46 protein-coding genes, 1 tRNA gene and 1 riboswitch are annotated in these 47,559 nt (G+C 68.3%); of the genes, 26 read left to right on the top strand and 21 right to left on the bottom strand.

Features of this window, described 5'->3' with window-relative positions; all coding sequences use genetic code 11:
* Together Tchar_RS07405 and mpl are read right to left on the bottom strand one after the other, a co-directional pair.
* Positions 1-173, bottom strand: a 173-nt coding sequence (locus Tchar_RS07405; RefSeq protein WP_161595477.1) for a helix-turn-helix domain-containing protein, incomplete at its 3' end; no start/stop codon positions are given.
* A 90-nt stretch (positions 174-263) separates the two neighbouring features.
* On the bottom strand, positions 264-1,745 hold the full coding sequence (mpl, locus tag Tchar_RS07400; protein ID WP_408033542.1) for a UDP-N-acetylmuramate:L-alanyl-gamma-D-glutamyl-meso-diaminopimelate ligase: 1,482 nt from the start codon (positions 1,743-1,745) through the stop codon (positions 264-266).
* On the opposite strand from mpl, the gene Tchar_RS07395 reads away from it, so the two are divergent.
* Both Tchar_RS07395 and Tchar_RS07390 read left to right on the top strand, forming a co-directional pair.
* Positions 1,744-2,361 (top strand): hypothetical protein, encoded by a 618-nt coding sequence (locus tag Tchar_RS07395; protein ID WP_144328410.1) that lies wholly within the window; start codon positions 1,744-1,746, stop codon positions 2,359-2,361. The genes mpl and Tchar_RS07395 overlap by 2 nt on opposite strands.
* A complete protein-coding gene (locus Tchar_RS07390) occupies positions 2,361-2,885 on the top strand; it encodes a TlpA family protein disulfide reductase (protein ID WP_144328409.1) in 525 nt (174 codons plus the stop codon). Before Tchar_RS07395 ends, Tchar_RS07390 begins: the two co-directional genes overlap by 1 nt.
* A 28-nt stretch (positions 2,886-2,913) precedes the next feature.
* On the opposite strand, the gene Tchar_RS07385 is transcribed toward Tchar_RS07390, so the two are convergent.
* Both Tchar_RS07385 and Tchar_RS07380 read right to left on the bottom strand, forming a co-directional pair.
* The gene (locus Tchar_RS07385) at positions 2,914-5,358 is read right to left on the bottom strand and encodes a sensor domain-containing protein (protein ID WP_144328408.1); all 2,445 of its coding nucleotides are present in this window, start codon (positions 5,356-5,358) and stop codon (positions 2,914-2,916) included.
* Entirely contained in the window at positions 5,355-6,638 is a 1,284-nt protein-coding gene (locus Tchar_RS07380) for an HD-GYP domain-containing protein (RefSeq protein WP_144328406.1), read from the bottom strand. The genes Tchar_RS07385 and Tchar_RS07380 overlap by 4 nt, the downstream gene beginning before the upstream one ends.
* Before the next feature lie 192 nt (positions 6,639-6,830).
* Here Tchar_RS07380 and Tchar_RS07375 point away from each other — a divergent pair, with 192 nt between their 5' ends.
* The gene (locus Tchar_RS07375) at positions 6,831-8,039 is read left to right on the top strand and encodes an HD-GYP domain-containing protein (RefSeq protein WP_144328405.1); all 1,209 of its coding nucleotides are present in this window, start codon (positions 6,831-6,833) and stop codon (positions 8,037-8,039) included.
* 53 nt (positions 8,040-8,092) lie between these two features.
* Here Tchar_RS07375 and Tchar_RS07370 read toward each other — a convergent pair.
* Positions 8,093-8,169 (bottom strand) — tRNA-Pro (locus Tchar_RS07370).
* A 16-nt stretch (positions 8,170-8,185) separates the two neighbouring features.
* On the bottom strand, positions 8,186-9,130 hold the full coding sequence (locus tag Tchar_RS07365; protein ID WP_144328419.1) for a polyprenyl synthetase family protein: 945 nt from the start codon (positions 9,128-9,130) through the stop codon (positions 8,186-8,188).
* Positions 9,131-9,287: 157 nt separating this feature from the next.
* Positions 9,288-9,388: riboswitch (S-adenosyl-L-homocysteine riboswitch) on the top strand.
* Between the two features lie 60 nt (positions 9,389-9,448).
* Here Tchar_RS07365 and ahcY point away from each other — a divergent pair.
* The 4 genes from ahcY to Tchar_RS07345 all read left to right on the top strand — a co-directional run bounded on the left by ahcY (position 9,449) and on the right by Tchar_RS07345 (position 14,027).
* On the top strand, positions 9,449-10,885 hold the full coding sequence (gene ahcY, locus Tchar_RS07360) for an adenosylhomocysteinase (RefSeq protein ID WP_144328404.1): 1,437 nt from the start codon (positions 9,449-9,451) through the stop codon (positions 10,883-10,885).
* A 225-nt stretch (positions 10,886-11,110) separates the two neighbouring features.
* Positions 11,111-11,872 carry a TlyA family RNA methyltransferase gene (locus Tchar_RS07355; RefSeq protein ID WP_144328403.1) on the top strand — a complete coding sequence of 254 codons (762 nt, stop codon included), beginning with the start codon at positions 11,111-11,113 and terminating at the stop codon, positions 11,870-11,872.
* The gene (gene metF, locus Tchar_RS07350; protein ID WP_144328402.1) at positions 11,857-12,696 is read left to right on the top strand and encodes a methylenetetrahydrofolate reductase [NAD(P)H]; all 840 of its coding nucleotides are present in this window, start codon (positions 11,857-11,859) and stop codon (positions 12,694-12,696) included. The genes Tchar_RS07355 and metF overlap by 16 nt, the downstream gene beginning before the upstream one ends.
* 59 nt (positions 12,697-12,755) lie before the next feature.
* Complete coding sequence (locus Tchar_RS07345; RefSeq protein ID WP_144328401.1) at positions 12,756-14,027, top strand: O-acetylhomoserine aminocarboxypropyltransferase/cysteine synthase family protein; 1,272 nt, start codon at positions 12,756-12,758, stop codon at positions 14,025-14,027.
* 17 nt (positions 14,028-14,044) lie between these two features.
* On the opposite strand, the gene Tchar_RS07340 is transcribed toward Tchar_RS07345, so the two are convergent.
* Positions 14,045-14,971, bottom strand: coding sequence for a 23S rRNA (adenine(2030)-N(6))-methyltransferase RlmJ (locus Tchar_RS07340; RefSeq protein WP_144328400.1), 927 nt, complete (start codon positions 14,969-14,971; stop codon positions 14,045-14,047).
* Positions 14,972-15,152: 181 nt separating this feature from the next.
* Between Tchar_RS07340 and rplM the strand changes: the two genes are divergently transcribed.
* The 3 genes from rplM to erpA all read left to right on the top strand — a co-directional run bounded on the left by rplM (position 15,153) and on the right by erpA (position 16,723).
* On the top strand, positions 15,153-15,584 hold the full coding sequence (gene rplM, locus Tchar_RS07335; RefSeq protein WP_144328399.1) for a 50S ribosomal protein L13: 432 nt from the start codon (positions 15,153-15,155) through the stop codon (positions 15,582-15,584).
* A gap of 9 nt (positions 15,585-15,593) precedes the next feature.
* Entirely contained in the window at positions 15,594-15,986 is a 393-nt protein-coding gene (gene rpsI / locus Tchar_RS07330) for a 30S ribosomal protein S9 (RefSeq protein ID WP_043698681.1), read from the top strand.
* Positions 15,987-16,345: 359 nt separating this feature from the next.
* Positions 16,346-16,723: an iron-sulfur cluster insertion protein ErpA gene (erpA, locus tag Tchar_RS07325; RefSeq protein WP_144328398.1), complete on the top strand. Its 378-nt coding sequence runs from the start codon at positions 16,346-16,348 to the stop codon at positions 16,721-16,723.
* A gap of 167 nt (positions 16,724-16,890) precedes the next feature.
* Here erpA and Tchar_RS07320 read toward each other — a convergent pair whose 3' ends face one another.
* Together Tchar_RS07320 and Tchar_RS07315 are read right to left on the bottom strand one after the other, a co-directional pair.
* Positions 16,891-18,027, bottom strand: coding sequence for an anhydro-N-acetylmuramic acid kinase (locus Tchar_RS07320; protein WP_144328397.1), 1,137 nt, complete (start codon positions 18,025-18,027; stop codon positions 16,891-16,893).
* Between the two features lie 15 nt (positions 18,028-18,042).
* Entirely contained in the window at positions 18,043-19,389 is a 1,347-nt protein-coding gene (locus tag Tchar_RS07315) for a M23 family metallopeptidase (protein WP_144328396.1), read from the bottom strand.
* Between the two features lie 224 nt (positions 19,390-19,613).
* On the opposite strand from Tchar_RS07315, the gene tyrS reads away from it, so the two are divergent.
* Together tyrS and Tchar_RS07305 are read left to right on the top strand one after the other, a co-directional pair.
* Positions 19,614-20,855 (top strand): tyrosine--tRNA ligase, encoded by a 1,242-nt coding sequence (gene tyrS, locus Tchar_RS07310; RefSeq protein WP_408033543.1) that lies wholly within the window; start codon positions 19,614-19,616, stop codon positions 20,853-20,855.
* A gap of 8 nt (positions 20,856-20,863) precedes the next feature.
* Complete coding sequence (locus tag Tchar_RS07305; RefSeq protein WP_144328394.1) at positions 20,864-21,802, top strand: cation diffusion facilitator family transporter; 939 nt, start codon at positions 20,864-20,866, stop codon at positions 21,800-21,802.
* 15 nt (positions 21,803-21,817) lie between these two features.
* Here the strand turns inward: Tchar_RS07305 and ybeY are convergent, their stop codons facing one another.
* Together ybeY and Tchar_RS07295 are read right to left on the bottom strand one after the other, a co-directional pair.
* On the bottom strand, positions 21,818-22,279 hold the full coding sequence (ybeY, locus tag Tchar_RS07300) for an rRNA maturation RNase YbeY (RefSeq protein ID WP_144328393.1): 462 nt from the start codon (positions 22,277-22,279) through the stop codon (positions 21,818-21,820).
* A 61-nt stretch (positions 22,280-22,340) separates the two neighbouring features.
* The gene (locus Tchar_RS07295) at positions 22,341-23,291 is read right to left on the bottom strand and encodes a PhoH family protein (protein ID WP_144328392.1); all 951 of its coding nucleotides are present in this window, start codon (positions 23,289-23,291) and stop codon (positions 22,341-22,343) included.
* Between the two features lie 39 nt (positions 23,292-23,330).
* Here Tchar_RS07295 and ruvA point away from each other — a divergent pair, with 39 nt between their 5' ends.
* Genes ruvA through glpK form a run of 3 tightly spaced genes read left to right on the top strand, consistent with a single transcriptional unit; the run spans position 23,331 to position 26,544 of the window.
* Entirely contained in the window at positions 23,331-23,906 is a 576-nt protein-coding gene (gene ruvA / locus Tchar_RS07290) for a Holliday junction branch migration protein RuvA (RefSeq protein WP_144328391.1), read from the top strand.
* A 7-nt stretch (positions 23,907-23,913) separates the two neighbouring features.
* The gene (ruvB, locus tag Tchar_RS07285) at positions 23,914-24,993 is read left to right on the top strand and encodes a Holliday junction branch migration DNA helicase RuvB (RefSeq protein ID WP_144328390.1); all 1,080 of its coding nucleotides are present in this window, start codon (positions 23,914-23,916) and stop codon (positions 24,991-24,993) included.
* 45 nt (positions 24,994-25,038) lie between these two features.
* Positions 25,039-26,544, top strand: a complete 1,506-nt coding sequence (gene glpK / locus Tchar_RS07280) for a glycerol kinase GlpK (protein WP_144328389.1) — start codon at positions 25,039-25,041, stop codon at positions 26,542-26,544.
* Positions 26,545-26,695: 151 nt separating this feature from the next.
* Here glpK and Tchar_RS07275 read toward each other — a convergent pair whose 3' ends face one another.
* Positions 26,696-27,349, bottom strand: a complete 654-nt coding sequence (locus Tchar_RS07275; protein WP_144328388.1) for a histidine phosphatase family protein — start codon at positions 27,347-27,349, stop codon at positions 26,696-26,698.
* A 171-nt stretch (positions 27,350-27,520) separates the two neighbouring features.
* Here Tchar_RS07275 and Tchar_RS07270 point away from each other — a divergent pair, with 171 nt between their 5' ends.
* The gene (locus Tchar_RS07270) at positions 27,521-28,507 is read left to right on the top strand and encodes a chemotaxis protein (protein ID WP_144328387.1); all 987 of its coding nucleotides are present in this window, start codon (positions 27,521-27,523) and stop codon (positions 28,505-28,507) included.
* Positions 28,508-28,529: 22 nt separating this feature from the next.
* On the opposite strand, the gene Tchar_RS07265 is transcribed toward Tchar_RS07270, so the two are convergent.
* Genes Tchar_RS07265 through Tchar_RS07250 form a run of 4 tightly spaced genes read right to left on the bottom strand, consistent with a single transcriptional unit; the run spans position 28,530 to position 31,442 of the window.
* A complete protein-coding gene (locus Tchar_RS07265) occupies positions 28,530-29,177 on the bottom strand; it encodes a DUF4136 domain-containing protein (protein ID WP_144328386.1) in 648 nt (215 codons plus the stop codon).
* Between the two features lie 32 nt (positions 29,178-29,209).
* On the bottom strand, positions 29,210-30,202 hold the full coding sequence (gene ttcA, locus Tchar_RS07260; protein ID WP_144328385.1) for a tRNA 2-thiocytidine(32) synthetase TtcA: 993 nt from the start codon (positions 30,200-30,202) through the stop codon (positions 29,210-29,212).
* A gap of 59 nt (positions 30,203-30,261) precedes the next feature.
* On the bottom strand, positions 30,262-30,645 hold the full coding sequence (locus Tchar_RS07255) for a dihydroneopterin aldolase (protein WP_201739327.1): 384 nt from the start codon (positions 30,643-30,645) through the stop codon (positions 30,262-30,264).
* A gap of 11 nt (positions 30,646-30,656) precedes the next feature.
* The gene (locus Tchar_RS07250; RefSeq protein WP_144328384.1) at positions 30,657-31,442 is read right to left on the bottom strand and encodes an SDR family oxidoreductase; all 786 of its coding nucleotides are present in this window, start codon (positions 31,440-31,442) and stop codon (positions 30,657-30,659) included.
* Between the two features lie 141 nt (positions 31,443-31,583).
* Between Tchar_RS07250 and Tchar_RS07245 the strand changes: the two genes are divergently transcribed.
* The 3 genes from Tchar_RS07245 (at position 31,584) to trxC (ending at position 33,610) form a co-directional block, all read left to right on the top strand.
* Positions 31,584-32,711, top strand: coding sequence for a class I SAM-dependent methyltransferase (locus tag Tchar_RS07245; protein ID WP_144328415.1), 1,128 nt, complete (start codon positions 31,584-31,586; stop codon positions 32,709-32,711).
* Positions 32,712-32,784: 73 nt separating this feature from the next.
* Positions 32,785-32,979, top strand: a complete 195-nt coding sequence (locus Tchar_RS07240) for a DUF2905 family protein (RefSeq protein WP_144328383.1) — start codon at positions 32,785-32,787, stop codon at positions 32,977-32,979.
* Positions 32,980-33,160: 181 nt separating this feature from the next.
* Complete coding sequence (gene trxC / locus Tchar_RS07235; protein WP_144328382.1) at positions 33,161-33,610, top strand: thioredoxin TrxC; 450 nt, start codon at positions 33,161-33,163, stop codon at positions 33,608-33,610.
* A gap of 107 nt (positions 33,611-33,717) precedes the next feature.
* Here the strand turns inward: trxC and Tchar_RS07230 are convergent, their stop codons facing one another.
* Positions 33,718-35,046 (bottom strand): multifunctional CCA addition/repair protein, encoded by a 1,329-nt coding sequence (locus Tchar_RS07230; protein ID WP_144328381.1) that lies wholly within the window; start codon positions 35,044-35,046, stop codon positions 33,718-33,720.
* A 27-nt stretch (positions 35,047-35,073) separates the two neighbouring features.
* On the bottom strand, positions 35,074-35,397 hold the full coding sequence (locus tag Tchar_RS07225; RefSeq protein ID WP_144328380.1) for a metal-sensitive transcriptional regulator: 324 nt from the start codon (positions 35,395-35,397) through the stop codon (positions 35,074-35,076).
* Between the two features lie 263 nt (positions 35,398-35,660).
* On the opposite strand from Tchar_RS07225, the gene Tchar_RS07220 reads away from it, so the two are divergent.
* Both Tchar_RS07220 and Tchar_RS07215 read left to right on the top strand, forming a co-directional pair.
* Complete coding sequence (locus Tchar_RS07220; RefSeq protein ID WP_236640377.1) at positions 35,661-36,248, top strand: DUF302 domain-containing protein; 588 nt, start codon at positions 35,661-35,663, stop codon at positions 36,246-36,248.
* Positions 36,249-36,347: 99 nt separating this feature from the next.
* Positions 36,348-37,628 (top strand): OmpP1/FadL family transporter, encoded by a 1,281-nt coding sequence (locus Tchar_RS07215; protein WP_144328379.1) that lies wholly within the window; start codon positions 36,348-36,350, stop codon positions 37,626-37,628.
* An 81-nt stretch (positions 37,629-37,709) separates the two neighbouring features.
* Here the strand turns inward: Tchar_RS07215 and Tchar_RS07210 are convergent, their stop codons facing one another.
* Both Tchar_RS07210 and Tchar_RS07205 read right to left on the bottom strand, forming a co-directional pair.
* Positions 37,710-38,666: a complex I NDUFA9 subunit family protein gene (locus Tchar_RS07210; RefSeq protein ID WP_144328378.1), complete on the bottom strand. Its 957-nt coding sequence runs from the start codon at positions 38,664-38,666 to the stop codon at positions 37,710-37,712.
* A gap of 143 nt (positions 38,667-38,809) precedes the next feature.
* Positions 38,810-40,723, bottom strand: a complete 1,914-nt coding sequence (locus tag Tchar_RS07205) for a lytic transglycosylase domain-containing protein (RefSeq protein ID WP_236640376.1) — start codon at positions 40,721-40,723, stop codon at positions 38,810-38,812.
* Positions 40,724-40,934: 211 nt separating this feature from the next.
* Between Tchar_RS07205 and Tchar_RS07200 the strand changes: the two genes are divergently transcribed.
* Positions 40,935-41,567 (top strand): 5-formyltetrahydrofolate cyclo-ligase, encoded by a 633-nt coding sequence (locus Tchar_RS07200; protein WP_144328376.1) that lies wholly within the window; start codon positions 40,935-40,937, stop codon positions 41,565-41,567.
* A 28-nt stretch (positions 41,568-41,595) separates the two neighbouring features.
* Here the strand turns inward: Tchar_RS07200 and icmF are convergent, their stop codons facing one another.
* Positions 41,596-44,901, bottom strand: coding sequence for a fused isobutyryl-CoA mutase/GTPase IcmF (gene icmF, locus Tchar_RS07195; RefSeq protein ID WP_144328375.1), 3,306 nt, complete (start codon positions 44,899-44,901; stop codon positions 41,596-41,598).
* Between the two features lie 553 nt (positions 44,902-45,454).
* On the opposite strand from icmF, the gene Tchar_RS07190 reads away from it, so the two are divergent.
* The 4 genes from Tchar_RS07190 to Tchar_RS13735 all read left to right on the top strand — a co-directional run bounded on the left by Tchar_RS07190 (position 45,455) and on the right by Tchar_RS13735 (position 47,254).
* Positions 45,455-46,390: a TRAP transporter substrate-binding protein gene (locus Tchar_RS07190; RefSeq protein WP_201739326.1), complete on the top strand. Its 936-nt coding sequence runs from the start codon at positions 45,455-45,457 to the stop codon at positions 46,388-46,390.
* Positions 46,391-46,459: 69 nt separating this feature from the next.
* On the top strand, positions 46,460-46,816 hold the full coding sequence (locus Tchar_RS07185; RefSeq protein ID WP_236640375.1) for a TRAP transporter small permease subunit: 357 nt from the start codon (positions 46,460-46,462) through the stop codon (positions 46,814-46,816).
* Positions 46,816-47,070, top strand: coding sequence for a hypothetical protein (locus Tchar_RS07180; protein ID WP_144328373.1), 255 nt, complete (start codon positions 46,816-46,818; stop codon positions 47,068-47,070). The genes Tchar_RS07185 and Tchar_RS07180 overlap by 1 nt, the downstream gene beginning before the upstream one ends.
* Before the next feature lie 28 nt (positions 47,071-47,098).
* Complete coding sequence (locus Tchar_RS13735) at positions 47,099-47,254, top strand: hypothetical protein (protein ID WP_161595476.1); 156 nt, start codon at positions 47,099-47,101, stop codon at positions 47,252-47,254.
* Positions 47,255-47,559 lie beyond the last annotated feature (305 nt).

Raw genomic sequence — 47,559 nt, 5'->3', positions numbered from 1 at the left:
AGCTTGCACAGGCCGGCGTAGCCGAGCTTCTTCTCGCCTTGCTCGTAGCGTTCCTTCTGCAACGCCAGCGCCTTGTTGAAGACGAAGCGGCACGACCCGGCAAAGCGGCGCATCTGGCGCTGCTGTTCGCCGATCGGCATCGTTTCGTATTTGAAGGCTTGCAGACGTTGCATGGGCGAAATGATACGCCTGGCCTATGGGACGCCTACGGCGTCCGCGCTATCCTTCCCCGGCCTGAAGGCCGAGGCTTGCCGCGCACCAGGTCAAGCCGCCGCTGGAGCGCGAGAGCGCAGCGCCGCCAGCAGCCGCTCGTGCACGCCGCCGAAGGCGCCGTTGCTCATGCACAGCAGGTGGTCGCCCGGGCGCACCGCGGCCAGTACCTGCGCCATCAGGGTATCGATGTCCGGTGCCACCTGAGCGCGCCCGGCCAGCGGCGCCAGCGCTGCGTGGGCATCCCAATCCAGCCCGCCGGCGTGGCAGAACGCCAGGTCCGCCCCCGCCAACGCCCACGGCAGCTGCGCCTTCATCGTGCCAAGCTTCATGGTGTTGGAGCGCGGCTCGAAGATCGCCAGAATACGCTCGCTGCCCCGGCCCTCGCGGTCCAGGCGGCGGCGCAGGCCGTCCACGGTGGTGCGAATGGCCGTCGGGTGGTGGGCGAAGTCGTCATAGACGGTGACCGCACCGCCGGGCAACGCCACCGTGCCCCGCACTTCCAGCCGTCGGCGCACGCCGGCAAAGCGCGCCAGCGCCTCGGCCGCCTGCGCCGGGGGCACCCCCACATGGTCGGCGGCGGCGATGGCCGCCAGCGCATTGAGCTGGTTGTGCGTGCCCGTCAGCGCCCACTGCACCCGCGCCACCGGCTGGCCATGGCGCAACACCGTAAAGTCGTGCGGTTCACCCTCGGCCACATAGTCGCTGTTGGCGGCGCCAAAGGTGCGCAGCTCGCTCCACAGACCCTGGTGCAGCACGCGCGCCAAACTTTCTTCCAGTCCATTGACGATCACGCGGCCGCTGGCCGGCACGGTGCGCAGCAGGTGGTGAAACTGGCGCTCGATCGCGGCCAGATCGTCGAAGATGTCGGCGTGGTCGAACTCCAGGTTGTTCAATACCGCCGTGCGCGGCGCGTAGTGCACGAACTTGCTGCGCTTGTCGAAAAAGGCGGTGTCGTACTCGTCGGCTTCGATGACGAACGGGGTGCGTTGGCCCGCCGCGGGCAGCCGTCCCAGGCGCGCCGACACACCGAAATCCAGCGGCACGCCGCCCACCAAAAAGCCGGGTGCGTGGCCGGCGTGTTCCAAAATCCACGCCAGCATGGCGGTGGTGGTGGTTTTGCCGTGCGTGCCCGCCACCGCCAGTACGTGGCGGCCGTGCAGCACGTGTTCGTGCAGCCACTGCGGCCCGCTGCTGTAGCGGGCGCCGGCGTCCAGGATCGCCTCCATCAAGGGGAATTTGGGCCTGCCATCCGGCTGGCGTGCACGGCTGACCACGTTGCCCACCACGAAGAGGTCGGGGCGCAGCGCCAGCTGATCGGCCCCGTAGCCTTCGATCAATTCGATACCCAAGGCGCGCAGCTGCTCGCTCATCGGCGGGTAGACCCCGGCGTCACAGCCGGTGACACGGTGGCCGGCTTCGCGCGCCAGCGCGGCCAGCCCGCCCATGAAGGTGCCGCAAATGCCCAAGACGTGGATGTGCATAGCGCCATTATCGCGGCAGGCGCGCGGCGCATCGGCGACAATCGCGATCATGCGTGACGAAGCGGTGCACGAGTGGGCGGCGGTGGCGGCGGCGCTGATGGTGGACGACGGTTGGTCTCCAGCGCAAGCCGTGCGGCGCGCGCGCACCCAGCTGGGGCTGCCGGCGCGCGCCACGCCGCCCGATGCGGCGGCGCTGGAGGCGGCGGTGCGCACGCATCTGGCGCTGTTTCACGCCGCCACGCAGCCGGCCGAGCTGCGCGCATTGCGTCAAACCGCCCTGCAGTGGATGCAGCGGCTGGTGGCCTTTGCCCCCCTGCTCGGTGGCGCGGTGTGGCACGGCACCGCCACCCGCCACAACGATATTCATCTGCAGCTGTTCAGCGACGACCCGAAGGCGGTGGAGGTCGCCTTGCTCGACGCCGGTGTGCCTTACGAGGCGCAGCAGGCCAGTGGCGCGCTGGGACGCGAGGTTCCGGTGTTGTCGTTGGCGGTGCGCTGCGCCGACTGGAACGAGCCGGTGGGGCTGCATCTGTGGATCAACGATACGCGCGCGCAGCGCGGCGCCCGCCTGCCCGATGCACTGGGACGGGTGCCGCGCGGCACAGTGGCCGAAGTGCGCGCCCTGTTGGCCGCCGAGACCGCCCCGGCCCCGATGGAGGAACCGTGATGCAACGACGCGCTTGGACATGGGGGGTGGCCGCGGCCGCGGCGGCGCTGGGCGCCGGGGTGTCGACGTGGCGCTGGACGCTTGGGGCGCCGGCGCCCGATGCCGAGCAGACGCTGTGGACCCTGCGCTGGCAGCGCCCCGACGGTGGTGAAGTGGTGGCGGCGGACTACCGCGGGCGGCCGCTGCTGATCAATTTTTGGGCCACCTGGTGTCCACCCTGCATCGAGGAGCTGCCCCTGCTGGAGCGCTTTTGGCAGCAGCAGCGCCCGCGCGGCTGGACGGTCCTGGGGCTGGCCATCGACCAGCCCAGCGCGGTGCGGCAATTTTTGCAGCGTCAGCCGCTGACCTTTCCCATCGGGCTGGCGGGCTTGGGCGGAACGGATTTGGCGCGCCAGCTGGGCAATGCGCGCGGGGGGCTGCCGTTTACGGTGGTGCTCGACGCCAGGGGCCGCGTGGCCCAGCGCAAGCTGGGGCAGGTCACGGCCGACGACCTGCGCCAGTGGGCCGAAGCGATCGGCGCCTGAGCCGCGGCGCGGCGCTCGGGGGCAGCGCTCAGCGTGACGCCGGTGCCCCTGCGGCGGGTGCGGCGCAGGCTTGCGTGCGCCGATCGAGCCATTCGATGAGAGCCTGCGCCGGCAAGGCGCGTTCGAACAAAAAACCTTGACAGTGATCGCAGCCCAGCGCGCGCAGGCGCTGCAGCTGCTCGGCGCGCTCCACACCCTCGGCCACCACTTCCATGCGCAGCGCGTGGCCCATTTGCACGATGGCGGCGACGATGGCGGCGTCGACGTCGTCTTCCGGCATCGAGGCGATGAAGCTGCGATCGACCTTGAGGCGGTGCAGCGGAAAGCGCTTCAGGTACGTCAGGCTCGAGTAGCCAGTGCCGAAATCGTCCAGCGACAGCTCCACGCCCAGCTCGGCCAGCGCCTGCAATTTGGCCAGCGCCTCCTCGGCGTCGCGAATCAGAATCGACTCGGTCAATTCCAACTCCAGCAATGCCGGTGGCAGGCCGCTGACGTGCAAGGCGTCGGCCACGTCTTGCACGAAGCCCGGTTGCGTGAATTGCAACGCCGAGACGTTGACCGCCACTTGCAGCGCCCGGCCGCTGGCGTGCCAGCGCGCTGCCTGCGCCACCGCTTCGCGCAGCACCCAGTGGCCCAGATCGGCGATCAGGCCGGTTTCTTCGGCCACGCCGATGAAGGTGCTTGGCATCACCAGGCCGTGCTCGGGGCGTTGCCAGCGCAGCAAGGCTTCACAGCCCGGTACGGCGTCGGCGCGCAAATCGACACGCGGCTGGTAGTGCAAGACGAATTCGCCGCGCCGCAGGCCCTCGCGCATCGCGTGGTCCATCTGCACGCGCTGCAGCAAGTCGGCGTTCATTTGCGGCTGGTAGAAGCGGTAGTGTCCCTTGCCGCGTTCCTTGACTTGGTACATCGCCGTGTCGGCGCTCTGAATCAGCTCGTCCAGCGACGCGCCGTCGTCCGGGTACATGGCGATGCCGATGCTGCCCGACAGCGTGAACTGCATCTGCTCGATCGACACCGGCTGCATGACCGCGGCGATGAGTCGCTGCGCTGCGCGTGCCGCGGCTTCGCGGTCGGCGTCGTGTAGATGCACCACGAATTCGTCGCCGCCCAGTCGCGCCAGGGTGTCGGTCTGGCGCAGGCAGCGCTGCAGCCGCTCGGCGATCTCGACGAGCACCCGGTCGCCAAACATGTGGCCGAGCGAGTCGTTGATGCTCTTGAAGCGGTCGAGGTCGAGGAACAGCAGGGCAAAGCCCTGGCTGTTGCGCTGCGCCACGTGAATGGCGTGGGCGACGCGTTCGCCCAGCAGCAGCCGGTTCGGCAGCCCCGTGAGCGGGTCGGTGTAGGCCAACTGCTCGATGCGTCGCTGCGCCTCCAGCTTCTCCGACAGGTCTTTGGCGAACAGCACGGTGTTGAGCGGCTGCCCGTTGGCGTCGCGCAACAGCACCCACGACACCAGCAGCGCCACGGCGGGCCCGCGCGGGCGGCGCAGCCACAGCTCGCCTTCCCAGTAGCCTTGCGCATGCAGCGCGGCGCTGGCCTCGCTCGTCCACTGCGGGCGAGTGGGGGCCGTCAGCAGCGCCTCCACCGGCTGGCCCTGCAGATCGTCGTGGGCGTGGTCGGCCAGCCGCAGCGCGGCCGGATTGCAGGCGACGATGCGCAGCTGGGGATCGGTGACGACGATTGCATCCAGGCTGGCTTCGAACACCTTGGCCGCCAAGCGCAACTTGGCATCGATCGCGGCCCGCTCGGTGATGTCGCGGTACACGTAGATACGTCCGATCGGACGTCCGCGCGCCAGCTGCGGACGTGAGGTGCACTCCAGCAAGCGCCCGCTGCGCAGTGGCACCAGATCGTGCGCTTCGCGCAAGGGGGTGCGCTGCAGCGCCTGCAGCCCGGCGGTGAATGCGCTGGCGTCCATCACCTGCAAGCCCAGGTGCTGCCAGATGGCGTTTTCGTCGTTGTCGGTCAGCAGCGCGGCGGGCACATCCCACAGCTGGGCAAACGCCGGATTGAAGGCGCGGATGCGGCCGTCCAGATCGCACACCAAAATCGCGTCGGAGGCCGACTCCAGCACCGAACGCAGCTCCGCCAACAGCGTCTCGAGTTGTTGGCGCGTCGCCCGCCACTCGGCCAGGTTTTGCATCGCCCACAGCACCACGGGCTCGCCGCCCACCGGGTGCACGGGCCCGACGCGGCGTTGCACGGGCAACACGCTGCCATCGGCCCGTCGCACCGCGCTTTCCGACTCCAGCGTCTGCTCGATGCCGGCGCGCCACTCGGCCCAGTAGACCTCGTCCTGAGGGTCGGCGGTCCAGTCCAGCACCGACGAGCCAACCAGGGCCTCGCGCCCGGCGCCGAGCAAGCGGCACGCGGCGCCATTGACGGTGAGGATGCGCAGCGTCTGCGGATCGACCACGCACACGGCCTCCAGCAAACCCTCGGTCACCGGTGCCCAATGCAGATAGCTCATGACCGTGCTCCCGTTGGCGCCGTGACGTCATCGGCGCGCAGCGCGCGCTCGAAAAAGTAGCAATAACGGGGCCGCGGATCCAGATAATCCAACGCCGCGCGCGGCAGTTGGTCGGCGCGCAGGCTGCGCTGAATGGTCAACTCGGGCGTGCTTTGCAAGTCCAGCAGCAGCGCCTCGCTGGGTGGGGTGCGCGGGTCGTGCACCAGCACCTGGGGCTTGAGCGGCCGCGTGGCGTTGCACGCCTGCACCAGCGCGTAGCGCCCGTCGCTGAGCTGCACGATCGACCCCGGCGGATAGACGCCCAGCAGCCGGATGAAGGCCGTCAGGGTTGGCGCGTCGAAGCGCGCCTTGTGCACGGCGTACAGTCGCGCCAGGGCTTCGTGTGGCGTGTAGGCGCGCGCCGGGTTGTGCGGATTGCACAAGCCGTCGTAGCGGTTGACCAGCGCTACGATGTGCGCCAGGCGTCCGATCTGCGCACCGTGGCAGCCATCGGGGAAGCCGCTGCCATCGGCGGCCTCGTGGTGCTGGGCGATGGCCTGCACCGCCTGCGGCTCCAGCCCCATCGCTTGGGCCAGCACCACCCCATGCACCACGTGCTCCTGGTAGGCCTTGAGCTGGGCGGGTGTGAAGGCATCGTCCTTGTGGCGCACCGGGTCTGGCAGGCGCACCTTGCCGATGTCGTGCAGCAGCGCCGCCACCCCCAACGCCCGAAGCGCGGCGTCGTCCAGACCCAACGCGTGCCCCAGCAACAACGACAGCACCGCCACGTTCATCGCATGCTGCGCGCTGCGCTCGCCCTGCACGTCCGACAGCAGCCGCAGCGCCGTCTCGCCTCCCCCTCCCATGGCGTCGACCATGCCGCCGATCAAACCACGCGCGATGGCGCCGGCCGCCTGCGGCGCGCGCTCGACCTGCTCGAAGGCTGCGCGTACCTGGCGCGTGCCCTCGTGATACTGCCGCTCGCAACGCAGAAGCGCCTGGCGTTGCTGCAACAGGACCTGGGTGCGGGCGTCGGCGGCGTGTGCCGGCTCAGGGTGGGCATCGGCGCCACTGCGGTCTCCAACGGCAGGCGCGCTGTCCTCGGGCAACAATTCGCTGCGGGCCGGGTCGATGCGCACCCGTGTCAGCCCCAGGCCGCGGATGGTGTCGATCTGGTGTGCAGCGCTGATGCGAAAGTTGTTACGCGGAAAGGGGTGATCCATCCAACCCAAATCGAGCAAGACGTAGTGACCTACGCGCAACTGCTCGACCGGGATGACGGGCAGGGCGGACTCAGTCATGACGGCGTGCTCGAGCGACGGATGGCATGGCAAGCATTATCGCAACGAAACGCCCGCGTGCGTTCATGGGCGGCGTCGGGGCCGGCGCTGGCGTGGCGCGGCGCGCTCCCCAAGGGGGCGTGTACCGTCGGGGCGTGCTCCAGCCACCTGGCAGCGGGTACGGGTACAGTACGGGGCTCGAGGACCTTGTCGATGTTCGTGCTCCTACCCATTGAGGAAATCACGCTGGGCGAGCCCTTGCCCGTGGACATTTTCGATGCCCGCGGCGAGTTGCTGTTACGCAAGGGACAGGTGATTCGCGACGAACACCACCGCGACTGGATCGCAATGCACCGCCCCATGTTGCGGCGCGAAGATTTTCAGGCGTGGACGTTTCGCTACAACGCCGCCATCGACCGCGCGCTGCGCGACAATCGTTCGCTGGAGGAAATCGCCCACGTCGCGCGCCCGATGAACTGGCAGGACGCGGGCGAAGGCGTTGCCGACACCCGCCCCATCGACGAGATCTGGGCCGGCCTGCACGCCGGCCTGACGCTGTTGCTGCACCAGGGTGAGCAGGCGCAGGATTTTCTGGGTCGGCTGCAGCGGCTGATGGCCTATTTGCCGCAGCTGTTGCGTCCGCGCATCGACCCCAGCGTGCTGGTGTTGGTGCAGATGCTGTACGACCGGCGGCTGGGCTACAGCGCCACGCACGCCTGGTTGTGCGCGCTGCTGGCCGGCGAGGTGGCCGCCAGCCTCGGTTGGTCGGCCGAGCGGCAGCACAGTCTGCGCTGCGCTGCCCTGACGATGAACCTGGGTTTGGCGCGCCTGCACGACGACCTGGCTCGGCAAGATGCGCCGCTCAGTACCGCGCAACGCCAGGCGGTGCACCAACACCCGCTGCGTGGCGAACAGTCATTGCGCCGCTTGGGGGTGCAGGATGCCCTGTGGCTGGAGCTGGTGCGCGATCACCACGAGCGGCAGGGGGGACTGGGGTATCCGCATGGCCGCGCCGAGGTGTCGGCGCCTGCCCAGTTGCTGCAATTGGTGGATGTGTACGTGGCGCGACTGAGCCCGCGCATCAATCGTCCGGGTTTGCCGGCACCGCGGGCGGCACGTGACGTCTACATGGACGCCAGCGGCATGACGACGCCCCTGGGCGCAGCGTTGGTGCAGGTGGTGGGGCTGTACGCGCCTGGTACTTACGTGGAGCTGGCCAGCGGCGAAATCGGCCTGGTGGCGCGGCGTGGGCGGCGGGCGCATACGCCGTTGGTGTTTGCCATCGTCGGACGCGACGGTCTGCCCAAAGGCGAGGCGCCGCTGCGCGACACCGCCGAGAGCGCCTATGCGGTGCGCCGCGCGGTGCCGGCGCAGGAAGTGAAGGTTCGCGTGGCGCTGCCGCGCTTGCTCGCCCGTTTGTGATGGCCTACCGAGGCCTTGGCGCAGACGAGGCTGTCTGGCTCGACGAAATATATTGGTCGGGGTGAGAGGATTCGAACCTCCGGCCTCTACGTCCCGAACGTAGCGCTCTACCAGGCTAAGCTACACCCCGACTGACTCGATCGCCGTCAAGAGCGGCGAGCCAGAAGCTGAGTCGCCAATTGTAGCAGAGCTTGGCGGTATTTCTTCGTTTCGTGGTCGCCGCTGGGCAAACGCTGCAGCGCCGCAGTGGCGCGTTCGACCTCGGCGCGGGCGTGGTGGCGTGCTTCGTCAAGCGCGCCGCAGCGGCGCACGATGGTCAAAATCTCGTCCATCCGTTCGCTGCCGCCGGTCTCGATCGCGCTGCGGATCAGTGCCGCCTCGGTGGGCGTGCAGCGGCGCAAGGTGCAGATCACCGGCAGCGTCACTTTGCCTTCGCGCAGGTCGTCGCCCAGGTTTTTGCCCAGTTCGGCCGTGTCACCGGCGTAATCCAGCACGTCATCGACGATTTGAAACGCCGCGCCGATCGCTTGCCCATACTCGGCGCAAGTCGCTTCGGTGGCAGCGTCGGCGCCGGCCAGCAGCGCCGCCAAACGCGCGCTGGCCTCGAACAGCTTGGCCGTTTTGGCGCGAATGACGCGCAGATACGCCGCCTCGTCCAGGTGCGCGTCGTGCATATTCATCAGCTGCAGCACCTCGCCCTCGGCGATCACGTTGGTGGCGTCGGCCAGCACGCGCATGATGCGCATGTCCCCGCAGTCCACCATCATCTGGAAGGCGCGCGAGTACAAAAAGTCACCCACCAGCACGCTGGCGGCATTGCCGAATACCTGGTTGGCGGTGTCGCGCCCGCGCCGCAGGGTCGATTCGTCCACCACATCGTCGTGCAGCAAGGTGGCGGTGTGGATGAACTCCACCACCGCCGCCAAGGTGTGGCGGCGCGCGTCCGTGCAGCCCAGCGCGCCGCACATCAACAACAGCAGGGCAGGGCGCACGCGCTTGCCGCCACTGCCGATGATGTAGTGCGCGACCTGACCGACCAAGGGTACCTCACTGCTCAAGCGCTGCTCGATGACGTCATCGACCGCCTGCATGTCGGCGGCCACGACGGACAGGGCATGCGCGGAGGATGAAGCGGGGGCGGTGGTCAAGGTGGGGGAGGCGAACGAAACCCGGAGCGGCCGGGCGCCGTGTGGTCGATTATAGAAAGCCCGCCAGCGGCGACGGCGCCTCGCCTATATAATGGACGCGCTGGCCGAGGAGCGTTGCAGCGCGATTCATTCGCGCGAGGCTCGAGCAGCGCCGGTGGCGCCCAACGGCCGCCGGTTCCGTGGCAACGACGCTCACCCACCGACGTGGCGTGAGCAGTGTGGCCCGCCAGCGGTGGCAACCCTGCAACAGGAGTCCATGGTATGAACGCACCGCTGACCACCGCCCTGCCCACCGATTGCGTGGTGGCCGACCTCGGTTTGGCCGATTGGGGTCGCAAGGAAATCCGCATCGCCGAAACCGAAATGCCGGGCCTGATGGCGATTCGCGAGGAATTCGCCGCCAGCCAACCGCTCAAAGGCGCGCGCATCGCCGGTTCGCTGCACATGACGATCCAGACCGCCGTGCTGATCGAGACGCTGCAGGCGCTGGGCGCGCAGGTGCGCTGGGCCTCGTGCAATATTTTTTCCACCCAGGACCACGCGGCCGCCGCCATCGCCGTCGCCGGCACGCCGGTGTTCGCCTACAAGGGTGAGACGCTGCAAGACTACTGGGCGTTTACGCACCGTATTTTCGAGTTCGGCCCGGCGGGCAGCGCCGATGAGGGACCGAACATGATCCTGGACGACGGTGGCGACGCCACGCTGCTGCTGCACCTGGGCAAGCGCGCCGAGCACGACCCGTCGGTGCTCGATCGGCCCGGCAGCGAAGAGGAGCGTGTGCTGTTTGCCGCGATCCGCGAGCGCCTGGCGCAAGACCCCAAGTGGTACAGCCGCAAGGCCGCGCAGGTCATCGGCGTCACCGAGGAGACCACCACTGGCGTCAACCGGCTCAAGCAGATGGCCGCGCGCGGCGAGCTGATGTTTCGCGCCATCAACGTCAACGACTCGGTCACCAAGAGCAAATTCGACAACCTCTACGGTTGCCGCGAATCGCTGGTGGACGGCATCAAGCGCGCCACCGACGTCATGATCGCGGGCAAGATCGCCGTCGTCTGCGGCTATGGCGACGTCGGCAAGGGCTCGGCGCAGGCGCTGCGGGCGCTGGCGGCCCAGGTGTGGGTCACCGAGATCGACCCCATCTGCGCGCTGCAAGCGGCGATGGAAGGCTACAAGGTCGTCACGATGGACTACGCCGCCGACAAGGCCGACATCTTCGTCACCGCCACCGGCAACAAGCACGTCATCACCTACGAGCACATGGCGCGCATGAAGGATCAGGCGATCGTGTGCAATATCGGTCACTTCGACAACGAAATCGACGTCGCGGCCCTGGAGTCGAAGTGCCGCTGGGAAGAAATCAAACCCCAGGTCGACCACGTGATCTTCGAGGACGGCAAGCGCATCATCCTGCTGGCCAAGGGGCGGCTGGTCAACCTGGGCTGCGCCACCGGGCACCCCAGTTATGTGATGAGCTCATCGTTTGCCAACCAGACGCTGGCGCAAATCGAGCTTTTCACGCACCGCGACTACTACGAAAAGGGCAAGGTCTATACCCTGCCCAAGCACTTGGATGAGAAGGTGGCGCGGCTGCAGCTGAAAAAGCTCGGCGCTATGCTCACCGAGCTCACCGACGAGCAAGCGGCCTACATCGGCGTACCCAAGGAAGGGCCGTACAAACCGGATACCTACCGCTACTGAGTGACGTCGGCCCGCAACCGACTCGGTCGGCGACATGGCGCGCGCCGGCCGCAGCGAGCCACTGTGCGCCGGTTTGCCGCCATGGGCGGTTGCCAAGCGCCTGCGTGTACGGCGCTTGCGGCGGGTGCTTGCTCGGCGTCGCGTGCGCCCGTGGTGGGCGTGTCCTGGCGCCGGTCGGCTGGCGTTTGTGGCGTGTTGCAAGAAGCTTTTGGAGGCAAAGGGGCGATGCGAGCCGATCGGCTGTTGGTGCAGCGCGGGCTGGCGCCTACGCGTTCGGCGGCGCAGCGCCTCATCGAACGCGGGGCGGTGCGCTGGTTGGCGCCCGGTGGCTGGTGCACGCTGGCCAAGGGGGGCGACGAGTTGCCCGCCGGCTGCGCCATCGAACTCAGCGACGACGCCGAGCTGCGCTACGTCTCGCGCGGCGGGCTCAAGCTCGCCGGGGCGCTGGCCCACACCGGCCTGCTGGTGCACGGCTGGCGCTGTCTGGACGTGGGCCAGAGCACCGGCGGCTTTACCGACTGCTTGTTGCAGGCCGGAGCGGCGCAGGTGGTGGGGGTCGATGTCGGCCACGGCCAATTACATGCACGGCTGCGCGCCGATGCGCGCGTGGTGGCCGTGGAGCGCTGCAACGCCCGCACGCTGGACGCGCCCGCCCTGGTGCGGGCGGGCGGGCCAGCGGCTGCGCCGCCGTTCGACCTGATCGTGGGCGACCTGTCCTTCATTTCGCAGACCCTGGTGTGGCCGGCGCTGCTGCCGTTGTTGGCGCCCCACGGGCAGATGCTGATGCTGGTCAAGCCGCAGTTCGAATTGCAGCCCGGCGACATCGGCAAAGGCGGGCTGGTGCGCGACCCGGCGGCCCACCAGCGCGTGCGCGCACGCGTGGCCGATGCCGCGCAAGCATTGGGTCTGCGGCTGCGCGACTACTTTGACAGCCCGATCGCCGGCGGCGACGGGAACCGGGAGTTTTTTGCATGGCTGTGCCGTTGAGTTTCGAGTTTTTCCCACCCAAGACCCCCGAGGGGGCCGACAAGCTGCGCGCGGTGCGCCAGCGGCTCTACGCCGCGCGTCCGCAGTTCTGTTCGGTGACCTACGGCGCTGGCGGCTCCACGCAGGAGGGCACGTTTGCCACCGTCGCCGAGATCCTGGCCGAAGGGGTGCCGGCGGCGGCGCATTTTTCCTGCATCGGCGCCACGCGCGCGCGGGTGCGGGCGCAACTGGCGGAGCTGCAGGCCATGGGCGTGCGTCGCCTGGTGGCGCTGCGCGGCGACCTGCCCAGTGGCTACGGGCTGGGGGGCGAGTTCACCTACGCCAGCGATTTGGTGGCCTTCATCCGCGCCGAGTTCGATCGGGCGTTCCACATCGAAGTGGCCGCCTACCCGGAAATGCATCCGCAGGCGCGCTCGCCCCAGGCCGATCTGCAGGCCTTCGCGACCAAGGTGCGCGCCGGCGCCGACTCGGCCATCACGCAGTATTTTTTCAACAGCGACGCCTACTTTCGCTTTGTCGACGAAGCCGAAGCGCTCGGGGTGGACATTCCCATCGTGCCCGGTATCATGCCCATCACCAACGCCAGCCAACTGATGCGCTTCTCGGATGCCTGCGGGGCCGAGATCCCGCGCTGGATTCGGCTGCGCCTGCAGAGCTTTGGTGATGACGTGGCCTCCATTCGCGCCTTCGGGCTGGACGTGGTCACCGATCTGTGCGACCAACTGCGCACCGCCGGCGCCCCGGGTCTGCATTTCTACACGATGAACCAGGCCGATGCGGTGCTGACCATCCTGCAGCGCCTCGATCTGATGCCACTGTCTTGAGCCCGAGCCATCACGCGGGGCCATCGATTTTCGTCCCACCCACGACAGGAGACCATCGCATGCGATTCGAAACCCAGGCCGTGCACGCCGGCTACCGTCCCGACCCCACCACCAAAGCCGTGGTGCCGCCCATCTACCAGACGGTGGCCTACGCGTTCGACAGCGCGCAGCACGGCGCCGACCTGTTCGACCTGAAGGTGCCGGGCAACATCTACACCCGCATCATGAACCCGACCCAGGCGGTGTTGGAGGAGCGCCTGGCGGCCTTGGAAGGCGGCGTCGGCGCCCTGGCGCTGGCCTCGGGTCAAGCCGCCATCACCTACGCCATCCAAACGATCGCCGAGGCGGGCGACAACATCGTCTCGGCCTCGACGCTGTACGGCGGCACCTACAACCTGTTTGCCCACACGCTGCCGCAATACGGCATCGAGGTGCGCTTTGCCGACAGCGACCGGCCCGAAACCTTCGAGCCCCTGATCGATGCGCGCACCAAGGCGCTGTACTGCGAATCGATGGGCAATCCGCGCGGCAACGTCACCGACATCGCGGCGCTGGCGGCCATCGCGCACCGCCACGGCGTGCCGCTGATCGTGGACAACACCGTGCCCAGTCCCTATCTGTGCCGGCCTTTCGAGCACGGCGCCGATATCGTCGTGCATTCGCTGACCAAGTACCTGGGTGGTCACGGCAACAGCGTCGGCGGCGCCATCGTCGATTCGGGCCGCTTTCCGTGGGCCGAGCACAACGTGCGTTTCAAACGCCTGAACGAACCCGACGTCAGCTACCACGGGGTGGTCTATACCGAGGCGCTGGGCGCGGCCGCCTACATCGCGCGGGCGCGCGTGGTGCCGCTGCGCAACATGGGCGCGGCGATCTCGCCCTTCAATGCCTTTTTGATTTTGCAGGGGATCGAGACGCTGCCGCTGCGCATGGACCGCATTTGCGACAACACGCTGGCGGTGGCCCAGTTTTTGCGTACCCACCCCAAGGTGCGCTGGGTGCGCTACGCCGGCCTGCCAGACGACCCCTATCACGCGTTGGCGCAGCGCTACCTGGGCGGGCGGGCCTCGGGCCTGCTGACGTTCGGCATCGAGGGCGGGCGCGCGGCCGGCGAGCGCTTCCTGGACGCGCTGCAGCTGTTCACGCGGCTGGTCAATATCGGCGACGTGCGCTCGCTGGCCACGCACCCGGCCAGCACCACGCACCGGCAGCTCTCGCCCGAGGAGCTGGTCAAGGCCGGCGTCACCGAAGACACGGTGCGGCTGTGCGTCGGCATCGAGCACATCGACGACTTGCGCGCCGACCTCGAACAAGCACTGGCGGCGGCGTGAGCGGGCGCAGGGTATCCTCAGCCGCCCCCTGCGGCCCGATCGACGCGTACCTGTGCCCCCGGCCCTCGGCGCAGCGCCGGCAGCAGCCACGTGAGCGCCGTATGCAGTTGCTCGGCGAGGGTGTACGGCGGGTTGATCACGAACATGCCGCTGGCGCGTAGGGCGCCGTGTGCCTGGCCGCGCGCGGCGGCGGCGCGCGCTTGCGGATCGGGGGGCGCACCGACGTGCAGCTCGGCACGCAGCCAAGGGCGGCCGGCGCGCTCGGCCAGCGCGCGCAGCCGCCGCGGCAGCGCGTGCGCCTCGGGGCGGCCGATCACCGGGTACCACACGAGCAGGCACCCCGGTGCGAAGCGGCGCAGGGCATCGTCCACCGCTGCAGCCACTGCGGCGTAGTCGGATTTCAGCTCATAGCTGGGGTCGATCAGCACCAGGGCGCGCCGTTGCGGCGGTGGCAGCAGGGCCTTCAGCCCCACGAAGCCATCGTCGCGCCGCAGTTCGATCGAGGCGCGCGGCGTGTGTTGCTGCCACGCGCGCACGGTGCGATCCAGTAGCCGCCCGTCGGTGGGGTGCAGCTCGAACAACACCAGGCGGTCCTGCGGGCGCAGCAGGCCCTGCAGCCAGGCAGGCGAGCCAGGGTACAGGCGCCACGCGCCGCCGTCGTTGAGGGCGTCGAGTCGCTGCCGGTACGCCTCGATCAGCGCCGGCACGGCGGCACGGTCGGCCCGGGCGAGCGCCTGGGCCAGCGCCAACACGCCGCCGGCCGCTTCGCCCGACGTTTGGGCCTCGGCCTGGTCGAGCCGGTACAGCCCGGCGCCGGCATGCGTGTCCACCAGCAGCACGCCGCCGGGTTTGGCGTGCAGGCGCTGCACCGCCCCCAGCAGGGTCAGGTGTTTGAGCACGTCGGCATGGTTGCCGGCGTGGAAAGCGTGGCGATAGCTGAACATGCGCCGATGGTAGCCGAGCGGTGCCGCCGCAAGCGAGCGGCAGGCCGTGCGTTGCTGGTACAATAGACCGTTTTCGCAGCGCTTCGTGGTCCCGCGGCGAAAAATTCATCCCGCCTAAGAGGCTGCCGGCTGAAGCAGCGCCGACCGCGGAAAAGGGCCCGCCAAACCACAGGAAACGATCATGACCAAAACCTTCAGCGCCAAGCCCGCTGAGGTGGTGCATGAGTGGTTTGTGATTGACGCCACCGACAAGGTGCTCGGACGTGTCGCCAGCGAAGTGGCACGCCGACTGCGCGGCAAGCACAAGGCCATCTACACCCCTCACGTCGACACCGGCGACTTCATCATCGTCGTCAACGCCGACAAGATCCGCGTCACGGGCAACAAAGCCCTGGACAAGATCTACTACCGCCACACCGGTTATCCGGGTGGTATCCGCTCCATCAACTTCCGCGACATGCAGGCCAAGCATCCCGGCCGCGCGCTGGAAAAAGCCGTCAAGGGCATGCTGCCCAAAGGGCCGCTCGGCTACGCCATGATCAAGAAGCTCAAGGTCTATGCCGGCCCCGAGCATCCGCACGGCGCGCAGCAACCCAAGGTGTTGGAAATCTAAGGAGCGGCCATGATTGGTGAATGGAACAATGGCACGGGCCGTCGCAAGTCCAGCGTCGCGCGCGTGTTCCTGAAGAAAGGCTCCGGTAAGATCACGATCAACGGTCGCGACATCCAAGACTATTTCGGTCGCGAAACCTCGATCATGATCGCCAAGCAGCCGCTGGTGCTGACCAACCACCTGGAGACGTTCGACATCATGGTCAACGTCCACGGTGGCGGCGAATCCGGTCAAGCCGGTGCGGTGCGCCACGGTATCACCCGTGCGCTCATCGACTACGACGCCAGCCTCAAGCCGGCGCTCAGCGCCGCGGGCTTCGTCACGCGCGACGCGCGCGAAGTCGAGCGCAAGAAGGTGGGTCTGCGCAAGGCCCGTCGCGCCAAGCAGTTCAGCAAGCGCTGATCGGCGTCGTCTGCTACCGACGTATGCCCAGCCCGCGCCCGGTGCGCGGGTTTTTTGTGCGTTGTGCGGCCTTGGGCGCAGTGGCTTTCGTCGCCGGTGGCCGTTGCGTTGCCGGCGGGCTGGGGCGTTGCGCCCGATGGTCGGCGTCGTCCACCTTCATCCCTGTGTCCAGCAGGGGTATCGCGGGGCCCCGATTTGGGTTATTCCCGATCGTTTTGCTATGCTTTGATAAATGGGTGTCGTTGAGGGTGGTCGCATGGACGCCGCGACGACGCCGAGTGGCCGTGCGACCGCCGATCACGTTGCTGGCGTGACCACGCTCGAATCGCGCTGCCCATAACCGTGACGAGGATGCTGCCATGACTGCTGTTGCCGAAACCACTGCCGAAGCCACCACCGAGATGCCGGCGCCGCTGATCTTCACCGATGCCGCGGCGGCCAAGGTGGCGGAGTTGATCGCCGAGGAGGGCAATCCCGAGCTGAAGCTGCGCGTCTTCGTGCAGGGCGGCGGCTGTTCCGGCTTTCAGTACGGATTCACATTCGACGAGGTCGTCAACGACGACGACACGCAGATGACCAAAAACGGCGTTACCCTGCTCATCGATGCGATGAGCTACCAGTACCTGGTGGGCGCCGAGATCGACTACAAGGAAGATCTGCAAGGCGCGCAGTTCGTCATCCGCAATCCCAACGCCACCACCACCTGCGGCTGCGGCTCCAGCTTTAGCGTCGGCTGATGCTTGCCCGCGTCCCGGCGTCGGTTGCTGGGTGTGGCGCTCCGGGTGATGTCGCTGCCGCCGTGGCGCCTGCGGCCCGTTTTACCGCTGGCCTCATCCCTGACTGGGCGTGAGGTAGTTGGCATGACTGCCGGCGGGCGATGATCGCGGCGCATGGCCGCTTTTCCTCATGCCCGATACAGTGCGCCCAAAATGCGCGACCCGGCAGCGCCCGTGACCTCGGGGACGTTGCCGGCTTGCCCCAGCAGTGTTTGTCGGGCCAACCAGGCGAAGGCCGCCGCCTCCACCCATTGCACCGGCCAGCCGCGCGCCGAGGTGGCTCGTACCGGCACCGGGGTCAATCGGACCTGCAGGGCCTGCATCAGAAGGCCGTTGCGTGCGCCGCCTCCACACACCCACACCACCTCTGGGGTGACGGTGGCCGCCTGTCGCAGCGCGTGCGCGATGGTGTGCGCGGTCAGCGCCACCAGCGTGGCCTGTACGTCGGCGGGGGCAGCGTCGGTCAGGCCGCAGGCGTTCAACCGTTCGGCCAGCCAGCCCAGATGGAAGTGGTCGCGTCCGGTGCTGCGGGCACCGCAGCGCTGGAAATAGGGGTCGGCCAAACAGGCGTCGAGCAAGGCCGGCAACACGCGCCCCTGGCGCGCCCAGGCGCCGTCGGCATCGAAACGCGCACCGGTGTGGCGCTCACACCAGCCATCGAGCAGTACGTTGCCCGGTCCGGTGTCGAAGCCGCGCACGTGTCCGGCCGGGTCGATGAGTGTGACGTTGGCGATACCGCCGATGTTGACCACGGCCAGTGCGTGTCCGGGTTGCCAAAAGGCGGCGCGGTGAAACGCTGGCACCAAGGGCGCTCCCTGGCCGCCAGCGGCGATGTCGCGGCTGCGAAAGTCGGCCACGACAGCGATACCCGTGGCCTCGGCCAGGCGCGCGGGGGCGAGCAATTGCACCGTGTAGGCAGCCTCGCCGGCACCCAGTCGCGTGTGACCCGGGGGCAGATGGCGCACGGTTTGCCCATGCGCGCCGATCGCCGCGATGTCACGCGCCGTCAGGCCGCTGCGGCGCAGCAGCGCGTGCACCGCTTCGGCATACAGCGCGCTCAGCGCCGCGGCGGCTTGCGCGGCGCGATGCAGTTCATCGGGTCCGCTGTGTTGCAAGGCCAACAGGTCGGCACGCAGCGGCTCGGGCAAAGGCAAAGCCGTATCCGCCAGCACCCGACCGCCGGCGTGATCCGGCGCGTCGAAATCGACCAAGACACCATCCACCCCGTCGAGCGAGGTACCCGACATCAAGCCGATGCAGCGCATGCCAGCGCAGGCGTGTTATTCGGCACTGGCTTGCACGAGGGTGGCAGCGGCAGCCAGTTGGCTGCGCATACCGGCCGCGTGTTGTACGAAGGCCGAGCGCCAGCGCGCCTCGATCGGCTCGCCACCGGGGTTGTCGCGGGCGATGGTCATCGGGTCGCGGTGCTGTCCGTTGACGATGTACTCGAAGTGCAGGTGGGGCCCGGTGGCGGTGCCGGTGGCGCCGACGGCCCCAACGGTCTGCCCTTGCTCCAGCCGCTGGCCTTTGCGCACATCGATGCGGCTCAGGTGCGCATACAGCGTCTGACGCCCATTTGTGTGCTGCAAGACCACGACGTTGCCGTAGCCGCGTTGCCAGCCGGCGAAGGCCACGCTGGCGTCGGCCACCGCCCGCACCGGTGTGCCGGTAGGGGCGGCATAGTCCACCCCCAAGTGGGCGCGCCGGTCGCCGTGCACGGGGTGAAAGCGCATGCCATAGCCGCTGCTGACGCGGGTAAACGCCAGCGGCGAGGCCAGAAAGGCGCGTGCCAGGCTCTCCCCTTCGAAAGTGTAGTAGGCCCCACGGCTGCCCGGCGGCTGGAACCACACCAACTGGTGTCGTCGCCCGTTGTTGACGAACTCTGCCCCCAGCAGGCGCCCGTAGCGCAGCAGTTCGCCGTCGGCTTCCAGCGCCTCGTACACCACGGCAAAGGTGTCGCCGGCACGCAGATCACGCCGGAAGTCGATTTCTCCACCCAACAAGTCGGCCAGCTGCGAGGCCACCGCATCGGGCAGGCGCGCGGCTTCGGTGGCGGCAAACAGCGAGCTGCGGATGGTGCCGCTGGCCAGCCGCACCGAGGCGTTCAAGGGTGCGCTGTCGCGCCGCACGTTCCACGCACTGTGGGGGGGTGAGGCGCGCCGGACGTCCAGGCGCTGGAAGGTGGTGTCATCGGTGCGCGCCAGCCAGCGGGCCTGCAGGCGCAACAGGCGCCCGTCGTCGTCGACATCGACGCTGACCAACTTGCCAGCCGGCCCGCGCCACAGTTCGGCCAGCGCGGGCTCGCGGCGTAGGCGCTCGATGGCACCGGTGTCGCGCACACCCAGGCGTTGCAGCAGCGTGGCCAAGGTATCGTCCCGCCGGGTCAGGTCGCTGCGGTGCAAAACGAACGGCGCCGTATCCGTCGAAGCGGCCAACGCCTCGTCGGGCAACGCGACCGCTTGCACCACCGTGGTGCGCGGCATGGCCTTGAGCGCGGCATCCAGCGGGCCGGTGCCAAAGGCGGTCACGCCCGTACCGAGCAGCAGGATGGCCAGCGCCGCAGTGAGGCGGCGCGGATGTCGTTGTAGCCACAGGCGGGTTGTGTCGATGAGCGTGTGTGCGTTCATGCCTGTTTGCGTGCGGGCGACACCAAGCCACCCGATACCACCGCCACCCTTCGGGTGACGATGGCAAAGATCACCGAATTGCCCGCCGACTACAATCGAGCGCCCAAGAGGCGCGAACCACGGCCGCAGGCTTGCGAGCCCCGGTCGGCGGCACGAATCAATGCAGTATAACCGCCGTAGCGCTCCTGTCATCCGGGATTGACCTCATGAACAAAGATACAGCGATGGCCACCGACGACCCCGTTGCCGCGGCGCTGGAGGGCGCAACGGAGGCCGTGCGCAACGCGCTGGCGGTGACGCTGCGCGGCTGCGAGGAACTGTTGCCGGTGGCGGATTGGGTGCGCAAGCTGCGCCGCAGCGAGGCCACGGGCGTGCCCCTGCGCATCAAGTTGGGCCTGGACCCCACGGCGCCCGACATCCACCTCGGCCACACGGTTGTGCTCAACAAACTGCGCCAGTTGCAAGACCTCGGGCATACCGTCATTTTTCTGATCGGTGACTTCACGTCGCTGATCGGTGACCCTTCGGGCCGCAACGCGACCCGTCCGCCGCTGACGCCGGAGCAGATCCAGGCCAACGCCGAGACCTACTACCGCCAGGCCAGCCTGGTGCTGGATCCGGCGCGTACCGAAATCCGCTACAACAGCGAATGGAGCGACGCGCTGGGCGCGCGCGGCCTGATCCAGCTGGCGGCCAAATACACGGTGGCGCGCATGATGGAGCGCGACGACTTCACCAAGCGCTTCAAGGCCGGCACGCCGATTTCGATCCACGAATTTCTCTACCCGCTGATGCAGGGCTACGACTCGGTGGCCTTGCGCGCCGACCTGGAGCTGGGCGGCACCGATCAGAAGTTCAATTTGCTGATGGGTCGCCACCTGCAGCAGGAGTACGGGCAGGAGCCGCAGTGCATCCTGACCATGCCGCTGCTCGAAGGCTTGGACGGCGTGGAGAAAATGTCCAAGTCCAAGGGCAACTACATCGGCATCACCGAAGACGCCAACACCATGTTCGCCAAGGTGATGTCGATCAGCGACGAACTGATGTGGCGCTGGTATCCCCTGTTGTCGCTGCGTCCGCTGGCCGAGATCGAGGCGCTCAAGCGCGAGGTGGCCGCGGGCCGCAACCCGCGCGACGCCAAGGTGCTGCTGGCCAAGGAGATCACGACGCGTTTTCACAGTGCGCGCGCAGCCGACGCGGCCGAGCAGGATTTCAACCTCCGCGCCAAGGGCGGCATACCCGATGAGATCGCCGCCGTGCGGCTGCAGGGGGCGCCGCTGGGCATCGGCGTGCTGCTCAAGAGCGCGGGTTTGGCCCCCTCGACCAGCGAGGCCAACCGCCTCATCGACGGCGGCGGTGTGCGCGTGGACGGCGCGGTGGTGAGCGACCGTGGCTTGAAGCTCGGCGCGGGCACCTACGTCGTGCAGGTGGGCAAGCGCAAATTTGCCCGCGTGACGCTGGAGTGAGCGACGCCATGGCCTCTTCACCCCCGTCGCTTTGGCGGCGCCTGACCCCGCAGCGCCTGTTGGCGGTGTCGGTCGGCGTGGCCGTGGCCACCATCGTGCTCAAGACGCTGGCGTGGTGGCTCACCGACTCGGTGGGGCTGCTGTCGGATGCGCTGGAGTCGCTGGTCAACCTGGCCGGCGCGATGTTTGGCCTGTGGATGGTGACGGTGGCGGCGCGCCCGGCCGACGATGCGCACCCGTATGGTCACCACAAGGCGGAGTATTTTTCCGCTGGCTTCGAAGGTTTGTTGATCTTGGCGGCGGCCGCCGGCATTGCCTGGGCGGCGCTGCAGCGTCTGTGGATGCCGCAGCCGCTGCAGCGGCTGGACTGGGGGCTGGCGCTGTCGGTGCTGAGTTCGGTGCTCAACGGCACGCTGGCCTGGGTCATGCTGCGGGCAGCGCGCGTGCATCGCTCGGCGGCGCTGGAGGGGGATGCGCGCCATCTGTTCACCGACGTGTGGACGTCGGCCGGAGTGGTCGTCGGCCTGGGGTTGGCGGCTGCCACCGGCTGGCTGTGGCTGGATGCGCTGGTGGCGCTGGCCGTGGGCGCCAATATCGCGCGTGAGGGCACGCGGCTGCTGTGGCAGGCGTCGCAGGGGCTGATGGACGAAGCGGTCGAACCCGAAGTGCGCGCCGAAATCGACCGCGTGCTGCAGGGTTTTGCCCACCAGCGCGACGGCGTCGAAATCGTGCGCTTCGACCACGTGCACACGCGCAAGGCCGGCCAGCGCCGCTATGTGGACCTGCACATGCACATGCCGGCGAACTGGACACTGGGGCGCGCCGCCGCCTTGCGCCTGAGCGTGGAGCAGGCGCTGATGAGCGCAGTGCCAGGGCTGCGCGCCACGATTCAACTGCTGCCCAGCGATGTCGAAGCGCATTTCGACGATGTCGCCGATCTGAAGTGAGGCGGCCGCGCGCCGTCAGCGCGCCGCGTATGGATTGGGAAAGCCCAGCGCTGCCAAAATGGCGACTTCGCGCGCCTCCATCGCCTCGGCGTCGGCTTCGCTGGTTTCGTGATCCCAGCCCTGGGCGTGCAGGGCCCCGTGCACCAACAGGTGCGCATAGTGCGCCCGCAGCGGTTTGCCCTGCTCTTGGGCTTCGCGCGCCACCACGGGGGCGCACAGCACCAGATCGGCCTGCACCACCGGGGCGTGTGCGTAGTCGAAGGTCAGCACATTGGTGGCGTAGTCCTTGCCGCGAAAGTCGCGGTTCAGCGCCCGGCCTTCGGCCTCATCGACGATGCGCACGGCCAGCTCGCCGTCGCGCGCCAGCGCATGGCGCAGCCAGCGCCGCACCGCGTGGCGTGGCAGCGCGGCGCGGTGTACGGCCACGCCGTCGAAGCGGGCGAATTGCAGTGACAGGCTCAGCTGGGGCAGCGGCATGGGGCGGTGTTCTATCCAGTTAGCGGCAGTTTGGTGGCATCGGGCGGGGCAGGTGTCGGCGTCACGCGCCTGTGCCCAGCGGTTGCGGGCGCGCCTCGTAGGCATCGACGATGCGCGCCACCAGCGGATGGCGCACCACGTCGGCGCTGGTCAAGTGCGTGAAGGCGATGCCCTGCACCCGGCGCAGCACGCGCTCGGCGTCGATCAGCCCCGACAGCTGCGAGCGCGGCAGGTCGATCTGGCTGACGTCGCCGGTGATGACGGCCTTGGAGCCGAAGCCGATGCGCGTCAGAAACATCTTCATCTGCTCGGGCGTGGTGTTTTGCGCCTCATCCAGGATGACGAAAGCGTGGTTGAGGGTGCGCCCGCGCATGAAGGCCAGCGGGGCGATTTCGATCTGCTGGCGCTCCAGCGCCTTTTGCACGGCATCGAACCCCATCAGGTCGTAGAGCGCGTCGAACAGCGGGCGCAGGTAGGGGTCCACCTTTTGCGCCAGGTCGCCCGGCAAAAAGCCCAGGCGCTCGCCCGCTTCCACCGCCGGGCGCGTCAGCACCAGGCGCTGCACCGCGCTGCGCTGCAGGGCCTGCACCGCGCACGCCACGGCCAGATAGGTCTTGCCGGTGCCAGCCGGCCCGATGCCGAAGGTGATGTCATGCGCGGCGATGGCTGCCAGATAGCGCGCTTGGTTGGCAGTGCGCCCACGGATTTCGCCGCGGCGCGTCTGCAGCACCGGCGCCGCGATATCGCCGTCCGGGGGGGTGGCGTCGCCGGCCAGCATCAACTGCACGGTTTCGCTGGCGATCGGCTCGCGCGCCAGTTCGTAGAGCGCTTGCAGCACCTCCATGGCCTGGGTGGCGGCGGCTTTGGGGCCTTCGACGCGAAAATGCTCGGCACGGTGGGCGATGCGCACCTGCAGCGCTGCTTCCACGGTGCGCAAATGGGCATCCAGCGGGCCGCACAGATGCGCCAGGCGCGTGTTGTCGGCGGGGGTGAAGGCGTGGCGCAGGATCAAGTCGATAATTCCATCTGATGCAGCGAGGGCCAGACGTGAATGATAGGCAAACTGAGCGGCACATTGTTGGAAAAGCACCCGCCGCACCTTCTGATCGATTGCCACGGCGTGGGCTACGAAGTCGAGGTGCCGATGAGCACCTTCTACGGCTTGCCGGCGGTGGGCGAGCGCGTGGCGCTGCTGACGCACTTCGTGGTGCGCGAAGACGCGCAAATGCTGTTTGGCTTTGCCAGCGCGGCCGAGCGCACGGCGTTTCGAGAGCTGATCAAAATCAGCGGCGTGGGGCCGCGCATCGCGCTGGCGCTGCTGTCGGGCCTGAGCGTCGATGAGCTGGCGCAGGCGGTGGCGCAGCAGCAGGCGGCGCGTTTGATCAAGATTCCCGGCATCGGCAAAAAGACCGCCGAGCGGTTGCTGCTCGAGCTCAAAGGCAAACTGGGGGTGTCGCCGGTTGCGCTGGCGCCGGCGCCGGTCAGCGACGCTGCCGCCGACATCCAGCAGGCGCTGCTGGCGCTGGGCTACAGCGAGCGCGAAGCGGTGGCGGCGCTGCAGGCCCTGCCCGCCGGGGTGGGTGTGAGTGAAGGCATCAAGCTGGCGCTGAAGGCGCTGGCCAAGTGAGGCGGCCATGAGTATTCAGACCGACGACTTTGCCCCGGTGCCGCGCCCGCGCCTGGTGTCGGCGGCGCCGGAGTCCGCGCGCGAGGAGGCGCTGGAGCGCGCCCTGCGGCCCAAGGGCCTGCACGAGTACGTCGGGCAGGCCAAGGTGCGCGAGCAGCTCGAAATCTTCATCGGTGCGGCCAAAAAACGCGGTGAAGCCTTGGACCACGTGCTGCTGTTCGGCCCGCCCGGTCTGGGCAAGACCACGCTGTCGCACATCATCGCGCACGAGCTCGGGGTCAACCTGCGCCAGACCAGCGGCCCGGTGCTGGAAAAGCCCAAGGATCTGGCGGCGCTGCTGACGAGCCTGGAGCCCAACGACGTGCTGTTCATCGACGAAATCCACCGCCTCTCGCCGGTGGTGGAGGAGATCCTGTACCCGGCGCTGGAGGACTATCAGATCGACATCATGATCGGCGAGGGGCCGGCGGCGCGCAGCATCAAGCTCGATTTGCAGCCCTTCACGCTGGTGGGAGCGACCACGCGTGCTGGCATGCTGACCAACCCGCTGCGCGACCGCTTCGGCATCGTGGCGCGGCTGGAGTTTTATACGCCCGAGGAGCTCGGGGCGATCGTGGCGCGCAGCGCGGCCTTGCTGGGGGCGCCCATCGACCCCGAGGGTGCGTTCGAGATCGCGCGCCGCTCACGCGGCACCCCGCGCATCGCCAATCGCTTGCTGCGCCGTGTGCGCGACTACGCCGAGGTCAAGGGCGATGGTGCCATCACGCGCGAGCTCGCCGCGCGCGCGCTGGCCATGCTCGACGTCGATCCGCTGGGCTTCGACCTGATGGACCGCAAGCTGCTGGAGGCCGTGATCCACAAATTCGACGGCGGCCCGGTCGGGCTGGACAACATCGCCGCCAGCATCGGCGAGGAGCCGGGCACGATCGAGGACGTCATCGAACCCTACCTGATCCAGCAGGGCTATCTGCAGCGCACGCCACGCGGCCGCGTGGCGACGCTGGCGGCTTACCGCCATCTCGGCTTGCCGGCGCCCGCCCGCGCCGATTTGTTCGATGGCGCGGTGTCCGGCACTGGGCTCGAATGACGCGCGCGCTCCCCCGATCACTCATCACTCACTTCGCCGGCTGCCATGTCGTATCTGTTGGCTCTGGATCAGGGAACCTCGAGCTCCCGCAGCATCGTGTTCGACCGCGACGGCCACATCGTGGCGATGGCGCAGCGCGAATTTCGTCAGCTCTACCCGCAGCCGGGCTGGGTGGAGCACGACCCGCGAGAACTGTGGGACAGCCAGCGTGCCACCGCGCAACAGGTGCTGGCACGGCTGGGTGCCGAGGCACGGGCCATCGCCGCGCTGGGCATCACCAACCAGCGTGAAACCACCGTGGTGTGGGAGCGTGCCAGTGGCGCGCCCATCTACAACGCCATCGTCTGGCAAGACCGCCGCACCGAGCCGATTTGCGCCGCGCTGCGCGCTGCCGGATGGGAGCCGCTGGTGCAGGACAAGACCGGGCTGCGCCTCGACCCCTATTTTTCCGGTACCAAGCTGAAGTGGATTTTGGACCATGTACCGCACGCGCGCTCGCGCGCGCAGCGTGGCGAATTGGCGTTCGGCACCGTGGACAGCTGGCTGATCTGGCAGCTCACCGGCGGGCGCGTGCACGCCACCGATGTCAGCAACGCCGCGCGCACTTTGCTGTTCAACGTGCGCGACAATCGCTGGGACGAGGAGCTGTTGCGCGTGCTGGACATTCCTGCTGAGCTGCTGCCTGCGGTGTATCCGTCCAGCCACCCCTACGGCGAGGTGGCTGCCGGCGTGCTGGGCGAGTACGGCCCGCGCGGGCTGCCGATCGCCGGGGTCGCAGGCGATCAGCAGGCGGCGCTCTTTGGGCAGGCCTGCTTTCGGCCGGGCTTGGCAAAAAACACCTACGGCACCGGCTGCTTCATGCTGATGCACACCGGCGCGCGCTTTCAGCCGTCCGACAACGGCTTGCTCACCACCAGCGCCGCTCAGCCCTCGACCGAGCGGGCGTACGCGCTGGAGGGCAGCGTGTTCGTCGGCGGCGCCGTGGTGCAGTGGCTGCGTGACGGTCTGCGCGCCATCGCCACCTCGGCCGAGGTGGAAAGCCTGGCGGCGTCGGTGCCCGACGCCGCGGGCGTGATGTTCGTGCCCGCCTTCACCGGGCTGGGGGCGCCGTATTGGCAGCCACAGGCCAGAGGCGCCATCGTCGGGTTGACGCGCGGCACGACCGTGGCCCACATCGCCCGTGCTGCCGTGGAGTCGATCGCCTTTCAGAGCGCGGCGCTGTTGCAGGCCATGAGCCGCGACGCCGAAGCCGGTGGCGCCGGCCCCGTGGCCGAGCTGCGCGTGGATGGTGGCGCCAGCGCCAACAACCTGCTGATGCAGTTCCAGGCCGATTTGCTGGGCATTCCGGTGGTGCGTCCGCAGGTCATCGAAACCACCGCGCTGGGGGTGGCTTACCTGGCCGGCTTGCAGAGCGGGGTCTATCGCAGCCTCGACGAGATCGCGGCGTTGTGGCGGCAGGAGCGGCGCTTTTGGCCTACCCTGCCGCGCAGCCAGGCCGAGGCCCTGATGGCGCGCTGGGAGCACGCGGTGCGCCAGGCCACGGCGCCGTGAGCCCGGCCAGCGGCGGCTGTGCGCAAAAGCGGTCACGGCCGCTGCTTCGCCGGCAAGGGAGTCCTCGCGTGGCCGCCGGCGCGCCCCAAGGGAGTTGCCGGCGCGTACCATGGCAAGCAAGGCCCGCCCCTTGGCTCGGTTGGGCGGGTTTTTATTGCGCCGCTTCGTCCAGCGGGCCGGCCTCTTCGGCTTCCTCCAGGTGCCGGGTATCGCCCCATGACAGCAGGGCAAAGCCGCCGTCGGGCGACCACAGCACCCGGTGGATGGCCGCGTTACCCATGGCCCAGGCGCGCGGCGCCTGCAGATCGACGCGCGCTGCGGCGCGGTACAGAATGTCGAGCACGCCACCGTGCGCCACCACCACGATCTGCCCGCCCAGGTGGCGCGCCGCCAATTCAGCCAAGGTCTGCTCCACCCGGGTGCGCAACGCCAGCAGCGACTCGCCCCCCGGCGGTGCGTAGTCGGGCACGCGGGTTTTCCAGGCCTGTACCACGTCGGGATGCTCGGCCTCCAGTTCGCGCCAGGTGCGGCCCTGGAAGATGCCGAAATGACGCTCGCGTAGCCCCGGGTGCAGTTGCACGGACAACGTGCGCCGTTGGCCGATGGCGGCGGCGGTGTCGCGCGCGCGCGCCAAATCGCTGGCGTACAGCGCGTCGATGGCTTCGCCGTCGAGCGCCTGCGCCACCCGCTGCGCCTGCCAGCGCCCGGTATCGTTGAGCCCGATGTCGAGTTGGCCCTGGATGCGTGCGTCGCGGTTCCAGGCGGTCTCGCCATGACGAATGGCCAAGATGCGGGTGGCGTGCATAGGGCGGAGCTTGCGAAGCGACGATGGAACTGCCTAGAATGGTAACCGACAGGCGTGTCGCGCACCGGCGGTCGGGCGCGGCAGTGCACATGTGCGAGGCGTCATCCAGCGCACGTCGGCGGCTGCGACGCGCTCAATGGCAGACCCGTATCCACCCACCGAAAGCCCCCCATGAGCAGCACGGCATTCCAAAAAGAGGTCGATGAGCGGACCAACCTGACCAGCTCTAACAAGTTCGAGATGTTGCTGTTCCGCCTGGGGCGAGCGCCGAACGCGGCGCAGTCGGAGCTGTTCGGCATCAACGTCTTCAAGGTGCGCGAGATCGTGGCCATGCCGCCGCTGACGGCGATGGCGGGCGCGCCGCAGCACGTGCTGGGCATGGTCAATCTGCGCGGACAGGTCATTCCGGTCATCGATTTGCCCGCCGTCATCGGCTGCACGCCCGAAACCGGGCTGAACCTGATGCTGGTCACCGAATTCGCCCGCTCCACACAGGCTTTCGCGGCCGAGTCGGTGGAAGATATCGTGCGGCTGGACTGGAGTCAGATTCTGCCGGCCGACCACACGGCGTCGGTGGCGCGCGGCCTGGTCACCAGCATCGCCCGCTTGGACGACGGCCAAGGCGGCGTCAAGCTGGTGCAAATTCTCGACGTTGAGTCGATTCTGCAGCGCGTCATGCCCAGCGAGGCGGTCGAGGTCAAGCAGGAAGACGTGGGTCATGCCGTGCGTCTGAAGCCCGGGGCGGTGGTGCTGGCGGCGGATGACTCGTTCGTGGCGCGATCGATGATCGAGCAAGAGCTCAAAGCCCTGCACTTGCCCTTCATCATGACCAAAAATGGGCAGGAAGCGTGGAAGACGCTGCAGGAGTTGGCGGCCGACGCCAAGGCCAAGGGTGTGCCGGTGACCGATCGGGTGGCGGTGGTGCTCAGCGACCTGGAAATGCCCGAGATGGACGGCTTCACGCTCACACGCCAGATCAAGGGCGACCCGGCGCTGCGCGCCATTCCGGTGGTGATCCACTCCTCACTGACCGGAGACACCAACGAGCGGCACGTGCAGCGTGCCGGCGCCGACGCCTACGTGGCCAAATTTGCAGCCAAGGAGCTGGCCGAGGCGCTGCGCGGCGTGCTGGCACACGCTCAGGCGGTGGCGGCCTGAGCGCTGCACAGGAGGGTGCGCGTCAGGGACGCGGTGACTCGATCACCACCCGTCGCGCCCCGGTGGGCGGCGAGGGAAAGCCGTCCAGCGCCGCTTGCAGCAGGGCCGACCACAGCGCCTCGCTGTCGGCCCATGGGCCATCCTGTACTGCGCGGCTCTCGAACACCACCTCGCCGCTGCGGCGGTCGCGCACCGTCAGCGCCAGCTCGCGCACGTAGTACGGTGGGCGCAACGTCCAGTGCAAGCCGATGCCACTGACCACCCCACGCCCCAGGATCACCTGCCCGTGGGGTAGCCACGCCGGCCGAGGCTCGGGCGGGTCCCACGGCGCGTGTGGATAACGCACCGAGCGCGCCACGATCTGCACCGCCCACGGCACGGCGCTGACCGCTTCGCTGGCCTCGGCCCGCTGCAAGCCGTAGCGCGCCAGTACCGGTTCGGCCAGCCGCTCCAGCATGGCCTGCTCGCGCTCGGCGTCGCCGCTGCGCTGCGAGGGCAGGCGCTCGAAGCGGTAGCGCTCACCGGCCGCCGGAGGCGCGGCCGTCCAGGCGGCTTGGCTGCGAACCTCATGCTCCAGGCGCACCGTGCTGGCGCAGCCACCCAGCAGCACAGCGGCGGCAAGCGCCATCAGCGCCGCTGCGCGCCGTGCCATCGTGTGATCGGCGTTCATCGCTTCAGGCTGCCCAGGTTCGTCGGATGCCATCAGGGCGCTGGACTCAGCGCGATGACGCGCCGCTGCGCCTGCGTGGAGGCGTTGTCGGCGCTGCCTGCCGCACCTGCCACCGTCGGCGTCATCGCCGGGCTGGCCCACGACGCGGCGTCGAGCGCCTCCTCGTCATCGCCGTCCGCGAACGAGGCCACTAGCGGCAGTGTCTGCGGGTCGAACGCCAGGTCGCCGTCGGCCTCTGGCCGGCCGGTGGCGCGCACACCCGCAAAGTCGAACAGACCGCGGTCCATCAGGTGGCTGGGCACCACATTCTGCAGCGCCTTGAGCATATTGTTCACGCGGCCGGGAAAGCGCTTGTCCCACTCGCGCAGCATGTCGCCCACCTGCTTGCGCTGCAGGTTGTCCTGGCTGCCGCACAGGCTGCACGGGATGATGGGAAACTGCCGCACCTGGGCCCAGCGGATCAGGTCCTTTTCGGGTACATAGGCCAGGGGACGGATGACCACGTGTTCGCCGTTGTCGCTGACCAGCTTGGGCGGCATGCCCTTGAGCTTGGCGCCGAAAAACATATTGAGCAGCAGCGTCTGCAAAATATCGTCGCGGTGGTGGCCCAGTGCGATTTTGGTGGCGCCCAGCTCGCACGCCACGCGGTACAGAATGCCACGCCGCAGCCGGCTGCACAGGCTGCACATCGTCTTGCCCTCCGGAACCACCTTCTTGACGATGGAGTAGGTGTCCTGGGTTTCGATGTGAAACGGGATGCCGAGCTGGCGCAGGTAGTTGGGCAGCACTTCGGCCGGAAAGCCGGGCTGCTTTTGGTCCAGATTGACCGCCACCAGCTCGAAGCGCGCCGGCGCCCGCCGCTGCAGCCGCATCAGGATGTCGAGCAGGGAGTAGCTGTCCTTGCCGCCCGACAGGCACACCATCACCCGATCGCCGTCCTCGATCATGCGGTAGTCGTCGATGGCTTGACCGACCAGCCGGCACAGGCGCTTTTCGAGCTTGCGATTTTCAAACGCGACGTCCATGACGTGCGATTGTCGCGCATACGGTGCGTTTGCGCTCGAGCGCGGCACGCCATCCCGCCTCACCACTGGCCGCATTCCATGTGGATGGCCACCTCACAGTCGTCGAAGATCTCGAGCTTGGCGATGCGCACCCGCACGCCAATGACGCCGGGCAGCTGCAGCAGCCGGTGGGCGAGCTTGCCGATCAGCGTCTCCAGCAGGTTGACATGCTCGGCGGTGCACTCGTCGATGATGATCTGGCGCACCTTGCGGTAGTCGAGCACGTGATGGATGTCGTCGTCGTGCGGCAGCAGCGGCTGCGGGCCCTGGTTGAGTTCGGCGTCGACGCGAATCGGCTGCGGACGCTGACGCTCGTGCTCCAGAATGCCGAGGTTGGCGTCGAAGCGCAGCCCCGTCAGTGTGAGGATTTGCCGGCCTGTATCCGGCAGCGGGGTTTTGGCCATGGACGGCGAGCTCACATCATCGAAAAGTCGCGCTCGAAGCGCATCAGATGCTGGCCGCCGTCGACGAGCAAAGTGGTGCCGGTCAGTGCCCGGTTGCGCACGGCAAACGCCACCGCGTCGGCCACTTCCTCGGGGGTGGAGGAGCGCCCCAGGGGCGACTGGCGGTGCAGGGCGGCGAATTGGTCGGCGCTCAGATAGGGGCTGGTCAAGGTGAGACCCGGGGCCACGCCCACTACGCGCACGCGCGGCGCCAAGGCTTGCGCCAGTAGTGTGGTGGCCGCCTCCAGCGCTGCCTTGGACAGCGTGTAGCTGAGAAAATCCGGATTGGGATTCCAGAGCTTTTGGTCCAGCAGATTGACCACCACGCCCAAGTGCGCCACGCGCTGGGCGCACAGGTGGGCGTGCAGTTGCTGTGCCAGCACGATTGCCGCGGCGGTGTTGCTGCGCATGTGCGCGTCCAGCTGCGCGTAGGTGAAGTGGGCCGCGTCGTCGTACTCGAAGCGCGAGGCACTGTTGATCACCGCATCCACCCGGCCAAAGTGCCGCAGCACGGCAGGCAGCAGCGCGCGCACGCTGGCTTCGTCGTCCAAATCGGCGCAGAACGTCGCGGCACCGTCGGCGCGGCCACAGGCCCGGGCGCAGTCGGCAGCGGTTTGCTGCGCGTCGGCTGCCGAGTGACGGTAATGCACCGCCACGTTCCAGCCCGCGCCGGCCAGCGTCAACGCAATCTCGCGCCCTAGGCGCTTGCCCGCCCCCGTGACGAGGACGGTCGGAAATTCGGACAAAGCAGACGGCATGGTGCGACGGCGGTGTTGAGGGACAATCGCAGGGTGAATGTCCGGAATGATCACGAACGCGCAAGTGTAGCGAGCCCATTGCAGGCGCGCCTGATCGAGGCCATCGAAGACGCCGGCGGCTGGCTGCCGTTTGAGCCATTCATGGCCTTGGCCTTGTATGCCCCGGGCGAGGGCTACTACGCCCGCGGCGGTGCGCTGTTCGGCACTGGTGTGGCCGACGGCAGCGACTTCATCACCGCGCCGGTGCTCAGCGCGCGCTTCGGCGCGGTGCTGGCGCGCCAGGTGGCGCAGGCGCTGCTGGCCACGGGCACGCGCGAGGTCTGGGAGTTCGGCGCTGGCGACGGCGCGCTGGCGGCTCAGCTGCTCGGCGCGCTCGATGACGCGCAGACGTGGGCGGCCGCGCAGGCCGCTTGCGCCACGGGTGCGCCACCCGCTGCGGGCGCGCCGGATCGTTTGGCCACCAGCGACCCGCCCATGTCCGCGCCGGCTGCTGGCCGGCCGGTGCGCTACCACATCGTCGAGCTGTCGGCGGCGCTGCGGCAGCGCCAGGCGCAGCGGCTGGCCCCCTGGGCCGGGCGGGTGACGTGGCACGAACGACTGCCCGCGGCGATCGAAGGCGTGGTGCTGGGCAACGAGGTGCTCGACGCCATGCCGGTGACGCTGCTGCATCGCATCGATGGCGTGTGGCACGAGCGCGGTGTGGTGTGGGACGCGACGGCGCAGCGCCTGGCTTGGTCCGACCGGCCCACCGAGCTGCGTCCGCCGCTGCCGATACCGGGGACGCACGACTACCTCACGGAGATCCATCCGCAGGCGCAAGCCTTCGTGCGCACGCTGGGCGAGCGGCTGCGGCGCGGGGCGGCGTTTTTCATCGACTACGGTTTTCCCGAGCGCGAGTACTACCACCCACAGCGGTGGATGGGCACCTTGATGTGCCACCGCGCGCACCGCAGCGACGACGACCCGCTGCGCGACGTCGGCAGCAAGGACATCACGGCGCACGTCGATTTCACCGGTGTGGCCGTGGCGGCGCAAGAAGCGGGTCTGACCGTGATCGGCTACACCAGCCAGGGCCGCTTCTTGCTCAACGCTGGACTGCTCGACGGGCTGGACGCCGCCCCGTTGCCGGAGCGTGCGGCGGCGCTGAAGCTCGTGCACGAGCACGAGATGGGCGAGTTGTTCAAGGTCATCGCCTTCGCGCCGCCGGCGTGCAGCCGTGGCTGGGTCCCGCTCGGCTTTACGCGCGGCGATCGCACCCACACCTTGTGAGGAGGCGGGTCGTGCCCGCTGCGCCTTTGGATCAGACGTCCATGATGCCCGATCGGTTCGGGGAGGTCAGCCGATGATCCGCTGGATGATCGTCATCTTTTTGGCGCTGGTGCTCATCAGCTGGATGACCCCGCTGCTGCGGCGGCTCGGCCTGGGCCGGTTGCCGGGCGATTTTTACTTTCGCCTCTTCGGGCGCGAGTGGTTCATTCCGCTGACCAGTACCGTGCTGCTGAGCCTGCTGGCCTCGGCCATCGCGCGTTGGGTGTAGGTACCACTCGCGGCGAGCGGATGGGACGCGCTGGCCAGTGGCGGTGTCGTCGCACCCAGGCCGCGCACCATCGCCGTAGCCACATGCGCTTGATACAGGGCGGGGTATCTGTTGAAATGCGTTGCCGTGTCCCCATCTGTCGGTCATCGTCAACGGTGCCATGCGCACCATCGGAGCCGTCATGAATACCGAACCGCTGCACATCGTCTGCCCCCACTGCCACACCACCAACCGCGTGCGCGCCGATCAGCTCGGCGCCGCCCCCGACTGTGGCCGCTGCCATCGGCCGCTGTTCGACGGGCACCCGGTTGCCTTGAACAGCGAAGCGTTCGAGCGCCATGTCGGGCGCAGCCAGATACCCGTGCTGGTGGACTTTTGGGCGCCGTGGTGCGGGCCGTGCCGCATGATGGCCCCAGCCTTCGAGGCGGCGGCGCGCCAGTTGGAGCCGCACGTGCGCCTGGCCAAGGTGGATACCGAGGCCGAGCCGCAGCTGGCGGCCCGCTTTGGCATTCGCAGCATTCCAACGCTGGCGCTATTCGTCGGCGGACGTGAAGTGGCGCGCCAGGCCGGCGCGATGGGACAGGCCGATATCGTGCGCTGGGTACAGGCGGTGCTGGCCAGCACGCGCTGAGCGGCAAGTGCGCAAGCGCCGTGCGTCCGCCGTGCCGGCGATACGACGACACGGTGGGGCAAGGTCGTTGTAGCCTGGCGCGCGTGGTTTATTTCCCGACGAGCGCCTCATGCCCCGAGGGAGGCCGGGCAGGGATCGATGGCGCGCGCGATCGCGCGTTCGCGTGCGTGGGCGATGGCGGCGCCGATGCGCGGCCCCAGGTCGCGCGCGTTCGGGTGGGCCTGCTGCACCTGCGCCGCGATGGCGCTGGTGTCCACGGCCAAAGCGGCCTGTAGGGCGCGTCGCAGCCGCTCGGCCTGCGGGTAGGGGCGCTCGCTGTGGTGCAGGCGGCCGCGCGCATCGCACTCGCAGGCCAGCAGCACCTGCTCGAAGCGCTGCGGCCGCCGCAGCGCGTCGCAGCGCTGCAGCAGGCGCAGGGTGGCGGCCGCCGACAGTCCCTCACAGCGGTGAATGTGACCGTGCTCGCGCGCCACCACGTCGGCGAGCTCGCGGCAGTCGCTGGGGACGCGCCAGCGCTGGCCGATGGCGTGCGCCAAGCGCGCACTGCGTTCTTCGTGCCCCAGGTGGCGCGGCAGCACGTCGGCCGGGGTGGTGCCCTTGCCCAGGTCGTGGCACAGGCAGGCGTAACGCACCGCCAGCGGCGCCTGCAGGCGCGCGCTCATGTCCAACACCAGCTCCAGGTGCACGCCGGTATCGACTTCCGGATGATAGTCGGCGCGCTGCGGCACACCCCACAAGCGGTCCACCTCGGGCAGCAGTGCGCGCAATGCACCGCAGGCGCGCAGCACTTGCAGCATGCGCGACGGGCGCACTTCCATCAGCCCACGCGCCAGTTCCTGCCAGACGCGCTCCGGCACCAGGTGGTCCACTTCACCGTGCGCCACCATATCGCGCATCAGCGCCATCGTCTCGGGTGCCACGCTGAAGTCGGGCCAGCGCGCGGCAAAACGGGCCATGCGTAGAATGCGCACCGGGTCTTCGGCGAACGCCGGGGTCACGTGGCGCAGCACCTTGGCGCGCAGGTCGCGCCGGCCGCCGTAAGGGTCCACCAGACGCGGGTCGGCGGGGTCGAAGTGTCCGTTGGCGTCCAACGCCTGCAGCGGCACCGCCATCGCATTGATGGTGAGGTCGCGCCGCGCCAGATCCTGCTCCAAGCTGACATCGGGCGCCGCGTGAAAAGCAAAGCCGTGGTAGCCGCGCGCCGTTTTGCGCTCGGTGCGCGCCAGCGCGTATTCCTCGCGCGTGTCGGGGTGCAGAAAGACCGGAAAATCACGTCCCACCGGCAGGTAGCCCGCCGCCGCCATCGCCTCGGGGGTGGCGCCTACCACCACCCAGTCGCGGTCGGCGTGCACGCTGCCGTCGGGGTGCCGGTGCGCCTCGTGGAAGTGTCCGAGCAGCCCGTCGCGTACCGCTCCGCCGACAAGGTAGATCTCCATCGCAGACCCGCCGCGCAGCGGCCGCTGTCAGGCGTACTTTTCCAGGATGCGTGTGGAGCGCTCGACCTCGCGCAGTGTCTCATCGTCCGAGACGGCAACGGACTCCATGACCGAGCACGCCATCATGCGGAAAAACGCCTTGTCCATGGCTTTGCGCGCCGCCGACATCTGCTGCGCGATGTCTTCGCACGGCCGGCCGGCCTCGACCATCTCGATGAGCGCGCGTACCTGACCCTCGATGCGCTTGAGGCGGTTGACGACGTCGCGTTGATGCTCGCTGCGGTAGCGCGACGTCGTATGCGTGGTGCCGTGGTCTTGGCAGGCGGCGCGGGCAGGTGAGTTGTCAGTCATGGCGGACCCCGGTATTGGCTGCAAACCCGCAGTGTGCCAAAAAAGTCGCCGCTGCGGGGCCGGCGTCAGCGCAGCGGCTTTCGAGCACGGTACCGATGCCGCTGGTGGCCCGTCGAATGACCTCGTTGGTCAGCGTGCATGTCGTGCTCTAACACCCTACCCCCTAGGGTAAATGCGGATGCGCGGCCGCTGGCGCTTGCGCTACGCTGTCACTGCCTTGAGTTTTGTCAAACCCCGTCGGGGTACAGAGGAGTGAGAACGACATGGGTGAAATGACGCAACGTTGGCGGCACCGCGCCGCCGTGGTGGTGTTGTCGGCAGCAGCGGCGCTGCTGGGTGGCTGCGGCACCGTGGCCACGATCGGCAAGCTGGAAGACGGCGCCGGCGCCGAGGCGATGAAGATGTGGGACCGCTGGATCGAGGGAGGCGGTGACATCGCGGTGGCCACGACTTGGGAGCGCAAGGTCAAACCCGGCCTGAGCGTGGCCGAGGTCGAGGAGATCATGCGCAACGTGATGGTCGAGCACAACATGCGCGACGTCGGCACGCTGCCGCTGTCCAAGGAGCTGGAGGCGCGCTCGGGCAAAAAAGAGCCGGTGTTGACCATCTACCAGTTCTGCAGCCCCAACATCGCGCGCCGCATGGCCGATTTCAGCCCCCACATGGCCGCCTACATGCCCTGTCGCATCGCGTTGGTCGAGCGCGCCGACGGCCTGTGGCTGTACACCCTCAACATGGACATGATGGTCAAAATGGGGCGCAAGCTGCCCTCGCCGCTGAAGGAGGAGGCGTGGAGCGTGCGGCAGGCCGTCTGGGACATGATGGAGCGCGCCGCCAAGGGCGAATTCTGAGGTCTTGTCTGGCAGCTGGTTTGGCCTGCCGCTTCGTGCCGGCGCGCCGCCCAGAAGCGCGCCGCATTTCCACCCCTGCAGAAAACGAGGAGACATCGCATGCAACCACGTCACACCCAAGCGCCGTCCGTTCGTGCCAGCCGGCTGGCGCTGACCCTCATCGCCGCTGCCAGCGTGGCGCCGGCGGCCTGGGCCACCAACGGTTATTTTCCGCACGGCTTTGGCCTCAAGGCCAAGGGCATGGGCGGAGCCTCAATCGCGCTGGCGCAGGACGGCTTTGCCGGCGTCAACAACCCCGCCGCGGCGATGTTCGCGGGCAGCCGCTTGGAGATTGGTGGCGAAATTTTCCGGCCCTACCGCGACGCCCAGTTCGTTGGCCAGACGCCGGTGGTGGAAAGTGGCCGCACCGCCTTCCTGATCCCCGAATTGGGCTACAGCGCCAAGCTGTCGGAGCGCATGGCCGTGGGGCTGACGGTGTACGGCAACGGGGGGATGAACACCTCCTACGCGCCGTTTCCGAACGGCGTCAACTTACTAGGCGGCCAAGGCAAGCTGGGCGTGGACCTGATGCAGCTCATCGTCGCCCCCACGGTGGCGTGGCAAGTGGCCGACGGCCACGCGCTGGGGGTGTCGCCCTTGCTGGTGTGGCAACGCTTCGAGGCCTACGGCCTGCAGGCGTTTGGCATGATGTCGTCGGACCCGGCCAATCTGACCAACCGCGGCAAGGACAACAGCACCGGTATCGGTGTGCGCGTGGGCTATTTCGGCAAGCTGGGCGACCGCGTGACCGTGGGTGCGTCCTATTCGCCCAAGATTCGCATGAGCCGCTTCGATAAATACCGCGGGCTGTTCGCTGGCAGCGGCGACTTCGACATTCCGGCCAACTACGGCGTCGGTGTGGCGCTGCAGGCGACGCCGACGCTCACTCTGGCGCTGGACGCCACCCGCATCCGCTACGGCGGCGTGCCATCGATCGCCAACCCCAGCCTGCAGCAGGTGATGGCCGGGCAGCCGCTGGGCGGCGCGCAGGGGCCGGGATTCGGTTGGCGCGACATCAGCGTCGTCAAGCTCGGTGTGCAGTGGCAGATGAACGAGCGCTGGACGCTGCGCGCTGGCTATAACGAGGGGCAAAACCCCATTCGGCCGGACGATGCGATGTTCAACATCCTGGCGCCAGGCGTCATCCGCAAGCACGTCACGTTCGGCGCCACCTACGCGCCCGATGCGCGCACCGAGTGGACCTTTGCGCTGTGGCACGGCAAGCGCGAAAACGTCGTCGGCCCGAGCGTCGATTTCAGCTCGATGCAGATGAACCCGACGGGCACCCGCATCGGCATGCACCAAAACGGCTTTGGCGTGCAGTTCAGCCGCAAATTCTGACCGATCTTCGTGCGCTGGGGTTAGCGCTTGACCGCCAGCCGGCCCCTTGCCGGATGGCGGCTTTTTTTGCGCCGTCGCGCCTCAGCGCCGCAGGTGGGCGGTGCGGCGCAGACCGATCAGGGGATCGGCGGGGCCGTCGCTGTCGAGGTAGCGCGCCGCCACCGGCTCCACCGCGCTGGGTTGTATTCCGAGGTCGGCCAGGGTCGGCAGGGTACCACTGGCGACGTTGTCCACCTCCATCGAACGCAGATTGTCGGTGGTCAACAACGGTTCACCCGGTAGCCACTCCATCAGCAGGGCCTGAAAATACGCCAGTGCCCGTGGCAATCCGATGATCGGCCGCGGGTGGCCGCTCAGGCGTCCGGCCAGACGGACCAGCTCGCGCAGCGTCCACACCTCGGGGCCGACCGCTTCGATGGTCTGGCCAATGGTGTGCGGCCGCTGCAAACACACCGTGATGGCGCGCGCCACGTCACCCACCCACACGGGCTGAAAGCGCGCCTGGGCACCGGCCAGTGGCACCACCGGCAGGCTGGCCTGCAGGCGGGCGAACAGATTGAGAAAGCGGTCCTCGGCGCCGAAGATGACGCTGGGGCGCAGGATGGTCAGGGCCAGACCCGCGTCGGCCAGCGCACGCAGCACGGCTTCGCCTTCGCCTTTGGAGCGCAGATAACGCGACGGTCCAGCGGGGTCGGCGCCCAGGGCGCTGACGTGCACCAAGCGCGTCACGCCCGCCGCCAACATCGCCTGCCCCAGCCGCTGGGGCAGTTCCACGTGGACGTGCTGGAAGCGCTGGTCGTTGCCGTGCAGCACGGCGATCAGATTGACCACGGCGTCGTGGCCGGGCAACAGCCGCTCGAGCACGCGGTCGTCGTGCACGTTGGCCACGCAGACATCGACCATCGGCAGCATTTGGATGGCCTTGGCGTGTTCCGCGTGGCGCGTGGGTACCGTCACGCGCACCCCGGCGCGGGTGAGTTGTTCGCACAGATGGCGGCCGACGAAGCCGGTGCCGCCCAGAACCAGCACGTGTTTCATGCCTGCCTCACAAGGGGACGTAGGGCGCTGCGTCACGGATACCGTCTGAGTGGCGTCGCCGACACGATCCACGCCCCACACGGGCGTGGGCAAGCGGCGCGCTGCAACCATACGAATCGGACATTATCGCCGTGGCGCTGCGCTCATGGCAACTCGGAGTCGGGTGCGCGCGCCGTGGCCAGCCGCGGACCGATGCGGCCCAGTCGGTCCCCCAGGCGCTGTGGCTGCCCGCTCAGCACCGCGGCATATACCGTGGTGTTGGACAACACGCGCTTGACGTAATCGCGCGTTTCCTCGAACGGGATATTTTCGATCCACACCGCCGCTTCCAGCACCGGCCCTTGGCGCCACTGACGCGCGCGCCCCGGACCCGCATTGTAGGCCGCGGCAGCCAGCGCCATCGAACCCTCGAAGTCGTCGAGGGCGAACTTCAGGTAGGCGGTGCCGAGTTGCACATTGAGCTCGGGGTCGGCCACACGGGTGGGCTCGAAGCCATCGAGCCCGAGTTTGCGCGCCGTCCAGCGTGCGGTGGCCGGCATCAACTGCATCAGGCCCGCCGCGCCCACGTGGGAGCGGGCGTCGGTCACGAAACGGCTCTCCTGCCGAATCAAGCCGTAAACGTACGCCGGGTCGAGCCCGACGGCGTGTGCCCGTGGCACCACCAGTTCGCGCCACGGCGTGGGGTAGCGCTGGCCGATGTCCACCAACGTTCGCGTGCGCGCGCTGGTGTTGATGCAGCGGTCCCACACCGCGCGCTCGCAGGCCCACTGCGCCGCCGCCAGCAGTGCCCGCTCGGGCAGCCCGCCGGGTGTGTGCAGCGCCACCTCGTAATGCCACTCGCGCACGCCTTCACTGCGCAGGCCCAGCTCGATGGCCAGCAGCGCGCGTTGCAAGCCGGGTTGGGCGCGCACCGCCGCTCGCTCCTCGGCGCTGGGCGGTGGTGGCGCTGGCGGCAGGGTCACTGGCTGGCCCAACGCCTCGGCAGCCAGTTGTTCGTAAAACCCCTCGGGCCCGGCGATGCGCTGCAGCAGGCCACGCGCACGCTCGGCATCGGCCAGGTCGCCGCTGGCTTGCAGGGCACGGGCCTGCCAGTAGGCCCATCCCGGCTCAGCCTGCTTGGCCGGGCTGAGCAACGCGATGGCCCGCCGCACCTCGGCCCAGTGGCCGGCGCGCAGCGCCGCGCGGGCGTGCCATTCCCGCCATTCGTCGGGCAGCGCCGCGTTGCCCGCGTGCTGAAAATACGCCAGTGCCTGATCCGACAAGCGCTGTGCGGCACGCTTGCCAATTGCCCCCCACACCCAGGCCTGCTCCTCGGCGGTGAGCTGGGCCCGCCAGCGCAGATGGCTGGCTTCGCGGGCGGCGGCCTCCGGGTCCGCTGCGGCCAGCCGAATCAGGGCCAGTGTCACGACTTCTTTGGTGCGGTGCCGCACCGCGGTGAATTTGTCGTCCAGGTAGCGCTGGGGCTGTTGCAACGCACGCTCGGCCAGCGCAGCCCAAGCGGGGTCCAGCAGCGCCACCGCTTGGATGGCCACCGCGCTGCGTCCGGCCTCGGCTGCCAGGCGGGCGCGCTGCCAGGCGGCTTCGGCCGGCAGGGCACCGACGGCGATCAAGCGCCGCGCAGCGGCGGCGCAGCCGGCTCCCGCTTGGCGTTGTCCCAGCCAATCGTCGCGTACCGTGCTGGCCACGGCCTCGGGAGCCGCGTCTGCCCGTTCGATACGCGCCAAGGCCACCCAGCAGCGCACCTCGGGGTCGTCGGCCATGCGAAACGCCGCCGCTTCGGCCAGCAGCGTCGCCCAGTCACCGCGTGCGCCCAATTGCAGCAGCCAATCGTTGCGCAGACGGTCTTCCCAGTACGTGCCGCTCCAGCGTGCCAGGAAGGCGCGTATCTCCTCGGTCGTGGCCTGCTCGAGCCGGGCGCGCAACGTCCAGTACGCTGCCAGCGGCTCCAAGGGGTGCCCCTGCAGTTGCGCGAGGCGCTGCGCCAGGCGGGCGGCGTCGCCCCGCTGAAAGGCCGCGCGCATCTCCAACAGCGTGCGGCTGGCGGCATCGTCAGGCATCGCAGCCGAGGCGGGCGCGCTTTCGACGCGCGGCCCGCTCGGCAGACTCTGGCCCCAGGCCAGGCCACTGGCCAGGCTAGCCGTCGCCAGCCAGCCGGCGGCCCGGCGCACGGGCGGTAAGATGCGCCAAAGGCACCGCACCGGTGTGCCGGCCCTGGGCGTTGCGGTCGGTGGGGTGCGCTGAGGGAACTGTCCTTGCATGAGGCCCATTATGGACAAGATCGACCCGCCGTGTCAGCCGGATGCTCGAGACGCCGGTGCGCGCAAGCGTACCTGGCGGGCGCGGCTGATTGCCGAGCGCGCGCGGCTGCCCGACCGGTTGGCGCGCGCCGAGGCCCTGCAGCGCGTCATGCGCGTGTGGATGGTGCAGCGTGACGATACCGTGGTGGGCGCCTACTGGCCGATCAAAGGTGAGTTCGATCCGCTGCCGGCGCTGCACCGGTGGCAGGAAGCGGCGGACGTGCAGGACGCACAGCGCGCGCGCCAGCGCCGCCGCTTGGCGCTGCCGGTCATCGACAAGGTGGCGGGCACGCTGCGCTTTCACGTCTGGTACCCCGGCTGTCCGATGGAGGAGGATGCCTACGGTATCCCGAAGCCCAAGGACACCGAGGTGGTGCAGCCGACGCTGCTGTTCGTGCCCTGCGTGGGCTATGGCCCCGGGGGCTACCGCCTGGGCTACGGCGGTGGCTTTTACGACCGCACGCTGGCTACCCTGCAGCCCAGGCCGTTTACGGTGGGCTTGGCGTTTGCCAGCGCCTTCGTGCCCTGGCTGCAGCCCGAGCCACACGACGTGCCGCTCGACGCCATCTTGACCGAGCAGGGCGTGGCCTGGCCGGTGGAGTGACGGCGTCGGTGCAGCCCCGGCCGGCGTCTCACATATTGCGCCGGTACTGGCCACCCACTTCGAACAGCGCCTGCGTGATCTGGCCCAGCGAGCAGCAGCGCACCGCGTCCATCAGCACCTCGAAGACGTTGCGGTTTTCGATCACGGCGTCTTTGAGGCGCTGCAGCATCGCGGGCGCCTCGTGCGCGTGGCGGGCGTGGAAGTCGGCCAGGCGCCGCAGCTGCGACTGCTTTTCTTCCTCGGTGGAGCGGGCCAGCTCCAGCGACTCGGGGATAGGGTCGCCGTGCGGGTTGCGGAAGGTGTTGACACCGATGATGGGCAGCTCGCCGGTGTGTTTGAGCATCTCGTAGTGCATGCTCTCGTCCTGGATGCGGCCGCGCTGGTAGCCAGTCTCCATCGCCCCCAGCACCCCGCCGCGCTCGGCGATGCGCTCGAACTCGGCCAGCACGGCTTCTTCCACCAGCTCGGTCAGCTCTTCGATGATGAAGCTGCCCTGGTTGGGGTTTTCGTTCTTGGCCAGCCCCCACTCGCGGTTGATGATGAGCTGAATCGCCATCGCGCGCCGCACGCTTTCCTCGGTGGGCGTGGTGATGGCCTCGTCGTAGGCGTTGGTGTGCAGGCTGTTGCAGTTGTCGTAGATGGCGATGAGCGCCTGCAGCGTGGTGCGGATGTCGTTGAAGGCGATTTCCTGCGCGTGCAGGCTGCGGCCGCTGGTCTGGATGTGGTATTTGAGCTTTTGGCTGCGCTCGTTGGCGCCGTATTTTTCTTTCATCGCCACCGCCCAGATGCGGCGCGCCACGCGGCCCAGCACGGTGTACTCCGGGTCCATGCCATTGCTGAAGAAAAACGACAGATTGGGCGCGAAATCGTCGATGTGCATGCCGCGCGCCAGGTAGCTTTCGACGTAGGTGAAGCCGTTGGCCAGGGTGAAGGCGAGCTGGCTGATCGGGTTGGCACCGGCTTCGGCGATGTGGTAGCCGGAAATCGACACCGAGTAAAAATTGCGCACGTTGTGGTGGACGAAATATTCCTGGATGTCGCCCATCACCTTCAGGCTGAACTCGGTGGAGAAGATGCAGGTATTTTGGCCCTGATCCTCCTTCAAGATGTCGGCCTGTACGGTGCCGCGCACATTGGCCAGCACCCACTCCTTGATCTTGGCGATTTCGGTGTCGGTCGGCTCGCGCCCATTGTCGGCGCGGAACTTGTCGATCTGCTGATCGATGGCGGTGTTGAAAAACATCGCCAGGATGGTCGGCGCCGGGCCGTTGATGGTCATCGACACGCTGGTGGCGGGGTCACACAGATCGAAGCCGCTGTAGAGCACCTTCATGTCGTCGAGCGTGGCGATCGACACGCCCGAGTTGCCGATCTTGCCGTAGATATCGGGGCGCGGGTCGGGGTCATGGCCGTAGAGCGTGACCGAGTCGAACGCCGTCGACAGCCGCTTGGCCGGCATGCCCTCGGACAGCAGCTTGAAGCGGCGGTTGGTGCGAAAGGCGTCGCCCTCGCCAGCAAACATGCGCGTGGGGTCTTCGTTTTCGCGTTTGAAGGCGAACACACCGGCGGTGTAGGGGAAGCTGCCCGGAACGTTTTCCAGCATCAGCCACTTCAGCAGCTCGCCGTGGTCTTCGTACTTGGGCAGTACCACCTTGCGGATCTTGTTGCCCGACAGCGTGGTGTGCACGAGCCGGGTGCGCACTTCCCGGTCGCGGATCTTGACCACATATTCATCCCCTGCGTAGGCGCGCTGCATATCGGGCCACTGTTGCAGCAGCTTGCGCGCGTCCGGATCGAGCAGCGCCTCGCGCTGTTGCGCCAATTCCAGCGCCGCTTCGGCGGCCTTGGCGCGCAGGGGTTTGTCGATGCGCAGCATCTCGGCGCTGGCGCGCAGCTGTTGCGCCTCGCGCGCCAAGCGCACGTTGCGCTGCACGCGCTGCTTGTAGCCGCGCACGGTCGCGGCGATTTCGGCCAGGTAGCGGCTGCGCGCCGGTGGCACGATCGGCACCGAGTGCGTGCTGTGGCGCGTGTGCACACGCGGCAGCCGGCCGCCCTCCACACCCAGTGGCAGTGTCAAGCCCAGCGCTGCCAAGCGCGGCAGCAACGCCTGGTACAGCGCCGTGACGCCATCGTCGTTGAAGCGAGCGGCCATGGTGCCGAACACCGGCATCGCCTCCAGCGGCTGGCCCCAGGCTTCCTTGTTGCGCTGCACCTGCTTGGCCACGTCGCGCAGCGCATCCAGCGCGCCCTTGCGGTCGAACTTGTTGATGGCCACGAACTCGGCGAAGTCCAGCATGTCGATTTTTTCCAGCTGGCTGGCAGCGCCGAACTCGGGTGTCATCACGTACAGCGGCACATCGACGTGCGGCACGATGGCGGCGTCGCCCTGCCCGATGCCGGAGGTCTCGACGATCACCAGATCGAAGCCCGCCACCTTGCAGGCCGCGATCACATCCGGCAGCGCGGCCGAGATCTCGCTGCCGAAGTCGCGCGTGGCGAGGCTGCGCATGTACACGCGCGGGCCCTGCTGCCACGGGCCGATGGCGTTCATGCGGATGCGGTCGCCCAGCAAGGCGCCGCCGCTCTTGCGCCGCGACGGGTCGATGCTGATGACGGCGATGCGCAGCGCATCGTCCTGGTCCAGGCGTAGGCGCCGGATCAGCTCGTCGGTCAGGCTCGACTTGCCAGCGCCGCCCGTGCCAGTGATGCCCAGCACCGGCACGCGCGCGCCCGCTGCGGCCGCGCGCAGCTCGGCCAGCAGGCCGCCGTCGAGTTGACCGTTTTCCACCGCCGTGATCAGCTGCGCCAGCGCGCGCCACGCGGCGTCACCGTGGCCGCGAATCGCCTCCAGCGTCTTGGGGGCGTAGACCGACAAATCGCGGTCGCAGCGCATCAGCATCTCGCCGATCATGCCCTGCAGGCCCATGCGCTGGCCGTCTTCCGGGCTGTAGATGCGCCCCACGCCGTAGTCCATCAGCTCCCGGATTTCGCTGGGCACGATCACCCCGCCGCCGCCGCCGAACACCAGCACGTGCTCGCCGCCGCGCGCGCGCAACTGATCGACCATGTATTTGAAATATTCGACGTGCCCGCCCTGGTAGGAACTCACCGCGATGCCTTGCACGTCTTCTTGCAGCGCCGCGGTCACCACCTCGTCCACCGAGCGGTTGTGGCCCAGGTGGATCACCTCCGCTCCCATGCTCTGCAGGATGCGGCGCATGATGTTGATGGCCGCATCGTGCCCGTCGAACAGGCTGGCGGCCGTGACGAAACGCACCTTGTGCGTCGGGCGGTACTGCGCCAGAGCTTGAAATTCGGCGCTGAGCTCAGTCATCGGCAGTCTCCTCGGCGGTGGGTCTGCGCGCAAGTGTGGCACAGGATGGGGTGGGCGCAATATTGACGTTTACGTAAACGTCAATTCTAGTGCGTCTGTCGCCCCGGGCGTGCCGTGCGGGTGGATGTGGCGGTGTGGGCCCGACGGGCGAGCCCCGCAGCCGGGCCACGGCGCGGGGGCGCTCTACCATTGCTGCCCCGCGTGGGGCAGGGGCCTGCGCACCGCCGCCCCACGCCCCGTGGCGCCCAGTAGCGCAAGTGACAGCGGCCTAGGGTAAGTCCGGATGCGCGGGGCTGGCGGTTCGACGGCCGGTACCCTAGACTGTATCGACGGTGTGCGTTCGAGGGCGTCGATGGGGTGTGTCCGCTGTGTGCGGCGCTCTGGCGGCGCGCGCGCCTCGCCGCCGGCCACCCAACGACAGAGGAGACGCCATGAAACAACCGACCCTGACCCACAGCCCTGCCGACCCTCAGGCGCGCGCCGCCGTGCCGCAAGCCTCGCGGCGGCGCTTTTTCCGCAAGGCGGCCACCGCTGCCGTGGCCGCGCCCGTAAGATGGCGGGCAACCGCCTGCGGCTGGAATATCTGCTGGCCGGGGCCGTCGTCAAGCCGTTCGAGATCATGGACGCGGTCAGCAAGGGCGTGCTGGATGCCGGCCACCACGTCACGGCCTACTGGTACGGCAAGTCCAAGGTGGCCTCGCTGTTTGGTGCCGGCCCGGTCAGCGTTGCCACGCCCGAGATTGCGCTGAGCTGGATTGCGCAAGGCGGCGGCCAGCAGCTCTACGAAAAGCTGCTGGCCAAGCTGGGGTTGAACGTGGTCGGCTTTTTCTGCCTCCCGATGCCGTGTCAGCCGCTGGGCTGGTTCAAGAACCGTCCGCCGCGCACGGCCGCCGAGATGAAGGGCTTCAAATACCGCACCGTCGGTCTGGCCGCCGACATGCTGCAGGAAATGGGCGTGGCGGTGGCGCAGTTGCCCGGTGGTGAGATCGTGCCGGCCATGCAGCGCGGCGTCATCGACGCCTTCGAGTTCAACAATCCGACGTCCGACATGCGCTTCGGCGCGCAGGACGTGGCCAAGTACTACTCGATGGGCTCCTACCACCAGGCGCAGGAGTTCTTCGAGATCCTGTTCAACAAGGACAAGTACAACGCACTGCCGGCCGACCTGAAGGCGATTCTGAAATACGCCGCCGAGGCCGCTTCCACCGCCAACACGGCGTTGGCCCACGACAACTACTCGCGCGATCTGCAAGAGCTCATCGTCAAGCACAAGGTGCAGGTGTCGCGCACCTCACAGGACATCTACAAGGCGCAGCTCGAGGCGTGGGACAAGGTGGTCGCCAAGCTCGAAAAAGAAGTCGATATGTTCAAAGAGGTCAACGACTCGTTCCGGGCCTGGTCGCGGCGGGTGGGCTTCTATCACTTCACCAACGAAGCCGACAACAAGCTGGCCTTCGAGCACGTGCACAAGATTCGCCTGCCGCGCTGAGCGGCGGCGGTCTGCCGGCCCACCGGCGCCGCGCCGGTGGGTGATGTGCGACCCCACACGGGAGCGACGATGGAACGCTGGATCCGAACGATCGACCTGTTGAATCGAGGCATCGGTCATGCCTTTGCTTGGTGCGTGCTGGTGCTCACCGCCAGCACCTGTCTGGAGGTGGTGATGCGCTACGGCTTGAATAGCCCCACCAAATGGGCATTCGACATGAGCTACACCCTCTACGGTGCCTTGTTCATGATGGCGGGCGCCTACGCGCTGTCGCGCGGCGCGCACGTGCGCGGCGACTTTCTCTACCGCAAGTGGTCGCAGCGCACCCAGGCCAAGGTCGATCTGGTGCTCTATCTCGTCTTTTTCTTTCCGGCCATCTTCGCGATGGTCTTCACCGGCGCGCGCTACGGGCCTTCATCGCAGTGATGGACGGGGTCGTGGACGAAGTGCCCTTGCCGGCGGTGGTAGAGCGCGCCGTGGCGTGGCATGCCACCGTCAACGACGCCGAGCTGGCGCTGGCTCTGCACCACGCCTTCCATCAGCGTAGCGACGCGCTCAGCCCCACGCTGCGCGAGCGCCTGCAGCGCGCGCAGGACATTCGCGCCGTCGATTATCCGGTATTCAGGCCATCGGTGCGGCGCGGCAGGATGCGCGCTTGCTGCGGGCCGCACGTGCGTTGATCACGATCTTCGAGGAGCGAACCGCATCATGAAGCCCTTATCCCGTGTGGCCGGTCTGGTCGGTTTTGCGCTCCTGGCGCTGTTTTTTGCCCCCTACGTGCTCAAGTTGGGCAGCGTGGACATCACTTTGATCCTGCTGGGTGGCTTGGTGTTGGCGGGCATCGACGCCTGGACCGCCGATTGAACCTGCCGCTTCGTGCCGGCGCGCCAAGCGAGAGCGCGCCGCCGCGTCGCCGCCCCCTGTCAAGGCAAAGTAGAAATGTCCGCCCTCTGAGCAAGTTAGAAATGTCCGGTTTGACGCCGAAGGTATGTCCTCATGGGCTGGCCCATGGGCCAGCCCATGAGGGCGGAGCGCTGAAGAGACGACGCCAGGGGTGCTCAGGGCCGGGACACCATGGCTGTTTGACTTGGCGCGCTTTGAGGATGTCATCCACCCGCGCATTGAGCGTCTTGTCATCGACGGCGCTGGGGGTGGCTGGAGCAGGATCG

It is taken from the genome of Tepidimonas charontis (assembly GCF_007556685.1).
GTDB lineage: Bacteria > Pseudomonadota > Gammaproteobacteria > Burkholderiales > Burkholderiaceae_C > Tepidimonas > Tepidimonas charontis.
Note: the sequence above shows the minus strand (reverse complement) of the source record. Positions and strands in the feature narration are given on the sequence as shown.

Excerpts from the sequence above, each read along its gene's own strand:
- Tchar_RS07395 (WP_144328410.1), top strand. The coding sequence starts at position 1,744 with ATGCGTGACGAAGCGGTGCACGAGTGGGCGGCGGTGGCGGCGGCGCTG.
- mpl (WP_408033542.1), bottom strand. The coding sequence starts at position 1,745 with ATGATCGCGATTGTCGCCGATGCGCCGCGCGCCTGCCGCGATAATGGC.
- Tchar_RS07390 (WP_144328409.1), top strand. The coding sequence starts at position 2,361 with ATGCAACGACGCGCTTGGACATGGGGGGTGGCCGCGGCCGCGGCGGCG.
- Tchar_RS07385 (WP_144328408.1), bottom strand. The coding sequence starts at position 5,358 with ATGAGCTATCTGCATTGGGCACCGGTGACCGAGGGTTTGCTGGAGGCC.
- Tchar_RS07380 (WP_144328406.1), bottom strand. The coding sequence starts at position 6,638 with ATGACTGAGTCCGCCCTGCCCGTCATCCCGGTCGAGCAGTTGCGCGTA.
- Tchar_RS07375 (WP_144328405.1), top strand. The coding sequence starts at position 6,831 with ATGTTCGTGCTCCTACCCATTGAGGAAATCACGCTGGGCGAGCCCTTG.
- Tchar_RS07365 (WP_144328419.1), bottom strand. The coding sequence starts at position 9,130 with ATGCAGGCGGTCGATGACGTCATCGAGCAGCGCTTGAGCAGTGAGGTA.
- ahcY (WP_144328404.1), top strand. The coding sequence starts at position 9,449 with ATGAACGCACCGCTGACCACCGCCCTGCCCACCGATTGCGTGGTGGCC.
- Tchar_RS07355 (WP_144328403.1), top strand. The coding sequence starts at position 11,111 with ATGCGAGCCGATCGGCTGTTGGTGCAGCGCGGGCTGGCGCCTACGCGT.
- metF (WP_144328402.1), top strand. The coding sequence starts at position 11,857 with ATGGCTGTGCCGTTGAGTTTCGAGTTTTTCCCACCCAAGACCCCCGAG.
- Tchar_RS07345 (WP_144328401.1), top strand. The coding sequence starts at position 12,756 with ATGCGATTCGAAACCCAGGCCGTGCACGCCGGCTACCGTCCCGACCCC.
- Tchar_RS07340 (WP_144328400.1), bottom strand. The coding sequence starts at position 14,971 with ATGTTCAGCTATCGCCACGCTTTCCACGCCGGCAACCATGCCGACGTG.
- rplM (WP_144328399.1), top strand. The coding sequence starts at position 15,153 with ATGACCAAAACCTTCAGCGCCAAGCCCGCTGAGGTGGTGCATGAGTGG.
- rpsI (WP_043698681.1), top strand. The coding sequence starts at position 15,594 with ATGATTGGTGAATGGAACAATGGCACGGGCCGTCGCAAGTCCAGCGTC.
- erpA (WP_144328398.1), top strand. The coding sequence starts at position 16,346 with ATGACTGCTGTTGCCGAAACCACTGCCGAAGCCACCACCGAGATGCCG.
- Tchar_RS07320 (WP_144328397.1), bottom strand. The coding sequence starts at position 18,027 with ATGCGCTGCATCGGCTTGATGTCGGGTACCTCGCTCGACGGGGTGGAT.
- Tchar_RS07315 (WP_144328396.1), bottom strand. The coding sequence starts at position 19,389 with ATGAACGCACACACGCTCATCGACACAACCCGCCTGTGGCTACAACGA.
- tyrS (WP_408033543.1), top strand. The coding sequence starts at position 19,614 with ATGGCCACCGACGACCCCGTTGCCGCGGCGCTGGAGGGCGCAACGGAG.
- Tchar_RS07305 (WP_144328394.1), top strand. The coding sequence starts at position 20,864 with ATGGCCTCTTCACCCCCGTCGCTTTGGCGGCGCCTGACCCCGCAGCGC.
- ybeY (WP_144328393.1), bottom strand. The coding sequence starts at position 22,279 with ATGCCGCTGCCCCAGCTGAGCCTGTCACTGCAATTCGCCCGCTTCGAC.
- ruvA (WP_144328391.1), top strand. The coding sequence starts at position 23,331 with ATGATAGGCAAACTGAGCGGCACATTGTTGGAAAAGCACCCGCCGCAC.
- ruvB (WP_144328390.1), top strand. The coding sequence starts at position 23,914 with ATGAGTATTCAGACCGACGACTTTGCCCCGGTGCCGCGCCCGCGCCTG.
- glpK (WP_144328389.1), top strand. The coding sequence starts at position 25,039 with ATGTCGTATCTGTTGGCTCTGGATCAGGGAACCTCGAGCTCCCGCAGC.
- Tchar_RS07275 (WP_144328388.1), bottom strand. The coding sequence starts at position 27,349 with ATGCACGCCACCCGCATCTTGGCCATTCGTCATGGCGAGACCGCCTGG.
- Tchar_RS07270 (WP_144328387.1), top strand. The coding sequence starts at position 27,521 with ATGAGCAGCACGGCATTCCAAAAAGAGGTCGATGAGCGGACCAACCTG.
- Tchar_RS07265 (WP_144328386.1), bottom strand. The coding sequence starts at position 29,177 with ATGAACGCCGATCACACGATGGCACGGCGCGCAGCGGCGCTGATGGCG.
- ttcA (WP_144328385.1), bottom strand. The coding sequence starts at position 30,202 with ATGGACGTCGCGTTTGAAAATCGCAAGCTCGAAAAGCGCCTGTGCCGG.
- Tchar_RS07255 (WP_201739327.1), bottom strand. The coding sequence starts at position 30,645 with ATGGCCAAAACCCCGCTGCCGGATACAGGCCGGCAAATCCTCACACTG.
- Tchar_RS07250 (WP_144328384.1), bottom strand. The coding sequence starts at position 31,442 with ATGCCGTCTGCTTTGTCCGAATTTCCGACCGTCCTCGTCACGGGGGCG.
- Tchar_RS07245 (WP_144328415.1), top strand. The coding sequence starts at position 31,584 with ATGGCCTTGGCCTTGTATGCCCCGGGCGAGGGCTACTACGCCCGCGGC.
- Tchar_RS07240 (WP_144328383.1), top strand. The coding sequence starts at position 32,785 with ATGATCCGCTGGATGATCGTCATCTTTTTGGCGCTGGTGCTCATCAGC.
- trxC (WP_144328382.1), top strand. The coding sequence starts at position 33,161 with ATGAATACCGAACCGCTGCACATCGTCTGCCCCCACTGCCACACCACC.
- Tchar_RS07230 (WP_144328381.1), bottom strand. The coding sequence starts at position 35,046 with ATGGAGATCTACCTTGTCGGCGGAGCGGTACGCGACGGGCTGCTCGGA.
- Tchar_RS07225 (WP_144328380.1), bottom strand. The coding sequence starts at position 35,397 with ATGACTGACAACTCACCTGCCCGCGCCGCCTGCCAAGACCACGGCACC.
- Tchar_RS07220 (WP_236640377.1), top strand. The coding sequence starts at position 35,661 with ATGGGTGAAATGACGCAACGTTGGCGGCACCGCGCCGCCGTGGTGGTG.
- Tchar_RS07215 (WP_144328379.1), top strand. The coding sequence starts at position 36,348 with ATGCAACCACGTCACACCCAAGCGCCGTCCGTTCGTGCCAGCCGGCTG.
- Tchar_RS07210 (WP_144328378.1), bottom strand. The coding sequence starts at position 38,666 with ATGAAACACGTGCTGGTTCTGGGCGGCACCGGCTTCGTCGGCCGCCAT.
- Tchar_RS07205 (WP_236640376.1), bottom strand. The coding sequence starts at position 40,723 with ATGCCTGACGATGCCGCCAGCCGCACGCTGTTGGAGATGCGCGCGGCC.
- Tchar_RS07200 (WP_144328376.1), top strand. The coding sequence starts at position 40,935 with ATGGACAAGATCGACCCGCCGTGTCAGCCGGATGCTCGAGACGCCGGT.
- icmF (WP_144328375.1), bottom strand. The coding sequence starts at position 44,901 with ATGACTGAGCTCAGCGCCGAATTTCAAGCTCTGGCGCAGTACCGCCCG.
- Tchar_RS07190 (WP_201739326.1), top strand. The coding sequence starts at position 45,455 with ATGGCGGGCAACCGCCTGCGGCTGGAATATCTGCTGGCCGGGGCCGTC.
- Tchar_RS07185 (WP_236640375.1), top strand. The coding sequence starts at position 46,460 with ATGGAACGCTGGATCCGAACGATCGACCTGTTGAATCGAGGCATCGGT.
- Tchar_RS07180 (WP_144328373.1), top strand. The coding sequence starts at position 46,816 with ATGGACGGGGTCGTGGACGAAGTGCCCTTGCCGGCGGTGGTAGAGCGC.
- Tchar_RS13735 (WP_161595476.1), top strand. The coding sequence starts at position 47,099 with ATGAAGCCCTTATCCCGTGTGGCCGGTCTGGTCGGTTTTGCGCTCCTG.